Below are 57,671 nucleotides of genomic sequence, written 5' to 3'. Positions count from 1 at the left end.
TTCGAGGCTCAAGTAAAGCGCTGGCAAAAAGCGTACATCATCAATCGCATATTGCTCTTGCTCATCTGAGAGCGGACGCTGTAACCAATCTGATTGGCTTTGTTCTTTATCGATATGCATATCTAACTGATCATCAAGCGCCTGCTGATAGCCCATTTGCAACTGTCCCGTCAAATAAGACAACGCAATTTGCGTATCAAAAATATTAGTCAACGGTGGGCAACCAGACAATAGATAAAAAATCCCTAAATCTTCACCACAAGCATGCCAAATCGCCACATCAACTTCACTGAGCGCTTGCCAAAAATCACCCAGTTGCAACTGTGGTGCATCTAGTAAATAGATGTGATCGCCTGTATTTAGCTGTACCAGTGCCAAGCGCGGGTAATAAGTATCGCGCTTGATAAACTCGGTATCTAATGCCACTCGTCCGCAAATCGCCAATGCATCGATAACTTCAGCCAAACCATCTTGCTCACGCACCCACGTGATGGCAACTTCATCCGCAATATCCAATAATGCATCGATATTTGGTTCAGGCGGCACAGCTGCTGACGCTACATCAGTATTAACTGATTGCTTTGATGAATCGTCAATAGCAGCAGTGTTGTCTGCAAGGTTTGATTGGGTGGCAGCGCTTGAAGCGGTTGGAACATGGTTAGACACGGGCAGATACCTGCATAAATAGGGGGAAAGAAAACGCCAAACTGCGTTTTAATAAAAAAAAACGAGAAAAATAGTGGCAATTAAGCAATTATAACAAGTTCATAAAATAAAATGGGCAAGATTTGGGTTTTATAGAGAACTTATAAAATTGCTATAGGAATGAACGATTTTGCATCGCTTGTCCAAGGGTCATACTATCAAGGTATTCCAGCTCGCCACCCATCGGTACGCCTTGCGCCAAACGTGTGACTTTATTGACATGACGACTGACCGCTTCGCTGATAAAGTGTGCGGTGGTCTGCCCTTCGACAGTTGTACCCGTTGCCAATATCAGCTCTTCAACAGGCTCTTGCTTAACCCGCCATACTAGCTGATCGATGTTTAAGTCGTCGGCACTAATCCCATCAATCGGTGATAAGTGACCACCTAAAACAAAGTAGCGTCCACGATAACCTGCCGTTTGCTCGATAGCCATCACATCTGCCGCCGTTTCGACCACGCATAATAGGCCATCATCACGCCTTGGATCTTGACACAGCGGACAAACGACCTCATCACTAAAGCTGTGACAACGCTGGCATTCGACGATATCACGCATCGCCTCATCAAGTGCTTGGGCGAGTGCCATGCCTTGTGGGCGCTTTTTGGTAAGCAAATGCAGCGCCATACGTTGGGCACTTTTTTGACCCACACCCGGCAAAATACGCAGCTGTTTGACCAGCTGATCAAATTTGGCTGTCAGCAAAGCATCTTCCTTTATTTAACTTAATTTATAAATCGTAGCTATAAAAATGGGGTCGTATCATGTCGATAACAACCCCATTTTGTATATGATCATAGTCAGATAACATATAATTAGCTAAATATAAAGCCAGTCGTATATCGATACCAAAAACTTGAGATAACGAGGAAGACGAGTGCAAGCGCTACCCTTAGTAGGCTTAGCGAGTCTGACAAAGTTAGCTTGTTTTTGGGATAGATATTAGAACATGCCTTGCATACCTGGTGGCAGGCCCATACCTGAGGTCGCGCCAGCCATGGTTTCTTCGTATAGCTCATCCGCTTGACGTACCGCGTCATTGATAGCAGCAGCGATTAAGTCTTCGATCATATCTGGCTCATCTTCAAGCAAACTTGGATCAATGGTCAAACGCTTAACCACATGGCGACCCGTCATGGTGACTTTTACCAGACCACTGCCCGCTTCTGCGTGAACTTCTTTATTGCCTAGCTCTTTTTTAGCACTTTCAACGTTTGCTTCGACTTTCTTTTGCATCGTTTGTGCTTGTTGCATCAATGCTTGAATATTCATAATTGCCTCTTTGTCTTTTATAGTAATGAGTAATTTTTATTAACGTAAATAATAACGTAAAGTTTATGCGTTAACGGTGATTATACCGTTATCTTTACAAACTGTCTAAACCACGCGCCAAATCTTTAATGATATCTTCTACATCTTCCAAACCGACAGACAGACGAATCAGACCATCTTTGACGCCTGCTTCTGCCCTCGCCTCAGCGGTCAAGCGAAAGTGGGTAGTAGTCGCTGGATGGGTAATCGTGGTTTTAGCATCGCCCAAATTATTAGTAATAGAAACCATTTGCGTTGAGTCTATCACATGCCATGCAGCGGCTTTTGAATCCTGACTATTTGAATCAAGGCTAGCAGATGGTTTGACTTCAAAACCCATGATAGCACCATAACCACCTTTCATATGATGTTGACGCGTCGCCAGTTCATGAGCCGGATGATCGCTCAACCCTGAGAAATGCACGGTACTGACATTGGGGTGATTGACCAAAAATTCTGCCACTTGATTGGCATTATGACAATGCGCTTGCATACGCAATTTAAGCGTCTCAAGCCCTTTGGTAAACACCCAAGCATTAAACGGACTCATGCTAATACCACCTGAGCGCACCACGGTAAATGCCTCTTGCATGAGCGCATCACTACCAACCAGCGCACCGCCCAATACGCGACCTTGCCCGTCTAAGTACTTGGTCGCAGAATGTATCACCACATCGGCACCCAAGTCGAGTGGACGCTGTAAGGCTGGCGTGGCAAAGCAATTATCTACCACCAATAAGATGTCATTGGCTTTGCACAGCTTACTTAAATACTCAATATCACAAATCTGCGCCAATGGATTGCTGGGGCTTTCGCAATAGATTACTTTGGTATTCGGCTGCACTGCCTTTGCCCAAGCGTCATTATCGAAGCAATCAACGTAGCTGACCTCAACGCCAAACTTGGCCATATAATTATTGAATAGACCGATGGATGAACCAAACAGCTGATTGGCAGCCAGCAGATGATCGCCTGCTTTTAGGTACGCCAAGCACATGGTCAAAATCGCACCCATACCCGAAGCTGTCGCAACAGCGCGCTCACCATTTTCAAGCGCTGCCAAACGACGCTCAAAGGTACGCACGCTCGGATTGGTATGCCGCGAGTAGACGTTGCCCGTCTTATCTCCGTTAAAATGAGCGGCGGCATCTGCCGCTGAGGTATAAACATATGAGCTGGTGGTAAAGATAGCCTCTGAGTGCTCACCTTCATCTGTGCGATGTTGCCCTGCTCGTACAGCGATGGTCTGCATGCCATAATCAAGCCCTAAATCTAGGGCATCGCTACGCCAGTTCGGATCTAACTTACTCAAATTGCTCTCATTCTGCGTTTGTGACTGACTCATAAATCTTCCGTTACTTTTGTTAATAGTAAAATGTGTTAGTAGTAAAATGGCTACTTGTTTTTAATTATGGATACCATTTGTCAGCGTTATCATAGCATGTCAACTTATTCCAAACATCTGGTTTCAGAGCCACACTAAACATTATTTTTGAATACGCCTTGATAGAGTAATGAGGTCTATAATCAGAATAAAACGCGAGCTTAGTCAAGTGCATAAGCTAAAAAAATAACGTATTTATAATAGGCAGATAGGACGACAGCTGCTAAGCTTAGCAACCATTTAGGCTTTGTCCTACGCTTTGTCTCGAGTGTTATTTTTATAAGCATTATAATCAGCGCTATTATTTGAAAATAAACGAAAATACTCAGCAAACTTTCAATAAATCAAGGCTTATTAGGGTTAATCAGTTATGTCGATGCTAAATATAGAACCAAGCAATTTATCGCTGAGCCTAACACTCGGGTTGACCTTAGGACTTAGTGGATGTCAGAGCTTGCCCGAACAGCCCCATTTGCCTGAAAGCCAAGCCTTGTCAGCGCGAGTGAATGCTTTATATCAGCAAGAAAGCAACCAACAGCCTAAACAAATTGCAGCGACTGACACCAGTAATATCGATTTGGTGTCCGCTATCAGTGCACAGAATGACATTCACCCTGATTTGTCAGGCTATCACCCGATAGTGACTGGGGCAAATGCCTTTGCCGCGCGCAGTATCTTGACAGATATGGCCACACGTAACATCGATGCACAGTATTATATTTGGCATAATGACCAAGCCGGTCAACTACTGTTAAAAGACCTCTGGGATGCAGCTGAACGCGGCGTTATCGTGCGCTTATTGCTCGATGATTTTAATAATAGCGCGAAGTTTGATCAGCATTTATTACGTTTTTCCAGCCACCCAAACATTGCGGTGCGCATTATTAATCCGTTGATGCATCGTAAATTTCAAACCTTAAACTTTGTCACAGGATTGCCGCGTATCAATCGGCGTATGCATAATAAAAGCATGACCTTTGACAAGCAAATCACCATCATTGGTGGTCGTAATATTGGTAACGAATACCTGAGTAATGATCAGAGCAGTCAATTTGCGGATTTGGATGTGTTACTTATTGGTAAAGTCGTCGCAGATATCGACAACAGTTTTGCCAGTTACTGGTCATCACCTTTATCATTTGATATCGAAACGTTGGCAAAATTTGATGATGATGTGACACCTGATTTTCTATCCGCATTGGATAAGCTCGGTCTCGACGAAGACAATAACGAAGGCAGCAGTTTGACAGTCTATAAAGCGGCGATCAAAGACTCTACGATAGACAGCGATCTGATCAATAAACGGGTACCCTTTCGCTGGACAGATATGCAGTTTTTGAGTGATGACGTCGGTAAACTGAGCAAAACGGTTCCTACTGACACCAATTTGGTGCATCAGCTGCGCACTTTGCTCGGTAGCCCAACCAAAAAACTGACTATCATTTCTTCTTATTTCGTGCCGACTAAAGATGGTGTCAATACCTTGGTCAAGTTGTCCGAATCTGGTGTTGATATTAAGATTTTAACCAATTCATTTGATGCGACGGATGTCACTGCCGTTCACTCTGGCTATAGTCAATGGCGACCCAGCTTGCTTCGCTCAGGCGTCAGAATATATGAGCTAAAATCAACGGCTGCCGAAGAAGAACGTGAAAACAAACTGTGGCGAGCGCGTAGCCAATCATCAACCAGCTTACATGCCAAGACTTTTGCCGTGGACGATTATCAAGTCTTTATTGGTTCATATAATGTTGATCCGCGCTCTGCCAATATCAATACCGAAATGGGCGTGATTATTAACGATGAGGAACTGGCAAGCCAGCTGCACGGTGCACTCAGCGATGATTTGTTAAACCAAGCTTATGAAGTCAAGTTGCTAGAGAGCGGTGCTTTGCAATGGCATACCATGGAAGATGGTAAAAAAGTGATTTACGATTCGGAGCCACGCGTTGATATGAGTGATCACATTTGGCTCACCATCATGTCATGGTTACCAATCGACTGGCTGCTATAAAGACGTAAGACCTTTTACTCACTGACCCTTAATTGACACTCAAAAGTTCAGGATTTCGGATTTAGCTTCTGTTAAATCAAACACTCTGTAACCAACATTGCTCATACCAAATATCCAAACTTACTGTTTCGGCAAATCATTATCCATCTACGTTGATTTGCCGGTTTTTATGATGAGCGGTTATTCAAACGATGACCGTCTTAACGACACTTTACTCTGTGGATGCGTGATCTATTATGCCGTCTCGTTCTCAATATGCGTTAATGTCTGCTAGAGACAAAAATGTAGTGCTGTTTATTAGCTTTACCAGCGCTGTGGTGTTTTTTGATTTTTTGATTTATTTGTACATGGCAGATATCATCTCTACTGCATTTTTTCCTGCGAACACCAACCCTCAAGTTGCTAAACTACAAGGGCTGGGGCTTTTTGCTGTTGGTTATTTAGCACGTCCAATTGGTGGTATCCTCTTTGGTCGATACGGTGATATAAAAGGTCGAAAGCCCATATTGTTGCTAAGTCTGATAGTGACCGCTGCAAGTTTGTTAGCGATGGCGTGTCTGCCCACTTATGCACAGTGGGGATGGATTGCGCCCGCTTTATTTATTTCCCTAAGGCTTATACAGGGTATGGCATATGGCCTTTATGTCCCCTTGGCATGGGTTTTCGTGGCAGAGCATGTACCGCGACAGCATTTATCAGTAGCCTGTAGCTATGTCACTGCCAGCTTTTTAGTGGGCGTGCTGTTTTCAAATGCATTCTTTATGTGGCTTTCTACCTTTATGACGACAGATCAGTTGACTGATTATGGATGGCGTTTGCCATTCTTAGTTGCTGCTGTATTAAGCTTTTTGCCATTATTGGTATGGCGACTCGTTGGAGAGACACCGTTTTTCCTTGCACTGGACAAGTCAAAAATTGGTACTAGCGTGAGCGAACCATTTACCATACTCTTTAAACACTGTAAGCATTCTATATTTGTCGGCATGGTACTGACATTGGTCATTTCTAGCATTACCTCTGTTATCATTCTACTGCTACCAGACTTAATAGAGATAAACTTTGTTTTAGATAGTGACCTATTTGGGTTTTCTCATAGTTTGGGCATCATATTTATGATTTTTGGTTGCATATTTTATGGCATGGTGTCTAACCATGAGAATTTTGGTAAAATTTTAGTTGTTGGTTCGGTTCTACTCATTGCTCAAATGCTGGCCTTCTTTTACCATTTGCAGGCAGGTGGTGATTACATATTAATCATGTATGCACTATTAGGCTTCTGCGCTGGCATCGTCGGCATGGTACCTGCCATCCTTGTGCAATTGTTTCCGACCAATGTGCGCCTCACAGGAATGGCTTTTTGCTATAATATTACCTACGGTATCGTGGGTGTGCTAGTACCTTTCGGTCTAGGCTATGCCACTACGCTAATAAGCTTCTCACCAGCACTATACATTACGTTTATTGGTTTTATTGGTATTATCATGGGGCTTTACTTTTATAATCTGCCTGAATACAAAAAAATTGACCATGTGATCTCGTAAATAGCTGACCAATATCCACATCAAAATTGAAACTAAGGTGCAATGGTATGTCTCATCCATTGCACCTTATCCATTTATTTAAGACACAAATATTAAGGCTTAATACCCATGGTTGATATGACCAATAAGCGACTGTCCGTTGCCCCAATGATTGATTGGACAACCACCGACTACCGTTATTTTGCACGGCTGTTTAATCCGCATACGTATCTATATACCGAAATGATCAGTACTGGTGCGCTCATACATGGCAATCGGGCTCGGCATTTGCGCTTTGATACACTTGAGCACCCACTTGTCCTGCAACTTGGCGGTGCAGATATTGGTGAGATGACCCAATGTGCTGAATTTGCTCAGCAGCATGGCTATGATGAAGTCAATATCAATGTTGGTTGCCCATCAGATCGGGTACAGCATAACAAAATTGGCGCTTGTCTCATGGCCGAGCCAAACACTGTCGCTGACTTAGTCAAACATATGCAAGCGGCTGTCGATATCCCAGTGACAGTTAAACACCGTATTGGTATCGATGATTTTGACAGTTATGAGTTTATGGCAGATTTTGTGCAGAAAGTCGCTGCTGCAGGTTGTAGCCGTTTTATCGTTCATGCCCGTACTGCATGGCTACAAGGTCTTAGTCCCAAGCAAAATCGCGACATTCCGCCACTGCGCTATGAGGATGTGTATCGTCTCAAACAAGACTTTCCACAACTCGATATCGAGATAAACGGTGGTATTGAGACAGTTGCAGATATTCAAGCGCACTTACAGCATATAGACGGTGTGATGATTGGCCGCGCGTTTTATCACAACCCTTATCTACTGGCAGAAGCCAACAGTTTATGGGGTGAGCCAGCACCTAAGCGCTCAGACATTTTGACGCAGCTTTACCCTTATCTAGAAGAAAAAGTCGCCACAGGTGAAGCACTGCCCACGATGACGCGTCATTATTTAGGATTGTTTCAAGGGCTGACAGGTGCTCGAAAATGGCGTCAATCACTGAGTGGCAAACCCAAGCTGACCATAGATGATATTAAGCAAGCAGCGTCTGAAGTCTTGGCGTTAAACCCTGATGCGTAGCTTTTTTTGATTAAACAGACGCTTGATTAAACAGATTTTGATTAGACCGCGTCCTCATTTTTAAAATGGCGATAAAAATGAGATAAGTTGCCGTCAAACAAGGAAAATAGCGCAGATAATATCGAGATATTAGTCAGCTATTTGACACCGTTTGGCAAGATTTAGCCATTTTTGACCTATTTAGATGACCATCTATTGAATTGAGGACACGCCCTAAGCTGTTTGCGCTAAATACTGCCACATCGCTGCGCCATTATTCACAATATGTAGCAGCATTGGTAGTAACAGCGAGCCAGACTTTACACGTGCGTAGCAGAATATCAATGCCAACACCACGATAGTGCTGATTTCATAAACGCCATATTGCAAGTGAATCACCGCAAATATCAAACTGGTGATAATACTGGCAATGATCGCCCCACGCTGCTCTTGACTTGGTGAGACGACGAATTGCTCAGCAATGGCCGACCATACTATGCCGCGAAAGACCAGCTCTTCGTATAATGGCGCAACGATCACCATCGCAAACACCAGTAGCCACACTGAGCTGACTGACTGGTACAGCGGGTCTACAAATACCAATGGTGATTTATCGAGCCAGTAAGTCAATGCCTGACTGCCAATCATAAATATCAATAGCAAGCCCAGCATGCCGATGCCAACCGTTACTGAAAACGGTTTGAGCGCTAGATACTGTTGCCAATTACCACCTCTTAGTTGAATCAGCATAACGATGAGGGCGACTAGCAAGACACCGCCAATCATGATCGACACACTCACGACCGTACCATTACTACTGCCAAAGAAAAATACATCCGCCACGCTTGAGCTTTTAGCTGCTGGTAATAACAGCTTGCCTGCAACATACACCCCTAGCAATTGACTGATAAAAAATGATATGACCATTCCTACGGTCATTGAAAATGCACCGAAGCGTGAAAATAACGACGAACGCTCGGGCTCATTTATAGACGGGTCATTGGTGGCACTAGGTTGGTTTGGCATAAGGCGGTGACTCAAAAAAATAAACGAGCAATGCTCCTGACAGCTTCATATAGTTATTCATATAAGCCATTAAATAAGTAGCGAGCATCATTCATGTTGGGAGTTGTTGCTTGATTAAATCCAATACTTGCCGTGATACAGACTCTGGATGCTCAAGCGGGAACATATGACCACCCGCGTGGGTTGCATAAGGAATATTGAGTCGGGATTTGATTTGCTGCGGGAAGCGGCGTTTCAGAAAGATACTGTCTTGACCAATAATCAATGTGACAGGTACTTTGGGCCCTCGATTTGGTGCCAGCCAATACCAAGAAGGATTGGTACGGAACACAGCGACTTCACTGGCTTTAGGAATGGCCAATGTTACCTTGCCATCCGCACGCTCATGCAAGCCATGCTCGATATATCCTTGAAAACTACGCTCATCAAAGTTTTTAAAAAAACCTTTATGCCGCATTTTTTCATACGCGTCGGCTCGGCTGTCCCACACATCGCGGCGATGCTTAGACACGCCAGCTGGTGACAGCTTGTCCATCAAACGATTATTCATAAGAGGCAATCTGTCTGCTGTCTTTGCCAAATGCCACAAAAAACTGACTTTGCCATAAATCCAAGGCGGATCCATTAATACCGCCTGAGCAAAGTGCTGAGGTGCACGGTACAGCGCTTGTAACGTACACATAGCACCCAGCGAGTGCCCAACGGCCACAACTTGCGAGATACCATGCTTCTCACAGGTGCTTTTTACACTATCTATAATCTGTTGAGTCAGTCGACGCCAATGATCATCCACTGGATAATCAGGCGTATTACCTAACATCGGGATATATTCGATAGTAAAAAACTCTGCTAAATGCTCAAAAAACGGCTGATAGACGGCACTTGGCATCCCATTGGCATGGGCAAAATGTATAACAGGCTTATTGGTTTTTTTGGAGACAGGTAGCGCTGCAAAGGTCTGCAAATTTATTTCATCTCTCATAACAGGCTCTCGTGGGATGGTTTATGTTATATATTATTTTTAATGATTGAACCTTATAGCATACTTAAGCTAAATATCACCAATATAGCAAAATTGATAGCTATCGCGACATTGATAACGATTTACTCTTAAATAAGGTATTTTATTTAGCATTACATACAATTGAGGCTGAGCATAATTATATGCCCAGCCTCAACAATCATACACAGTATATCTAAAACATTAAACGCTTAACGCATCTTTACGTTACCTTCTTCTTGTGGTAAAAAACCATCAAGACTAACGCTAGAGCCAATGCCTGCACCCAGTTGCACGGCAAAACGATCCATAAACATTTGGAACGGATCAGTTGGGCTATAGCTAATCACAGTATCAAGATCTAGTTGCTTACTCAGGCTTGTGATACTACCTGTCTTGTCTGCCAAACCTAGCTCAATAGACTGCTCGCCTGTCCAAAACAACCCTGAGAACAGTTTGTTTTGCTCAGGGTTTTTCAAGCGGTCACCGCGACCTTCTTTTACAGCATTAATGAAATGCTTATGCGTATTTGCCAGTACTTTTTCGACATGATTTTCTTCATAATCAGTCAATGGGCGCGACAAGCTTAAAATGTCTTTGTACTCACCAGCCGTAATAGTACGATCTTCTACACCGACCTTGTCCATCAAACTTTTGACATTGTAGCTTGGCATAATGACACCGATAGAGCCAACCAAACTTGATGGATTGACATAAATCTCATCTGCCGCAGAAGCGATGTAATAAGCACCTGAAGCACCAATATCACCGATAACAGCATAAAGCTTTTTATCTGGGTACTCTTTGCGCAAATCCATCATAGTCTGCCAGATTTCATCAGACTGTACAGGTGAGCCACCAGGTGAGTTGATATCTAATGCCACCGCTTTGGAATTACTATTCGCAAAAGCATCTCTCAAAGCTTCATTGACATCATAAGAATTGGCAACATCGTCATTACTGATGACGCCTTGCAGCTCAACCACGGCCAAATGCGGCGCGCTGGTATCGACTGCATCCATACCCGTTGGCGAACTACTACACCCACGACCAAGGGTCAAAAATATCAATAAGATATAACCAAAGGTCAATAGTTTAAAGAAAATACTCCAGCGACGAGCGCGGCGCTGCTCAACCACACTAGCCAATAAGGTGTTTTCAATCAGGCGCCATTCTTGTCCGCTTGGCTGGCTTGACTGTGGCATCTGTGTTGGCTGATTTGCCGAATTGTCAGAACGTTTGTTAGGGTCTGGTGGCCAGTTGGGCATATAACTTCCTAAGTCAGAAACAGTCTAAAACGATAAAAGAGATGATATAGAAAATAAATACAGTGAGAAATCAAATTTTCTCACTGTATAGGTCATCTATATTAATAGAGTGCTAAGTATGGTGCTATTTCGGTTATGGTTCAAGAGTGTAACCGTGAAATATCACCATATTATGACGCTGCTATGGTTAAGATGATTTTTAGAATGGATTGTCAAAATAAGATGTCGCGTCTAAGTATTATTCTAAGACTCAATGAGCATTCAGAGACAGTGCTGCCTCAAGTGCATTATCATCATAAGTAATGACCTCATTGATACGCTGGCGCTTAATATCATCGGTCGCTAGGTGTGAGGCGCTGTGCCCAAGCCAAGTATGATGACTATAGGCGCTATTATCAAATGGTTCAGCTTGGCAGAGCAGTGACCACAGTTGCCAAACGCGCTGATGGGTATCGGCATCAACAACGATACGTGATGGCAAAGACTGAGCTTGCATAGTAAGTTCTTGGTTATTTGGTTGCGTATTTTTTGCTGTAGAGGGAATTGCCGTTAGTAGTTGAGAGATGGCCAGCGGTGAATTGAGTGGATCAGCTGCATTATACTGCAATACTTGTATCGGCAACCTGCTATCGATGGCAATTATACAGTCCCACACACTGGCATCATCTATCTTACTCCAGCCCGTCATTGCTTGTAATGATAAACCCCCGTTGGGGAGCTGCCATGAGTCATTTTGCTCACAGCTTTTAGGGCTGATATACGTTTTGGTAGTGACATGCGCTGCATTGTTAGCATTGTTAGATTCGCTTGTTTCTTTATAAAGTTTTTCTCGCTCAAACCAACGATCACTACGCCCTGCTTGCCAATACTGGCTGGTCGGTAGGCGCTGACTTATTCTGGCAACAGTCATCGGCAACAACTCTGAGGCGTTAGGTTTAAATGTATTGCTGGCATCGTTAGTCGTGAGCGTATCGGTCAATCCTGCACTGCTGGTCTGTACTACGAGCCCTTCTAAGCGTTTAATCGATAAGGTGCGTAATTGCTGCTCTAATATCGCGGACAGCTTCTCTGCCGTCAAGGTGCTTGGCATGGTACGCGTAGCACTAGGCCTGTGGTCTGCCAAAAATAACCAACTCACGCTTCCCTTCGCTGACTGCGCCTTATTATCCTTGCCCCCAACCTCGTTATCCATTATAGGATATTGCAGCACCGCCGCGCTTATATAGCGATCTCCAGTAGGTAATATATATAAAGTTGGTGACGTGGCTAATGACTGCTGGTTGGCATATACCGTCATCATTAATAGCGTCAAAGGCGGTAGTGCCAGCCAACGACTGATAAGTCCACGTGGTAATAACCAAGGCAACATCGCCAGCAATACCATCAGTAATATTGCCATATTCACTGGCGTATATAGCCACGCCTCTGACAGCGCTGGTAATGACGTCAGCCACGTAATCAAATCATGTAAATTACCAATGATTGCGCTGACCAACACCCAAATGCTATCAGCAAGCGCAGGCCATAATAAGTAGCAAAGCCCAGCTAGTAGATTGAGTGGTACGATAACCCAGCCAAATAAACCAATGGCAAATAAATTGATGACTAGACCCCATAGTGAAGCTTTGCCAAACAATAACAACGTAATGGGTAGCAACGAGATAAATAACCAGAACTGCAACTTAAAGACACGTTTGCCTGTAAGCCATACTTTTATAAGTAAAATACGGCTACGATGAACATCTCGATGAGAAGGATATCGAGCTGATGGCGATAACACTGAGTTATTTTGCGACTGTGAAGCACTATCGTATTTTAACAACAGCGCCACAGCGACAAAGGACAACCAATAACCAGCTTGCCAGAGCACATAAGGATCAAACCATGCCATCAAGACTGCCAGCGCCAGCAATACTCGCATCGTACTAATGGGCAGTAAGGTCAATCGTACTAAACCTATCGCCAATAACATCCATGCAGTACGAGCAGCAGGTACATCGAAACCAGTGAATAGCGCATAAATAAAAGCAGCACTGATCATCACCCACCAGCGCACTTGCCAGCGTGGTATGTGCCGATATAAGGCTGGATACAGACGATTGAGCAAGAATACGACTGCCCCTGCCAGCATAATCGCTAAAAACAACACATGAGTGCCAGAGATAGCTAGCAAATGTGAAATACCAGCCAGTTGATACAGATCTTTGGTATCGCGATTGATTAAGCTACGATCGCCTGTGAGCAAACTTAGAGTCACCGCTTTTGCTTGCTGCATGGCTGTAGTTTGTCCCGCCCACTCTCGATAAAAATGCTGTCGCAATTGCCAACGTCCTTGGTCAATCCGAGTACGAAAGCGCTTAAGATAGGAGCGAGAATCAGTTTCCAATGCAGACGACTCATCAAGCGCAAAAGACGACGTACTGGTCGTCACTATATTTGCCACCCCATCGATATTACGACCTCGCAACCAGCGATAACTGTCAAACCCAGAAGGATTATTGAGAGCTTGCTCAGAGGTAGCAAGCGGTGCGAGCGTTAACGTCATAAACAGCTGATCACCCGGTCGCAACTGATTTAGATCAGCGACCTGAGCGCTTTTAGAGCCTTTTTTTGGATAAGCATTGAGTAGCACTCGATATTCAATATTGCTATCACTACTTTCATTTGAAGTATCATCAAATAAATTATTATTGCTTAGGCTATCTTCTATACTTGTGAAATAATTGACCTTAGCACTATCTAATTCTTGAGCTGTCAACTCAGAAATTAGGGGCGATATATGACTGACGGTAGCGACTTGTCGATAACCGCTATTGGTGACACCATCATAAACGCTATCACTAATACCCTCGATAGTGACCAAAGCCTGTACACGCATAGACTCAGTAATTTTAGTCGCTTCAGCCTGCTGATAACCCATCAAGGCTTGCAATGCGCTACCCATCACCAGCCCCATAGCCAGTATCATTATCAGCAAATAGTTGACAATACGAATGGGAAATTTAGAGGAAGAAGAAAAATATTTAGACGTGTCTTGAGAAAAAAAAGGTTGAGAAGAATGGTGTTTAGAAGAAAACTTTTGGACGTTGACTGATTTTGTAGACAGCGTTTGACGCTGATTAATGGCCATCAAGACAATAGCAATAATGAGTAATAATAGCGGCCAACTGTTAGCGTTATGCAGCTCTATTGATGAATTGATTGGTATCGCCAGACTATCCGCGACTGCCAAAACGCCCATCATAACGATAATCATTAGACTACCAAGTAACCAGTACACCAGCGCTCCTTGCTTAATGAGCTGACTGTTTAAATACAGTCAATTTTAACGGATTATCATTGCTCACAAAAATGGGCACGAGTATATCGTTTCACTCTAGGGCGTGTCTTCATTTCAAAAATGGTGATAAAAATGAGATAAATTGCCGTCAAACAAGAAAAATAGCGCAGATAATATCGGGATATTAACCAGCTATTTGACGATGTTTGGCAAAATTTAGCCATTTTTAGCCCATTTAGATGACTATCGATTGAATTGAAGACAGGCCCTAGCAATGACGACTGTCTCGTTGGTCAAGCGATAGCATTTATTTTAGTATTGCCCTATACTGATGAGAGGTATTACAATAATAATTATTCGACACTATTACCCTTTTTTTCTGATACTATTCCCACCCGTATTTTATTCCTAATATCTCTTTATATCAGCCCATCAATATGATTGAGCCAGCGGTTGATAACGATTAAAGGCGATACTGTGCCCCAAAAACGTCTTAAAGACTTGCTGCCCACACCAGAGAAAATTCTAGAAAGCCGCATTTTAAAATTATTTGCACCGCATTTGGCTGATCCGCGTTTATGGCATTTTAACCGGCACAGCTTAAATAAAGCGGTCTATATCGGTGTACTCAGTGCATTTTTTCCGCTACCCGGACAGATGCTACTGGCATTAATTGGCTCGCTAATTTTTCGTGCCAATGTCCCTATGGCGCTTGGTTTGACGTGGATCACCAACCCCGTCACTAGCCTACCTATCTTTTATGCTGGTTACTACATCGGCGCTAAGATTATTGATGTGCCGATGATCAGTTTACGACTTATCGGCAGGATGATTGCTGATTTTAGCTTGTGGGTACTATCTGATGGCGCTAACCCCTTTATCACTTATCACGGTACTGTTTCATTAACCGCGTTTTGTGTGGGAAGCGCCATACTCGCTATTATTACCAGCATCATTTGCGGATTGGCATTTAAGGCTATTTGGCGTTATAAAACCGTGTCAAGCTGGCAAAAACGTCAGCACACCGTTCAAGAGAAACCGCCTAAACGATAATCTGCAACCTCAACACATACGGCTCATTGAATCCAATTACTCGTCTTCTTTATCTTTTTCTATCGCTGCTAGGACATTGTCTGTAAAGCTGCTATCCATCACAAAGATATCGACCACTTTTTCGTCTTTGAGCAGCGTATAGCGTTTACCAGTGGCGCTATCCTGCGCTTTTAAATCGTAATCAACACCTGCCAGCGTAATAGAATCAAAAACTGAAGTAAGTAGTTCAATCTGTGCATCTTTGTCGACGGTGTCAAACAACGTTGGATCAATATACGGTTTCAATGGCTCATTGCCTTCTTCGGCACTGCCAAAAGCAGCGATTGGATCTTCATCTTCATTCATTGTCATTATCCTTGTTCTATTAAATAAGGCTACTACAGCCGATTCTATATAAAAAATACATCAGGTACATTGTTAGGATTACTCTGTCTGCACTACTCTTTACTGCATCCAATTATACTCAGCAAACTATAGTTGGCAACCTATTTTTTATACTCTACTTTATGATATTTCTTCTAAAGCGTGTCATCATTTTAAGCAGGGTGATAAAAATGAGCCCCATTGTAGCCAAACATGAAAAACAGCGAAGATAATATCGAGGTATTAACTGGATATTATCTTCGCTGTTTGGCAAAATTTAGCCATTGTTAGCTTATCTATATGACTGTTGATTGAATTGACCTACTTTAATACTTAGGATATTCCATACTTAAGCCATTTAGTATTGTTCCCAATGACCATTACGCAGTAACAGCTGACGATCCGCCAATGCCGCCAAGTTACGGTCATGCGTCACCATCAGTAGTGCCGTTTGCATGGTACTTTGCAGCTCTGATAGTAGGCCAAAAACGCTTTGCGCATTGTCATAATCCAAGTTGCCCGTTGGCTCATCTGCCAATATGAGCGAAGGTTTGGTGACGAGTGCACGAGCAATGGCCACGCGTTGACGCTCACCGCCTGATAGCTCGCCAGGTCTATGCGCCAAACGATGCTCTAGACCAACGCTCTCTAATATTGCTATTGCTTGATCTCTCGCCTCAGTCGTTGATACTTTTGGGCGTAGCAGCAATGGCATCGCGACGTTTTCAATCGCTGTGAACTCTGCCAATAGATGATGAAATTGATAAATAAACCCTAAGTGCTTGTTGCGCATCGCACCGCGTTCGGTTTCATTCATACTGTTTAATAGCTGACCATGCAACCAGACTTCACCACTGGTTGGCGTATCCAGTCCACCCAGCAAATGTAGCAAAGTGCTTTTGCCCGAGCCGCTGGTACCAACGATAGCGATGCGTTCACCCGCATGGACGGTCAAATCCAAGCCTGTCAATACTTGGGTGCTAACCGCACCTTCATCATATATCTTATTAATATTGGTCGCCTTTAGAATGGCAGACATAGCGCTTCCTTTATTTTATTTATACCGATATTCATGATTTTTTTAAACCTGACTAAACATTCCAGCCTTGAGCGCGCGAGTAAATCCGCGGCTCAATCTCTCTCTTATGGCTTCAATTATTCATAGCGCAGTGTTTGTGCAGGCTGAATTTTAGCCGCTCGACGTGCTGGATAAATCGTGGCCAAAAAGCTCAATACAAACGATGCACCAGTAATCAATACCACGTCCGTCAAGCGCAGCTGTGATGGTAGGTAATTGACAAAGTAAGCATCAAAAAGATTGAGACCGAAGGCTTGATTAATAAAGCCTAGAATGTCGCTAACCGTGAGGGCAAATATAACGCCCAATATCGTACCCGCAATCGTACCGATGACGCCGATGACCACGCCTTGTACCATAAAGACCTGCGTAATCAGACGAGGTGACGCGCCAAAGGTCTTTAGAATCGCAATATCCGCTTTTTTATCCGTGACCAGCATCACCAAGCTTGAGACAATATTAAATGCTGCCACTAGGATGATTAAGAACAGTAGCAATCCTACCATGGCTTTTTCCATTTGGATCGCCCCAAATAGATTGCCATGCGTTTGCGTCCAGTCATTCGGATAGAGTCGATCAGGGGCAATGGCAGCCGCTTTTTGAGCAGCGATGGGCGCGGTAAAGATATCATTTAGCTTCATACGGATACCTTGAGCACCAGCTGGCAGACGTAACAATTTGCCAGCATCACTCATCGGAATAAAGGCCATGAGGCTGTCCACTTCTGGACTGATACTAAAAATACCCGTGAGGGTAAAACGCTTAAAGCGCGGTATCACACCAGCAGGTGATGGCGATGCTTCTGGCAACACCAAAGTCACTTTATCACCGATACTTAAGCCCAGCGATTGCACCATCTCTTCACCCAGTACAATACTAAAATCACCAGCTTGGAGCGTGTCGATACTGCCTTCAGTCATATGATCGTTGATGATCGAGACATTTTTTTCGTACTGAGGATCGACGCCAGTGACCATAATGCCTGCCACTTGGCCATTCGACGTCAGCATGCCTTGTAATTGAATGAAGGGTGCCACAGCAGCCACTTCTGGATCTTCTTTGATACGATCTGCCAATTGTTCCCAATCGCCAATCACCTCACTTGAGATAACCGTTGCTTGCGGCACCATGCCCAAAATACGGGTTTTTAGCTCGCGGTCAAAACCATTCATGACCGACAGCACCGTAATCAATACGGCAACCCCAAGGGTCAAACCTATCATCGAGATCAGCGATATAAAGGAAATAAAACCATTACTACGCTCTGCTCGGGTGTATCGTAAGCCGATAAATAACGCTAAAGGACGAAACATATTCAAACTCTTTATCTTATCTACGTGCGACTTTTATATGCGCCAAAACGAGCAGCGACAAACGCCTTATATATGGCGTCTGCCATACCAACATATAAATCGAACACAAAAATAGGGTTTAAAATAGGCCAGATTTGGCCATCAAAAGGGAGCTAGTTTGACACAATTTGGCAGATATGTGCCAGTCATTAGCAAAAACTGCGCGTATTTTTTAATAAAAATAGGGTTTTGTTATTATTTTTTATGAGGGGCTTGCTATTACTTGCGTCTATACCTATATATTGTATGCTAAGGACAATTGTCACTAACCCCTCATTGTTGTTTGCTGACCCTGTGCTGCTGACATTGCTGGCTATCATAGACCAATGATTGTAGATATTGGATGCTAGATAAGCAATCACAGTGTTAGGTCCAAACTTCATCGCTGACTTAAGTTTGAGTATTTTCATGACCATTAATTATCAATATAAAAACATCCAATCTCCTACCAAAATCACATTATCCGACGAGCAAGCTGCGGGTCATGCCGATCATTGGCGTATTTTAACCGATGACATGAGTCAGGATGTGCCAGAGTGGCTACAAAAGATGATCGAAAAAGCAGCCATGCCCAAGGGCCTCAACCCCAACGTCAGCGCCAAAGACAGTTGCTTGTTGTTGTCTGAAGATCAGCCTTGCCACATCAACCAAGTGCTGGCAATGAAAGACGGCAAACCAGAACGTTTTATCAACGCCTACCCTTGTGTTGACAGTCCTTATGGGCTGCATTGCAAAATCGAGCGTATCATCGCCAATGACAACTCGCATGACGCAGTACTGCGCTTACGTACGGCTGATGGTAGTATCATTTATGCCTTTGACCAGCTTTATACAGCCAATCGCCACTTATACCAACGCGACAGTTCGTATTTTGCGAATTTCAGTGCTTGGGCGCATGAGATTAAGCTGAGCGAACAGCAAGAAGTCATTATGGTCGAAGATCAAGAAGCCATCCGCTACCACCGCGCGTTTAACGACATCGTCGCTGCCAATGACGGCCAAATACCAGACGATCTACAAGAGCAAATCAAAGAATGGAAGCCTGAAACCAAAGAACAAATGGCTCCTGTAGAGATTAACTTGGGTCATATGTGTGCGTATCTGTTCGGTGATACTTTGGGACAAGAAGACGAGGCATGGTGCCAAGGTCAAGTACTTGGCAAGCAAGAAACCGTTTTTAACGGCAAATCCATTATTCTATTTGATGTGGTAATACTACGTGAGCAAGATGCCGATCCATTCGTGGTACGTATTGGCGCACTCAATACAGTAGAGACTGCTTCTATCAAAGTACATGACTACATTCAGGCAAATGTTTGGCTACAAGCCGCCATTTACAAAGAAAATCAGAAGTCACAAGACGCGACGGCGCAATCAAAAACCAGCTAGGAAATTTAAGAATTCTCCTGACTACTACGTCATTCTGACCGTCACCGATCATAAAAAAATCCCCTAACATAGAATTAGGGGATTTTTTTATGGTCAGTGTGAATAAGATTGATCAAAACTAACCGATTGGGAAAATCGAGAGAATACAGGCTTAAGCCATAGTCGTCATTGATTTGATACGCTTGTACAATTCTTTTTGCTCAGCACTTGGACGCGCAGTTTGTACCGCCATCAGTTGTGACATGTCACCTTCGACACGAATTTTGCCACCCATAAACGCACCCATAATTTCATTAGTGTCGAAATCAGTGATGATAGATTGCAAGATACTACGGTCAAGCAAGAGTGTCGTGGTCGCATTATCATTCAAGCCGCGATGCAACAAGCCATCGGCAAAGTTGGCTTCGATGTCTTTGTCCGTGTCGGACACTTTTAGGTTAATAATCATATTAGCCAGCGCTGGCGGCAAATTTAGCTCACCGGCTTCACTACCTAACTTCTCAACGTCATCGAACCATGCATCTGTCAAAAAAACTGCCATCTTATTATCCTTAATGAATGGGGCACTGGGGTCATCTTATGGATTACCGCCGCCCAATTGTGTTCAAATGATTAAAATCGTTATTTTGTCATTGTTGTCATAACAATGGATAGGAAATCTACTATCGATCTTCTTCAGCCTCATTATAAGGGGCGATTTGATGATAAGTAAAACCTATTTATAAGGCTAATGTTGCCATTGTTACAAAAATTTCTCTAGAGTTTGTCCTTGTACCCTGCAATTCGTATCATTTAACCCTCTAGAATAGTCTTAAAATTGAGTATAAAATAGGCTCCTAGCATAACTACAAAGAGTTGCCTGCCTATATTTTTACCAAAGAGTTTGTATTTTGCCGCATAGTTCTGATGATATTTGATTAGGATTGCGTTACAATACCCTTAAACAGAGTCGGGAGTTTTAACTAAACATTACGTTAATCTGTTTTTTTGTCAGCCGCCGCTAGCATACATCAATGGTCAATAATATTTTATTACCAGGTGGATACCAGTATCTATCTTCGTTAGTGCTGTTATTTTCAGTAGTAATTAAGATAAATCCTTAACATCGCTAGATGTTTGATGCTTAATTATACGGCGCCACTCCTTATTCCCCTTAACGAGTTATTAACAATCCTACTATCAACTGGTTGTAAGCGAGATATTTTTCTAGCGCTTCCCCCTTCCTCTTTGCATCAGTAGATACCGAGTGGAAGCTTAGCTTGATAGTTAATAACCTTAAGATGATAAGTGAGTCAAAAAACAGCATGTACCGCAGTCACTATTTGCTTGCATCAATTTATTTGATACAGATAGCGCGGAGAGTTAGTTAATTCTGTTGATAATTCGGGCTGTAAAGGAATCATCCAATGAGTTTACAAAACACAGCAGTCGCCCCAGTTGACCGTGAGTACGAAATTACTGTCGTAAGATTTTTTACGATAATGGCCGTTGTATGGGGCATCGTCGGCATGAGTCTTGGCGTGTTCATTGCTTCACAGTTGGCATGGCCAGCGCTCAACTTTGACATCCCATGGCTGACCTTTAGCCGTCTAAGACCGCTACATACCAATGCGGTTATTTTTGCGTTCGGTGGCTCTGCCCTGTTCGCAACGTCTTACTACATCGTCCAGCGTACCTGTAAGACACGCTTGTTCGCACCGTATTTGGCTTGGTTTACCTTTTGGGGTTGGCAGGCTGTTATCGTTTCTGCTGTCATTACATTACCGCTAGGTTTGACCTCAAGTAAAGAATACGCTGAGCTTGAGTGGCCCATCGACATATTGATTGCGTTGGTGTGGATATCTTATGCCATTGTTTTCTTCGGAACACTCATCAAACGCAAAACCTCACATATCTATGTGGCTAACTGGTTCTTTGCCGCTTTTATTATTACGATTGCGTTACTACACATCGTAAATAGCATGGCGATTCCGGTTAGTGCGTTTAAATCATACTCGTTATTTGGCGGTGCAACCGATGCCATGGTGCAGTGGTGGTACGGACATAACGCGGTCGGTTTTTACTTGACGGCAGCTTTCCTTGGGATGATGTATTACTTTGTCCCAGTACAGATTGGTCGTCCTATTTATTCGTATCGTTTGTCTATTGTTCACTTTTGGGCGTTGATTGCGTCTTATATGTGGGCTGGCGGTCACCATTTGCATTATTCGGCGCTTCCTGATTGGACGCAGTCATTGGCAATGGTGTTCTCCATTATCTTATTCGCGCCTTCTTGGGGTGGTATGATTAATGGTGTCTTGACGCTATCTGGTAGTTGGGATAAGTTACGTACCGATCCGATCATTCGCTTTATGATTGTGGCACTGTCATTCTATGCCATGTCGACATTCGAAGGCCCAATGATGTCTATCAAAACCGTTAATGCGCTATCGCATAATACGGATTGGACAATTGGTCACGTACACTCAGGTGCACTTGGTTGGGTGGGCATGATTACTATTGGTTCGCTATATGTACTGTTGCCTCGTATTTATAATAAGCCAAAAATGTACTCTATCAGCTTAATCACCACGCATTTCTGGCTAGCGACGGCAGGGACTATCTTTTACATCGTATCAATGTGGATCTCAGGTATTGGCCAAGGCATGATGTGGCTGGCTACTAACCCAGATGGTACTTTGGTATATAGCTTCGTTGATACGGTTGAGTTCTCACATTTCCCATATATTGGTCGTGCTTTCGGTGGCTTCTTATATGTGTCGGGCATGTTTGTGATGGCATATAACGTTTATAAAACACTTAAGATGCCTGAAGGTAAGCCTGTAGATGTTGCTGATCCTACGGATCACGAATCTAGTGTCAATACCTCGACAGCTAAAGTATAAGGAGCGATCATGGCTGGTACACCGCATGAAATTATTGAAAAAAATACAGGCTTGTTGGTCATCGGTATCGTTATTGCGATTAGTTTTGCAACGTTAGTTGAAATCGTACCGCTGATTTATGATAACAAGGGTCCAGAAGAAGGTGGCGTGAACGCCCCACTACCTTCTATGGAGCCATGGACTGCGCTTGAATTTGAAGGTCGTGATATTTATATTCGTGAAGGTTGTCACGTCTGTCACACGCAGATGGTTCGCCCACTGCGTGCTGAAGTTGAACGTTATGGGCCGTATTCACGTGCCGCTGAATCAACATGGGATCATCCATTCTTATGGGGTTCAAAACGTACAGGGCCTGACCTAGCACGTGTTGGTGGACGCTATTCGGAAGACTGGCAAAAGCAACATCTCATTGCGCCACGGTCACTAGTACCTGAGTCAGTGATGCCAGGTTTCCCTTGGCTTGCGACCAACGAAGTCAACGGTACGAACGTACAAGCGAAGATGCGTCTATTCCGCGATCGTTTTGGCGTACCTTACACTGAAGAAGATATTGAAGGTGCTCCTGATGCTGTGCTTGGTGCAACTGAGCTTGATGCTTTAGTCGCCTACCTTCAGCAGTTAGGCACCGCAATGGAAGGACAGCGCTAATGGGTATTGGTGAATTACAAACAATTGCGACCGTCTCTGCCTTTGTTGCCTTCGTAGGCGTTGCATGGTGGGCGTATTCGCCAAAAAACAAAAAACGCTTCGAAGAAGATGCACAACTTGCGCTTGATGACGAGGATATAAAGTCTCTGTCTGAAGAGCAGCGCAATAAGGATAAACGATGACATTTTTTTGGAGTTCTTGGATCACGCTATTCAGTTTCGGCTGCTGGCTTTTCATTCTTGGCGTTCTACTGTTTGTATTAAAATACAAGCCAGACGTCGAGGAAGACGGTACCACTGGTCATGAATATGATGGTATCCGAGAATACGACAAACCACTCCCTAAATGGTGGTTGGTGATATTTTTTGGCTCAATCGTTTGGGGTGTCGCTTACTGGGTATTTTTCCCAGCAATGTTCCCAGCACACTGGGAAGGCATCGCCACCGTAGAAGTCGATGGCGAAACCGTACCATGGACCTCTAAGAACGAGCTATTCAGTGAGCTTGAAAGCAATAATAAAATCTTTACCGATAATTTTGAGCAAAGCATCTTGGTAAAAGCAGATGCAGCGGGCGCGACTGCGACATTGGGCACACTTAATGAGTTGCAAGCAACCATGCGTCGTAGTGAGACACCACCTGCAGATTTGCAAACACAAATTGATGGAAAAATTGCTGAGCTTGCCCCTTATATTGAAAAGCTGTCTGAAAATCCGAACGCCCTAAAAGTCGGTAGCCGTTTGTTCTTACAGAACTGTTCGGTATGTCATGGCTCGAATGCGAAAGGTGCAACAGGCTACCCTAACCTAACTGATAATGATTGGTTATATGGCGGCGAAGCACAAAATATTTTGACCACGCTACACAACGGCCGCGTTGGTGGTATGCCAGCATGGCGCGATCAGATCGGTGAAGACGGTGTGCGTGCAGCATCAGAATATGTATTATCGTTGTCATCGAATAACGGTAGTAAAAGCAACGGCAAACTTGATCAGACATTGGTTGCTCAAGGTTCAGCTATCTTCCAACAAAATTGTGCGTTATGCCATGATAAAGATGGCAAAGGTATGATTTCAGCGGGTGCGCCAAACTTAACTGATACCATTTGGTTATATGGCGGCGAGCGCGAAACGGTACGTAATACTTTACGTTACGGACGCGCAGGTGTGATGCCGCAGTGGGAAACGAAGCTAGGTAATGAGCGTATTATGCTACTTGCTGCTTATATTTACTCTTTGTCAGACAAGCCAGCTAAGGCCACTCAAGCCCTACCTGTTACTGCTACTGCGCCAAAAGCAGCAGCACCGGCAGCAGCTACCGTTAACTAAGACTACTTCAGTCAGTCGTTATAGGATACATGGATAAGATCGAAAAAAGGGAGAACTGTTATTGCAGTTCTCCCTTTTGTTTGGCAATTTGGCTGAAAATTTTAGTTTAAGCGCTTTCATGTCTTTGTCATGATACTTATTTACTCTGCAAAGCCAGCTGTGCAGGCGACTCGACGGTAACCAGTCGGTCAATATAATTTGAATACAATGATTCTTTTTGAGCATTATTACCCCATTTATAGTAGGGATAATGCTAAAATAGCACGATTTGAAAACCACGAATCGATCGCCATTTTTAGTATGAATGGTTCAATCGTAATTGGCTATTTACAATCGCTCATTTGGTAGCAGGGTTCGCTGTTTTTTACAGTGATTATCCTACTCAGCTACTTACTGACATTGATAACATCGCACATCCCGACATCTTTTTATTATAGGTGTTTGTTCATCATGCCAGCAGACTGATTCTTTTTTTAAAGAGGCACGTTTATGTCAGCACCACAACCCAATAAAATCCCTGTACAGCAGATTGATCTTGATGCCACCAAGCATCGTATTCATCCTCGATTTATCACGGGTTTTTATCAAAATATCCGCGTCGTTAGTATGTATGCGTTTTTGGCGCTGTTTTTGTTACTGCCATGGCTGCGTTATAATGATAGGCAGGCAATATGGTTTGATGTGCCCTCGCAGCATTACTATATTTTTGGCATGACTTTTTTGACTCAGGATTTTTATTTCATTGCCGCCTTCGCGTTGATTGCCGCTTTTACCTTATTTATGGTAACGGTATACGCTGGTCGGGTATGGTGCGGCTATGCGTGTCCCCAAACGATCTGGACGCATCTATATCAGTATGTTGAAAAATGGGTGATTGGTGACCGTAATAAGCGCATGAAGTTCGATAAAGAACCGATGAGTGCAAAAAAAGCCTTTAAACGTGGTTTGGTATATTTTATTTGGTTTGTTTTTTCAATGATTACGGCGACTACATTCGTCAGCTACGTCTCCGGCACTGATAGCTTATATTATAGTTGGCAGATGATAGGCGTTATTCCCTTCCCCGATTGGCCTACGTGGATTTGGGTATCTGTCTTTATCTTTGCTTTTTCTACCTATGTGAATGCTGGCTACATGCGTGAGCAGATGTGTGTTCAAATCTGTCCTTACGGGCGCTTCCAAAGCGTTATGTTTGATAAAGATACGCTGATTGTTTCCTATGATTATGAGCGCGGTGAGCCACGGGGTGCGCGTAAAAAAGGGACCAATCCGGAACATTTAGGCGACTGTATCGAATGTCAGATGTGTGTGCAAGTATGCCCTACTGGTATCGACATTCGTGATGGTTTACAAGTGGCCTGTATTCAGTGTGCCGCGTGCGTCGATGCCTGTAATGAAGTCATGGATAAAGTGGGTTATCCTCGTGGCTTGATTCGTTATACGACAGAACGGCAATTGGCAGAAAAAGAGAAAAGCCGAGTATTTCGCCCACGGTTTTTTGCCTATTTAGCGCTACTGACCGTGCTTTGCGGTGGTGTCGTTTATGCCTTGACCGATCGTGTCCCCTTAGAGATTGATATTCGCCGTGACCGCAATCAGTTGTCATCGATCAATACTCAAGGCATGATTGAAAACAGCTATATCGTCAAGCTGACCAATAAAACACAAGAGCCGCATACCTATAAGATAACCCTTGCCCCGCAAGAAGGTCTGAGTTTGGAATTGCGTTTTAATGATGTACCATTAGAAGCGGGTGAAAGCTTTGATATGCCCGTCAGTATTTATGGTGATCCTGATGTCATTGAATCTGGTCAAACACTTGTTACCCTAAATGTGAACAGCAATGATGGTCAGTACATGGTCAGTAAACAAAACGTCTTTACCACTCAAGGTCAGTAAACGCTTGCGTATGGCAAGTGTAGACTCATATATTTTACCCGTTAGTCATTGACGAGCGGGTTATAGATTATCATTAAATTGACAGCCGTTAGCCGTCAATTTATCCGTCGATACCACTGTATAGATATCCGATAACTGGATATCTATAAACAGCTATTTGATTAATAGGTATTTTATGTCTACTCCAGCACCAAATTTTAAGCACCAAGATAGCCAGCCATGGTATAAAAACTATATGGTGGTTATCTTTGTGATTGGCATGCCAGCCTTTGTGGTGATTGCTTGCCTCTGGTTTGTTTATTACTCCTATCAGATCCGTGACAGTGTGGTTCGTGACGATTGGTATATGGATGGCAAGACGCTTTATCATGATGTGTCCCGTGACAAGCTGACTTATGACTTAGACCTGCATGGCGAGATGCAGTTTGCCGATGACGGTAATATTGTGTTTTATTTGAATTATCCTGAGCAAAGCTTACAATCGGGCAAATTACTTAATGGCACCCCGCTTACTTATCCTGATAAATTAGATTTATCAATCTCCCATGCGACCGACATCAAAAAAGATCGTGATGTGGTGTTACAGCATCAAGAAGGTAATAAATATAGCGCTAAGGTAGATATTGACCCCGTAAAAGCCAAGTACTATTTGCAAGTGAGCAATGAAGGCAAAGATGATTGGCGTATGCAAGATGTGGCAAAATTGCCACGTTCAAAGGTTAGTTTTGACCCGCTACCAGTATTTGCTGAGAGTTAACTTATATAAATATAGACTGCGTAGATTCAGCGAATAATCAATTCATTAAGACATAAAAAAACCAGCCATGAATAAGCTGGTTTTTTTTGGCTATTATTTGGCTATAGTGAGTGAAAAGTGATATCGAACCATCACGCACTGCTGATATCAATTTTTCTTGCTTGCTGTGCCTGCGCAGACAGAGGCGACAAAAAATTAATATCAGCAAAATTTAGCCATTTTTAGCCCATTTAGATATTCATCGATTGAATTGAAGACACGCCCTAGATAACAGGATTAATTGTTGGAATCTTCTGTGTGGGTCGACTGCTTTCTATCGTTTTATCTGACTGTTGCTTACTGGCAAACTTTGGATTAAAAGTTTGCGTTTTTGGCGCGACTGGTAAGCCAATTTCAGCCAAGCTACCGGTCTGCCCTGCCTGAATATTATTCCCTTCGAATAGGCGCTCATTATCATCACGATCAAGACTTAACCCCTCAAAGTCAAACAATTCACGATCGGCTAATTGCGATGGGGCAACGTTTTGCATCGCTTTAAAGATAGAGGCCAAACGCTGCGGATGAGCATTATCCCATTCGCGTAGCATGTCATTAATAATGGCGCGTTGCAGATTGGTCTGGCTGCCACACAAGTTACATGGAATAATCGGGAATTCTTTCAATTTTGCGTATTTAATGATGTCTTTCTCTTCGACATAGGCCAATGGGCGAATAACCATGTTTTGCTTGTCATCACTGAGCAGTTTCGGTGGCATGGATTTTAACGTACCACCATGGAACAAGTTTAGAAAGAAAGTCGCGAGCATGTCATCACGATGATGACCAAGAGCAATTTTAGTCGCACCAATTTGTTTGGCAAAACCATACAATGAGCCACGACGCAAACGCGAACATGCCGAACAATAGGTCTTACCTTCCGGCACCACGCTTTTGACGATACTATAAGTGTCCTTTTCTAAAATATAGTGGGCAATGCCCTGCTCGTTTAGATACGCTGGCAAAATATCCTCAGGATAACCTGGCTGCTTTTGATCCAAATTAACCGCGACGATATCAAAATTAATCGGTGCAATACGTTTTAGCAGCAATAAAATATCCAGCAAAGTATAGCTGTCTTTGCCTCCTGAAACACAGACCATCACCACGTCACCCTCTTCGATCATATTAAAATCACGAATCGCCCAAGATACTTGTCTACGCAGTTTCTTCTGTAGCTTGCGAAACTGTGCTGATTGAGTAGGTGATAACTGCTCAGCCATCAAATCATCCTCAGCGGCATCATCATCTTCCATGCCATCAGTCTCTAAAGTATAGTCAGCCATACCTGCATCAGCAGACATCTCATCAAACTCTGGCGTAATTTTTGGCGTAAACAAGGTCGCTGCGGTCATAAGTTACTCAATATCTTTACAAGGGTGATTTTGCTATACAGCAAACTGCTATCACAGTGCTGTCATACATGATGGGCAAGCGTTAACACTGATGCTTTAAAAGCAGCAATTATAACAAAATTTGCTCACAGTTTGAAAAGAGGACATTAAATAACGGCTGCATGGTTATGTAACGGTTGGATTTTTGCTAAAATAACCGTTTTTCGTAAACCAATAATAGATACCATTATGACTAACGTTACTTCGCAAAGCACCTCCAATAATCAAGCCTCCGATACTGATTTAAATGCTCTGCATAAAAGCCAAAATGCCGTTGTGCTATTGTCGGGCGGGCTTGATTCGGTGACTTGTTTGTATTGGGCCAAGGCACGTTATGCGTCGGTGACTGCAGTCAGCTTCAACTATGGTCAACGCCATAATAGTGAGCTTGTCGCCGCAAAAAATATCGCCGAAACGGCAGCGGTCAACCATCGCATTATCGATATTGATATCGCTCAGCTTGGTGGCTCATCATTGACGGATCACAGTATGATGGTTCCTGATGGGGATGCAGAGAAGTTCCCTAATAAAAAACGTGATGAGATTGATAACGATGCCATTCCAAACACCTATGTACCGGCTCGTAATACCATATTCTTATCTTATGCCTTAGCCGTCGCTGAAGTGACCGACGCCAACCATATCGTTATTGGCGTCAGCTCAGTCGATTATTCAGGTTATCCAGATTGTCGTCCTGAATACATTGCCGCCTTTGAGCACATGGCAAACTTGGCGACAAAAGCGGGCGTTACAGGCCATCATTTATCCATTCAGACGCCATTACAGCAGCTGTCAAAAGCAAAAACCATCGAGCTTGGGCTGTCATTAGGTGTCGATTATGGTCAGACAATTTCTTGCTATCAAGCCGACGCAAATGGTCTTGCCTGCGGTGTTTGCGATAGCTGTACCTTGCGCCGCCAAGGATTCGCCCAAGCAGGTATCGCTGATCCTACTCATTATCAACCTTAACAGTTTAAGTACTCATAGCGACAGACAGTATAACTAAACATTAGCGAAACATTCGCTTGCATTAACACAGCACGCCGCCGTTGTATTTTAATTGCGATACTTGCTATGGTATGGACGATTCTCTCTGTCATCAGATAGACAACCGATAGAGAAATACCCTTATTTACCTCAGTAATTTAATTTTTGAGTAAAAATCTACAAAATTGACGCTACCCTTGAGAGGATGTTTATGAAGTTTTTGCCAGTATTACCCCTAGCCTTAGCGGCTCTTTTTGCCATACCACAGGCCAATGCTACCGATATCGAGCAAGACAATATTAATACCTGTGTGAACGGGGCCGTCAAATATAAAGTTGCTGATAAAAATAACGCGACCAAACTGTGCAATTGCACCATTGGCGTTCGTAGCAACATGACGATCGGTCAAATGTGGGAAATTGAAAGCTACGCCCAAGACAAGAAAGACCCGTCAGGCCTATCTTACGTGAAGGAAATGCAAAAAGACTTGCAGCAATGCACCGTCGGCTTAGATCTAAAGAAACCACAAAAACCGGCATAATTGATAAAAGGTTCAACACAAAAAAGACTGGTCATTACCAGTCTTTTTTGTTGCCAATGAATAAGTGAAGTGTAAAACTGAGTATTTATTTCTACTAATCTGCCTATAATAAGACCACCATAACTCAAACAAACATTAAAATGACTAAGGACTTTACCATGGCTAAACCAACCACAGAAACTATCGCCCTGCCCGACTTTCCAGTGACGATGGTGCGTGAGCTCGATGGTCACTTTATTCATGATGACATTGACCTAAAAGACTTGGTTGCGCATACCGACAAAGGACTGATCCTTTATTTTTATCCAAAAGACAGCACTCCAGGCTGCACCACACAAGCGACAGAGTTCACGGCGCGTCTTAGTGAGTTTGATGATTTGGGCTATGATATTGTCGGGGTCTCCCGTGATAGTGTCGAATCTCATGAAAAGTTTATCGCGAAATATGATCTACAGATTCCACTTATCAGTGATAGCGACGAAAAACTATGCCAGTACTTTGAGGTCATAAAAGAAAAAAACATGTACGGTAAGGTAACGCTAGGTCTGGTACGCTCAGCCTTCGTATTCGATAAAGACGGCAATCTCACGCATGCGCAGCGCAATCTACGTGCCAAAGATTATACTGAGCGTTTACTAACAATATTGGCGCCATAACTTTTATTATGATTAGTGGCACTAATTATTGGTCATAAAATAGCGTTTATTGAGTTGCTGAGCACAAATGATTAAAAGCCAACGTCTTATCAGGCACTCACATCCTATAAAATATAACTACTTGAGAATAATATGAAAAACCAGTCCGACACCGCTGTCGATAGCACAAACCATCAAGTCACCCGTAAAGTCTCTGTTGCCATCATTGGTGCAGGTACAGCAGGACAAAACGCCTTTCGCCAAGCCAGTAAAATCAAAGACGATGTCGTCATTATTAACGAAGGCTTTTGGACGACGACTTGTGTCACTGTAGGCTGTATGCCTAGTAAACTATTGATTGCAGCGGCTGACCGTGCACATGATGCCAACCATTCTGCTGAATTTGGTATTCATGCGACTACCCAGATAGATGGCAAGCGAGTTATGGAGCGTGTGCGCGATGAGCGCAGTCATTTCGAAAGCTATCTCGAAGAGCAAGTAGATAGCTGGCCTGCGCACAAAAAAATAGCGGGTCACGCTCATATCAATAAACAAGGTCTGATTGAGGTCAATGACGAGGTGATTGAAGCAGAAAAAATCATCGTGGCCACAGGTAGCTCGCCCTTTATTCCAGAAGGTTGGGCGGACAAGCTTGGCGATACCTTGCTGACCTCTGACACTGTTTTTGAGCTGACAGATTTACCAAAATCTATGGCGGTCGTTGGTGCAGGTGCCATTGGCTTGGAGCTTGCCCAAGCATTTAATCGTTTGGGTGTGGATGTGACATTATTTAATCGTGTCAAAAAGGTGGCTGGACTGAAAGATCCAGACATTAGCAATAAGGCCATCGACTGCTTAAGCCGCGAGCTGACGATGCACTTAGGTAGTAAAATTAACAATGTCGGTGTACAAACGGCTGAAGGCAATAAAGGCTCACTCGCTTTTATTGACTATGAAGACAGCGCAGGTGATACACAGCAGTGGCAAGGGGAATACGTACTGGTCGCGACAGGTCGCCGTAACAATATTGACGAGCTAGGCGTTGAAAACCTAGGCGTTGTACTCGATGAAAAAAACCGCCCAAAAGATCTGAGCAAGAAAACCGGTCAAATCGGTGATTTGAATGTCTTTATTGTTGGCGATGCCAATGCCAATATTCCACTGTTACATGTGGCCAGTGATGAAGGTTTTAGTGCAGGTAATATGGTCTGTGACAATAAAGACGCCGCCTACATCCGTCCACCAGCAGTGCCCTTTTCTATCGTGTTTTGTTCGCCCCAAATCGTTAATGTCGGTATGTCTCTACCAGAAATACAACAAGATCCAGAATTGGAGTATGTCATTGGTCGCGTCAGTTTTGATAACCAAGGTCGCAGTCGTGTGATGGGTGTCAACTGTGGTCTGTTGCATATCTATGGATGCAAAAAAACCGATAGAATCTTAGGCGCTAGCATGGTAGGTCCTGATGCCGAGTATATCGGTCATATACTCGCTATGGCGATTACCAATGACTTGAGTATCAAAGCCATGCTCGATACTCCTTTCTATCATCCAACGATACTAGAAGGTTTGCGTACCGCGCTACGTGATGTCCAGTATAAGATGGAGATACCTTTTCAATCTCAAGACACACAAAAAGATAACTCTTAAATGACACCTCAGCCACACTTTCCAAGAAGTGAGGGCTTAGTCTCGATCACCACTCATGTTATGTTTGATTGCTTTCATGACTTGAGGTAGTTTATAGCCAAGCATCTCGTGTACAAAACTTTGTATAAACACACCCTGCATGGACGAAAAAATGCCAATCGCCAGTGTTACCGACTTTTTTAAAGAGATTATTCGTGACCTGCATACTAGCCTTTACCTCGCTTTGGGCGGCTCTATAGACGAAGAGTCATTCGATTGGACATCGCAAGCAGTAGAGTTGGTTAGCACTGGTATCAAAATCCTAATACTGCTTGCGGTATTGGGGTTTTGTTATTGGTTGGCTATTTATATTGTCAAAAAAAGCAAATCCCGCATTCGACTGAATGAGCGCCGTGCCAAGATTGTCCGTTCCGTTTTGCGTTATATCTGGATAGTTACCAGCTTGATTGCCATTATGAGCCAAATTTACTTTGAGCCAGAGACTATCAAGGCCACTGCAAAAGCCAGTACATGGGCGGGTATTTATTATGTACTTTGGACGTCATCTGGACAGATTATTCACAGAGTGCTACAGCATTATGGTCTCAATGCTTCTATAGAGCAGCTGCTTCAAAACATCTTGTCAGTGCTGCTATTGGTACTCGGACTTGCCAGCGTCATGGCGCAATTTGGTTTTGATATTGTCTCATTGGTCGCGGGTTTAGGGATTGTGGGCTTGGCAGTTGGTTTTGCTGCCCAATCAACCCTTGCTAATTTCATTGCGGGTATTACGATTTTGCTCGAACAATCTTTTCAGGTTGGCGACTGGATTCATATCAATGACAATGAAGGTCGCGTCGTACTCATTGCATTACGCACCACCCATATTTTGACTCGAGACAACATCACCGTCATTATTCCCAACTCTAACGTTGCCTCCTCCGAAGTAACAAATTTAACCTCCAAGAACTTTATTCGCTTTGATATTCGTGTGCGTATCGCTTTTGAAGATGATATCGACACTGCTCGCAAGGAAATTTTGCAAGTCCTTGCTGATACTGAAGTGGTGCTCAATCGCCCTGAAAGCTCAGCCACCGTGGATGAAATTGGTGAGTACGGGGTATTTTTTATCGTACGTTTTTGGGTCAAGCCTGCCGCTGTCGCGCGCATGCCCAAAATCAAGGAAGGTCTAAAAGAGGATATCAAACGTGCCTTTGATGCCGCCAACATCTCAACCCCTTACCCGCATATGCGCCTACTGATGCCAAAAGATGTCGATTATCCTATCGCGACCAAACCCTTTGCGACCACAACGCAGGTCGTATCAGAAAAACGGCCACTGGCAAAGGGTGAGAGTTAAAGTTGTTAGAAAGTAACTTATAGTTAGGGCATAGATTATAGTCACCGTGCATAAGCGGCTTTGTTTAACGTTATTCTTTAGACGGGTCTTTTTAATCCGACCGTTTAAACATCCCTACTTTAAACCATACTGCCTTGAATTATGGTAAAATCGCCGGTTAAACATCTTATTTTATGATGTGCATTACTTATCAATTTAGCCCACAGGTATCCGTATGACCGAAACAACCGCGCCAGCCCTTGCCGCCGCATCTTCACCAGCGTTGTCAGAAGCACTTTCACCAGCGATCTCAGCAGAGTTATCACTTGAGCTGATTATCACTTGTGCCGATGGGCTTGAGGCACCACTACAGACTGAGCTGACGAGTTTTGGTATTGCAAGCGATATCAAAAGTACGGGGCGTCTGACCGTTACGGGTACGTTGCGTGACTTATATACTATTTGCCTATGGTCGCGGGTAGCGTCACGGGTATTGATGTTAATCAAACGCAGAAATATCAATGCTGAGTATGATGTGGCTGAGCAGCTTTATGGTTTGGCAAAATCGGTCAATTGGACGGAGCAATTTAACCTAGAGCAAACCTTTGCCATCCGTCTATCCGTCGACAAACGCGTCGCTGTCAGTCAACAGTTTGCGATGCTACGTATCAAAGATGCCATTGCTGATACGTTTAATGAAGTTTATGACAGTCGCCCTAACGTCGATAGCAAACACCCAGATTTTGCTATTTTTGCGACGGTTAATGACAAGCAAGCTGAACTGTATTTAGATTTGTCAGGCACCAGTTTGCATCGCCGTGGCTATCGCGTGGCAATGACCGAAGCGCCATTAAAAGAAAACTTAGCAGCAGCTTTGCTATATAGCGCAGGCTGGCATAAGAAAAATGACGCTGGTGACGCGCCTTTCTATAATGCCTTAGTCGATCCAATGTGTGGCTCTGGCACCTTTATCATTGAAGCGCTACTCATGCATTGTGATTATGCGGTGGGTATCGACAAAGCCGCTAATCAATTTGGTTTTTACCAATGGCAGCATCATGACGAGACGCTATGGCAGCAGATGATTGATGATGCTCAGACACGTTTCCGTGAAGGCTTAGCCATTGCTAATGAGCAGCCAGACACCCTACCGCTCATTTTGGGTTTTGATGCCGATAGTGGCGCGATTATCGCCACAGAAAAGAACCTTATTGCCGCTGGTTTACAAGACTTGCTACCGCTACTCGACATTGAAACCCGCGCCCTTGACCAGCTAAGCAGCGTGCTAAAGCCGTTGGTCGATGATGGTCGATTGAGCAATCCTCTAATTATCACCAACCCACCTTATGGCGAGCGTTTGGGTGATGAAGAGATGATTAAGCCTTTGTATCAAGCGATTGGGCTTATATTGCAAGACAGCTTTGCCGGTAGTGGTGTCGATCCGATGCTTGGTATATTGGCCTCTCATGTCGAGCAAGTCGATATCTTACCGATTAAAGAACCAAAAACCTTACGCTGTCATAATGGTGCCATTACCGTTTATTTCCGCTATGGCAAGTTGATTGCAGGGCAAACAGGTAATCTTGTTAGTCGTTTTGAAAAGCGTGAGATTGAAGTAGAAGACGGTCAAGACTTTATCAATCGCCTGCAAAAAAATCTTGCCAAACTCAAGAAACTAGCCAAAAAAGACAATGTGAGTAATATGCGTGTCTACGACGCTGATTTGCCTGATTTTAAAGTGGCTATCGACTTATACGGTGACTATGCGCACGTGCAAGAATATGCACCACCAAAAACCATTCCACCCGAGACCGCCAAAAAACGCTTTAATCTAGCTTTGATGGGTATTCGTGAAGTGTTTGATATTAATCGCGAACAAATCTTTATCAAAACTCGGGCACGCCAGTCTGGTAATGATCAGTATAGCAAGCAGAACACCACAGAAAAGCGTGGCAAGTTTCATGTTGCTCGCGAAGATGGCGCGTATTTCTACGTCAATTTTACCGATTATCTCGATACCGGTTTGTTTATTGACCATCGTAATATGCGCGCGCGGATTAAAGACAACAGTCGTAATAAATCAGTATTGAATTTATTTGCTTATACCTGTACCGCAAGTGTACATGCGGCATTGGCTGGCGCGAAAAAAGTCACCAGCGTTGACTTGTCACAGAACTATCTCGATTGGGGCAAGCAAAACTTTGTGCTCAACGGTTTGGATGTCAGCCGCAACAAATATCAATTCGTTGCTGCCGATATATTTGAGTGGATTAAGGAAAATACCGAGCAATTCGATATCATCTTTATCGATCCACCGACCTTTTCAAACTCGAAAAAGTTCCAAGGTACTTTTGATGTGCAGCGTGATCATGCCGCTATTATTAACCGCGCTATGAACCGCTTGACCTCTGACGGGATTTTGTATTTTTCAAATAACTTTACCCGCTTTGAGCTCGATGAGCAACTAACTGAGCGTTATGAAATTATTGATATCACGCAAAAAACCATTGGTTTTGATTTTGATATTAAAAAACCCATTCATCAAAGCTTTGAGATTCGTCATCGTCAGGGCTGATAATTTAGGTTTATGGATGGATATGAAGGTTAACCACCGCATTTAGACGCCATCTTTTATAGTCAGTCTTGTCGTACACATAACAATGACCCAATCGGCTTTGATTGGGTCATTTTTTGTTGTTATGATAGAGCGTCATTGAGCAATCGTTTTGCAGCGATAATTTTTCGACCAGTTCAATCCCACTATCGATTTTGCTACTTTAGCTTACGTCTGATAGCTTTCATTGCTATTGCTTTATATTGCCCCTCTCCCTAATCTAATAACAAGGAAAATTCCATGGCTTTATCACTTAATAAAGGCGGTAATTTATCGCTAACCAAAACTGACCCAAATTTAACCAAGCTACTTATCGGTCTTGGCTGGGATGAGCGCGCAACCTCTGGTGCCGAGTTCGACCTTGATGCCAGCGTATTTTTATTAAACACCGCTGGCAAAGTGCGTGGCGATCATGACTTTATCTTCTACAACCAGCTCAAATCTGACAATGGCGCGGTTGAGCATACTGGTGACAACCGTACTGGCGAAGGTGACGGTGATGATGAAGTCGTCAAAGTAAACCTAACCCAAGTACCTGCCGATGTCGATAAAATCGTCGTCACTGTCACCATTCACGATGCGGCAGCTCGCAGCCAAAACTTTGGGCAAGTAGCCAACGCTTTCATCCGTGTCGTCAATGAAGAAACAGGTACTGAAGTCGTGCGTTTTGATCTAGCAGAAGACTACTCTGTTGAGACAGCGATGGTATTTGGCGAAGTCTATCGTCATAACGGCGAATGGAAATTCCGCGCCGTTGGTCAGGGCTACTCTGGCGGCTTGCAAGCCATGTGTCAGCAATACGGCGTTGATATCTAAACCCGTGTTTAGATGATATCATTATCGCAATTGGGGTGATAAGCACTGCTAAAACTAGCATTCAAAGTACCTTTATTAGCATTCAAAGTACCTTTATTAGCATTCAAAGCACCTTTATTAGTTAGCTATGCTAAGTAGCTTTGTAGAGTTTTGAATAAGCTAATGAATAACGTACTTTTAGTTGCAAAATAGCCACAATTATTGATAGCTAAACGACCAATAATGCTTTATGTTTCGTTTAGAATTATGCATAAAAAAGTGGTTAGCGATAACCGCTTTTTTATGCTTTGTCTATAATAGACAACCTTAGCTTTACGCAACTAGACAGGATGTGTCATGAGACATTTTTATTTAGACTTTATCTTCACGGCCATTGCCTTAGCAGTCGCGGCGTGGTGGGGATATTCACATGGTGGTATGGGCGGTTTGATAACCACCCTATCTATTACTGCTATTTTGGCCGTCATGGAGATTTCATTATCCTTTGATAACGCAGTGGTCAATGCCTCAGTCCTAAAGGGCTGGGACGAATTTTGGAAAAAGATATTCTTAACGGTTGGTATTTTAATCGCCGTATTTGGTATGCGCTTGGTATTCCCCATTGTCATCGTCGCGGTTACCGCTGACCTTGGTATGATGCAAGTTATAGATTTGGCATTAAACGATCCTAAAGAATACTCAGCAAGACTAATGGCACATCATGCTGAAATTTCAGCATTTGGCGGTATTTTCTTACTACTGGTCTTCTTGAACTTTATATTCGATGAAAAAGAAGTGCATTGGTTTGACTGGCTTGAAAGTCGTCTTGCAAAGCTAGGTAAAGTAGATGCCATGAGCGTCTTCGTAGCACTTATCGTCTTGATGATTTCAGTATCTTGGGCTACCGCTGAACAAGCTTCTGCTGTATTGATTGCGGGTGTTTGGGGTATCTTAGTTTATCTAGGTGTACAGGTAGTCTCTGGTATGCTTGAAGGTGATCTGGAAGAAGAACTAGACTCTCAAGGTAACAGTACTGGTGCTGCAACTAGCGCGATTATGAAAGGTGGTATTATCGGTTTCTTATACTTAGAAGTCCTTGATGCCTCATTTAGTTTCGATGGTGTGATTGGCGCATTTGCGATTACCAATGACGTCATCGTTATCATGCTAGGTCTTGCTATTGGTGCGATGTTCGTGCGTTCGATGACTATCTTCTTGGTAGACAAAGGCACACTTGATGAATATGTCTATCTTGAGCATGGCGCCCATTATGCCATCGGTGCTTTAGCCATTATTATGCTGTTATCGGTGAAGTTTCATGTACCAGAGCTTATCACCGGCCTTATCGGTATTACCTTTATTGGTTGGGCGTTTGTCGCGTCACTCAATTATCGTAAGCGAGAAGCAAAATCTATTAACTGATAAACGGTGAGTTTGAAGCGTAGTAAGCATCAAACGTCATACGTTTTGTTTAGCATAATACGTTTTAATGACAGGTTATACCAAGATGTTGGTATAACCTGTTTTCGTCTATGAGCATTTTTAATTTACGGTATGCAACTTTTACAAAGTTTTTCAGCTGCTTATTATTTGACCCTTTAGCCAACTTCTGAAGACTCATAAAATACTTTGCGATAACAATATCTTAACCACTGTTACTAGGTTTGTTAAAAAGTATCAGAGTTGCAGCACTGATATGTCCCTTAGTAACCATCTGGTAAGTGCACAAAATACGCCTTGCTTACTGAGCAAACGCTTAGTATAGTAAAACGTAATGATATGCAGGGTATGGCATACAGGTAGTTTTTTTATGATTTACCCACATATATCAGTCACTGCATAATTTTAGTTCATTTATCTCACAACCCAATCCACTTAATTATTAATCTAAAGGATATTTATATGGCTATTAGCTTAACAAAAGGCGGCAACGTAAACTTATCAAAAGAAGCACCAGGTTTGACCAATATCACGGTCGGTCTTGGCTGGGATCCACGCGCCACTGACGGTCAAGAATTTGACTTGGATGCGATTGGCTTCTTGGTCAATGAAGCAGGTAAAGTACGTAATGACCAAGATTTTATCTTCTTCAATAACTTAAAATCAGACAATGGCGCGGTCGAGCATACTGGCGATAACCGCACTGGTGAAGGCGATGGGGATGATGAAAAAATCAAAATCAACCTTGCTAGTATCCCTGCTGATGTCAGCAAAGTTGCCATTTGTGCCATCATTTATGAAGGTCAAAGCCGTAACCAAAACTTCGGTCAAGTAGGCGAAGCCTATATCCGTGTCATAAACGACAATGGCGATACTGAAATCGCTCGTTATGACCTATCAGAAGACGGTAGCACTGAAACTGCGATGATCTTTGGCGAGTTATATCGTCACAGCGGTGATTGGAAATTCCGCGCCGTTGGTCAAGGCTTCAGCGGTGGTCTTGGACCATTAGCCGCCTCTTATGGCGTCAACGTTTAGACGTTTATTAATAGCAACGTTAATCATTCAAACAGTTAATAGCGACCATCAGAGACCTGATTGTCGGCTATCTACATAAGCCATCAAGTGTGCCCTTTTAAAGCATTTGATGGCTTTAAATTTAATAGCGTCTCTAAAATCAATCAAGTTAATGATTTAGAATCACAGATGTCATATTAAAAAAGCATATTTCAACTGTATTAGAATAAGGATTTGCACCCCATGGTCGCAACGTTTAGCTTAATCGGTACCATTGAGCCTTTTTTACATTGCAATCTCAAAAAAGGCGACTCGATCTATTGTGAAGCCAATGCGATGGTCATGATGGAATCCAATCTTGAGCTTAAAGGTAAGCTGCAAGGTGGCCTCATGCAATCATTGATGCGCCGTTTTGCGAACGATGAATCATTGTTTCAGCAGCAGATTGAAGCGGTGAATGGTGAAGGCGATTGTTTGCTTGCGCCAACCTTGGATGGTGATATGCAAATCATTGATGTCGGTAATCAGCAATATACCTTGAGCGATGGCGCTTTCGTCGCTGCACAAACGGGTGTCGATATCAGAGCCAATATTCAGCGTAACCTTGGCGGCGCGGTGTTTGGTGATACTGGTGGCTTTATGGTTATGCAGACGCAAGGTCAAGGTCAGGTCGTGGTATCTGGCTTTGGCTCGTTGTTTGAGATTGATGTCACTCCAGACAAAGACGTCATCATCGATAATGGTCATGTGGTCTGCTGGGACTCAAATCTTGAATACAAGCTGTCGGTCTCAACCAGTAAGAAGAAAGGTATCATGAGCAATATCATCAATTCAGTCACTAGTGGCGAAGGCATGGTGTTGAACTTCTCAGGCAATGGTAAAGTCATTATCTGCTCACGCAATCGTGACAGCTATCAAGGCTGGCTACAAAGTATCTTGGGCAGTAGCTCCGGAGGTCGTGGTGGCGGTGGTGGTTTTTTAGATAATATTTTATAGCTTAGTTTTTCAAGACAATTTTACTCACAATTTATCACCCACAATTATTATAATATCATGTACAAAAATTTGATTAGTAAGGAAAACAAGTGCAAGTACTACGCCTTGTAGACTAAGCGAGTTTGACACAGCTAATCGTACTTTTGAAATTGATATAAGGATTTTATCATGGCAGTTAGTTTACAGAAGGGACAAAAAATATCCCTAAGCAAAGAAGCCGGCGGCGATCTGACTCAAGTAAAATTGGGTCTAGGTTGGGACGTGGCGCAAGGACCACAAGAGAAAAAGGGTGGCTTCTTAGGCAAATTATTTGGTGGCGGTAGCGGCGGCGACTCTATCGATTTAGATGCTTCGTGCATCATGTTCGATAGCAACAAGCAGGCAGTTGATGCCATTTGGTTCAGCCAGCTTAAATCAAAAGATGGCAGCATCGTACACACAGGTGACAACCGTACTGGCGATGGTGATGGCGATGACGAAGTCATCAATGTCGATCTGTCTCGTATACCTGCAAATGTGGTATCACTGGTCTTTACCGTCAATAGCTTTACCGGACAGACGTTTGAAACAGTAGAAAACGCCTTTTGCCGTATCGTAAATGCCAATAATAACCAAGAGGTCGCGCGCTATAACCTATCAGCGCAAGGCAGTCATACAGCGATGGTAATGGCAAAAGTCTATCGTCATAATAATGAATGGAAAATGCATGCCATTGGCGAAACCGCCTCAGGTCGTACTTTCCATGATTTGATGCCTGCTATTACGCCACATGCTTAATCCCTGATCTATTTTTAAATTTCATTACTTTCAATACAAACAGCTTAACGACTTTCGTTGAGCTGTTTTTTTGATTATTATAATATGAATAAAATAAGCTTATAATTTGGGATAGCCATGCAAGCAAGACACATTGATAACGGTGACAGGCTAACTTATTATGCCGAACAAAGTATAGTATGCTGTATCGAATGTGACACTGTAGGTGAAGTTGAAAATGAATATCAATATAGAATAGAAAGCGAACGCAAAGTTTGGTGTGCTAAATTTGTCTGTAAACACTGCCAATTATCATTAGTAAAAAATGAAGAACAAGCTGACTGGGTAGGTCAATGTAATCTAATAGGAGATTGTCCGTGCAGCTTTTGTGGTACACGATTGACTGCTAACGAAGAAATAATATTCTCCTATAAACAAGCTTTGCCTTCTATTATTGCTATTGACTGCTCAAGTTGTGGTAAAACCAATGCAGTACCCGTAGAAAGAGCGAATAAATACCAACGTTATGATGCAAGGTTAGCTATTGACGCTGATTTTGGGCTTCCCCTTTTCTTACAAGTACCCTGCCGATTTGGTAAAATTTGGGCATTTAATCAGAGCCACTTAACTGAATTACATAGTTATATCAATGCAACACTAAGAGAAAGAACAGCCGTTGCTGGTAATGCTAGTATGCCTTCGAGACTACCCAATTGGATGAAATCAGCAAAAAATCGTGAAATGATTAATAAAAAGCTAACACGGTTACAAATTCAGTTAGATAGATATAAAAATAAAAGCATTTCTGAAAGTTGAACATAGCAAGTAATGCAACTAACAATTAATAAGCCTTACAAAAACAGCCCGTCTATTGATAATAGAGGGGCTGTTTATTTGTATTAAGGGGTGCTATTCAAGCACTTACTTACTACCACGTTTCCAGCTAAAGCCCCAATTAAAGGCTTTATCCATTTCTTGATGGCCTTTAAAGTACTGGTTAATACGTTCAACGTTGATACTGCCTTGTTGATTGACCAAACGCGCAATGGCACACATTGGCAAGTTGCCTGTACCTTCTGTTAAGCGCGTCTCAATCGGCGACTGATCAGGCACATGAATGGTCACTACCCCATCCGTTTTTGCCCAATTCGGCGCACCTTCGTAGATGAAGGCAAAGATAAATACTTCCTCAATTTGCGACCACTGCTGACCATTGATATCGAGCCACTCACCGCCACTCACTTGTCCTGTCCTATCATCAGCACGCAGACAGACGTAAGGTGCTGATTGCAAACTGCCAAAGCGATTACCTAAGGCTTGAATCAGGGTTTTTTCGCCATTTTTTAGATGAATCATCGCCCCTACGTCAAGGTCAATACCGCCCGCTTTATGCTGCTTGAACAGATCACCCAACAAGCCTTTTTTCGGTGCTTGCTTATCCATATCTGGACGTTGGTTCCAGTTTAGGTTGACAGAGATTTTGCCAAAGTCATCGCGCTTCTTAAGATTAATGCTAGATTGATTTTTGGTTAAGGTGATTTTGCTTAAATTAATCGAAGGACTGGCTGGAATCGGTGGCGGCGTACTTGCTTGAGTGGCACTGCCCACCTTTTGCGTGTTAATAGGTCTTTGCGTATTGATAGGTTGAGACTGACCCTGTGACTGGTTTTGATTTTGAGCCTGATTGTTGTTTTGAGATGAGGACTGAGCTGGTGCTTCATCGGCGATTTCAACGCCGAAATGCTCAGACAACGGCTTCAGACCGCCTTCAAAACCTTGGGCAATAAATCGAAACTTCCAGCTGCCCTGCCGACGATAGCATTCTGCAAGGATAATGGCTTTTTCATTACGACCAGCACTACTAAGCTGACAAGTCATCAGCACTTGACTGCCTTGCAATACTTGGATATCAACATCACCGATTTGCGCCAAGGCTTGCGCGCTAGAAAATGCCAAGGCAATTTTATCAATATCCGCCGGTTGCGCTGCTAAATTAATATCAAAAAATCCGTCACTATCGTGACCTCGGAAACTGACATTGCCGTCATCACTACGCGTCTGCCCATAAAATATCATATCGCCATCACCACGCACTTTACCGTCAGTGGTCAAACGATAAGCAGCACAATCGATGGCATTTTGACTTAAAATTCGAATGCTAATACTGTCCGTCGGTAGTGGCGCATTGGCACCAGCAATCAGTTTTTGAGGTTGGTTCTGGCTCATCATATATCCTTTGAGTTATTTATTATATTAGGGCGTGTTGAACGTTCAACCATGGCACTGACAAAGACTATTTTTTAGACAGTTCGACGTTAAAAACAGTAAGTTTAGTTATTCTAAGCGTCTATTTTTAACAATGAAGTGGCAAAAAATAGTCCTGTCTCCCTCTGTTGATATTAGAGCTGATGCTAAAACTTCCCCATACTGCGTTGTAAACCTAGTTAAGGCACTAGCATTACCGTCGTTTTACGCCTTGTTTGGAGCAGTTTTAGCGATCAGCAGTGCCTATTTGTGAATGTTCAACACGCCCTAGCGTTTTTTATGTTCACTATCGTCGTATAGTAGCATGGATAATGTCAGATTTTTAATCAGCACACTAAGGCGTGCTCTCAATTCAATCGATGGTTATCTAAATCGGCTAAAAATAGCTAAATTTTGCCAAACAATGTCAAATATAGTCAAGGAATTTTAGAATCGCTACAAGGCGACCGACCGCAGATAGTACACTGAGTACATCTAGGACGGATAACACCGTAGCGGTTTAAAAGTGCTCTGACTATAGCTGACTAATATCTCGATATCATCTGCGTTATTTTCCTTGCCTGACTGCAACTTATCTCATTTTCATCGCCATTTTTTAAATGAGGACACGCCCTAGAGCGTAGCATTTCTATATAATAGACTTTGCTATGAATGACGGTGCAGCGTGGTTTTTTTGGCAACGGATGAGTATTGACCATCTTGGTAAGAAACGTGCGACAATCACACCCGGTTATCTAATACCTATAACACTTACCTATAACATTGATAATAATGCTGAGAGAATTATGAGTAACCTTGCTAACGATAGCCTTTCTATGACCCCCGTTGCCGCTTGGTTGGCAGAAGGTCAGTCTAGCCAGCGTGATATGTTAGCCAGCCTGCAAGCCCTAAAAGCACAAGCGCACTCGCCCTTTAATGTTATAGCGTCACACCGCCATGACAGACCTGAAATTTTTGAGTTTGCCGACAGCACATATATTGAGCCATCCAAGACCCTACTCGACAGTGATGAGCAAATCATACCTGAACCCATCACACCGCGCTGGCAATTTGTCTTAGAGCAAGCCAAACAACACAACGTAAAAGTATTGCTGACTGGTCGTAATGGTATCGACTATGAAGCGCAGCGTGAGGCATTTAGTGCTGCTGGCATTCGATTATTGACAGGAGCAACCAGCGTCGCAGCGCTAGAGTGTATCGATGATAAATTTGCCTTTATGCAGCAGTGCCATGCCCATAATATTCCGGTGGCAGACGCTTGGCGCTTTGACAATACTGCTGAGCTTGAGGCTTTACTTAGCGAGCATGGTCATCAGCCTTTATGCGTCAAACCAGTCACCGGCATTTTTGCACAAGGCTTTTGGCGGCTAGATTTGGCCAAAGACGATGGTGAGCATTACGATAGCTTTGAGCATTTATACTTTACCGAAGAGAAAAAAATCAATACCGCGCAGTTTGTGAATGCCTACACTCATAGCCAAATGATACATGAGCGCCCTATTCCGATGCTGCTGATGCCTTACTTATCAGGGCAAGAGTACTCTATCGATGTGGTGTGCGAATATGGTGAAATACTGGCAGCCGTTACTCGTCATAAAACAGGCAAAATCCAGCATGTCGGCTACGAGCAGGACGTTATGGATGTGGTGATTCCATTAATTAAAGCCTTTGGTTGCGATGGTATCGTCAGCGTACAGACCAAGGCAGATGATGACGGTCAACACCGTGTCCTTGAGATTAACAGTCGTCCTTCTGGCGGCATCGGTTATACAGTGCATAGCGGTATCGATCTCACACAAGTCGGATTTGCTTATTGGCTAGGATTAACGGCAAAGCCACAGTTAGAGGACATTGCTCAAAAAATTAAGCCTTGCCAGGTGCGCTCGCTGATGATGAGCGTCAAAATTGAAGAGACAGACGCTGAGTAACTTACTAAGTGAGGATACAGTCATTCCACTATAAAAGTATTACAGCGTTAACCTCGCTTGAAGTATCACATATACATCTACACTCGGTTGCCTTGTACTACTTTTAAATTGAATCGACTATATGCCTCATTGATAGTCAAGATCGTTAAGCACAAAAAAGGTTTTTAGATAGCCATCTAAAAACCTTTTTTGTGCTTACATCATACATTAACGTTTAAAAACAACGACTTAGAATTACTCGCCAAACACTAGCGTTGCTTTCTTAGGGGCATTCTTAGATGCAAGAACCCATAACAAGCTCAATACGATCGCTGAGCCAATAAAAATAATGATCGCTGAAGAGATTGCACTATCGTGCGTATAACTCATAGACATCATATGGTTAGTAGCATCCATCTCCATAGCCGCCATACCAGTATAGTGCATACCACAAACGGCAAGCCCCATGATGAACGCACTACCGAAACGCTGTAAGGTACCGCGTAGGTTAAAGGCCAACCATAATGCCGCGATAGCAGCTACAATAGCAATAACCACTGAGGTGATCAGAAGTGGAATATTGTATGACATCGTAGCTTCCATCTGCATTGAAGCCATACCAGTATAGTGCATGGCTGCAACGCCAAGTCCAGTCAAGACACCACCGCCAATCAGTTTACTCATGCTAGACGCACCGCGCCCTACGATCAGGATGCCAATAGCCACAAAACCAACAGCAAGTAGCATCGAAACAATTGTCATACCCAGATTATAGGTAACTGGCATTTTCATATCGACTGCCATCATACCAATATAATGCATTGACCAAATAGCACCACCAATGGCAATCGAAGATAGCGCGACCCAAAAATATAGGTCTGATCCTGGCTTAGCAGATGGCACTCGAATGGCAAGATTTAGACCTACATAAGAGCCGAACACTGCGATGGCATATGAAACCAACACCAAAAGCAGGTTATATTCAACTTCAATCATTTTTTCGCCTTTTGTATTTAATAAGAACTGAGCCTTTTAGCGTAGACTTGAATAAGCCCCTGTACGCCATGCGCTCACTATTGTTTTATATAGACATTGAGTCGTCTATGATTCATTTTGTTTACCCGATGGTAAATTCACAAATATTGGTACTACCAGCACCGCAGCTGGTTTCCTCAACTTGGACTGTCTCTATAGCAGGATTACTCGCCAAAAATCCTTCGATATAACCGATGACAAAATGACATCCTGAATGATTGCTGTCTGATGACTTACAGAATGGACATTTAATTAAAGAAACCACATTATTCTTCGCTTTGACCTTACAAAACCCTTTCAAGGCTGGTACGAGTTCTCGGCTGATTGTCGTTGGCATTTTTAGCGGACTGCCAAGTGAATAATCACGTTGATAAATACCACCGCCAACCTTTCGTCCTAACTGATGCAGTGCAGCAGCGCGCTGATCGCTAGGCAAGCTGGCCTCGTATTGGCTGACGATATCTGTTATTTTGGGGTATTGAGCACCAATAGCGGCTAATGTCGTTTTTTCACCCTCGCCTGTTTGCACAGGTGCTGATGATGAGATATCTTCTTCATCAATTTCGAGTTTAAATAAGGTACAACCATCAATAGAGGACAAGTCATCAATCAAATCCGCTTGCGTCTTAGCGCCTATACTTCTCGCAATGACATGAATGATGTTGCCACCACTGCCTGATGACTCTTGTCTCTGGGAGACGAGCTGATAACCTGCTTTGATAAGTGGTGAAATAACATTAACCAAACGAATGCGTTCAGAAGACGTCTCTAATGCACAAGAAAATTTCAAAAGTCACTCCTTTTCTAAAGTACTGCTAAGCTTTTATACCAAACCATTTCTATAAATCAGACAACGAGCTTCTATCTCGTTAGCGGTTATGTCGTATAAATATGATGGGAAGGCAATATGTAAAATTTTTTTCTAACTATGCGATTAAACATAGAGTGACTAAACCGTCTTACTTGTAATAACTGCTAGATTTATAGGCATAGTTATCAAACATAGCATTTCTCGCAGCTATGTAATTCTTAGCTTTTCGTATATTTAAAAATAAAAAGTGGGTGTAAAGATAAGACAGGAACGGTTGGTCTCAGATACGGGGTTACTTTTGAAATTTCTTTACGAGCAGTAAGCTGCAGTAAGGTTTCTAAACAGTAATGAATTTTGATCGCATTATCACGACATTCTTATAGTCTAGCAATACTTGACAAGCCATTGTCCGATAGGTGGTGACATTATCCGATAGATGGCTCAAGGCATAATATGGAATATGAGTTCACTAATTTACAGATATCTCATTTCTTTAAAACCATGATTTAGATAAGGTTTTATTATTCTCCTTAATAGCGAAAACTTGTCAGCAAAACATTGTGACGAGTACACGTTTTTTACTTTAAAATGACGCTATACTTTTCATCTACTATTTACCACATAGCATATTCATTTTTCTAAAATCACTGATATAACATCTGAGTTAAATTCTTAGCATAGCTGAATATGGTTTCTATCGCAGTCATACGAATAAAGCCTCAGCGCGAGTACGACTACACGAAAATATCAATTAGGATATATACGATGACAGCACAGACCACCTTAGTGTTAGGCGCAAACACAGTGATCACTCAAGAACGCTGTACTGTTGAATTTACGACCTCGGATTCGCTTAGGTTTGGGCAGCAACTTGGACTATTATGGCTACCTCTAAATGAGCAGCGCAAAGCCGTCTGTAGTCCCGCCTATTTGCACGAGCCTAAAGACTGGGCCAAGCTGGACAATAGCGATACGCCACACGAATGGCAGCTTGATTTACCTGATTTATTTGATGTGCAAGGGGTTAGCTTCTTACAACTAATCGCTTATACTTATCAAGAGCCGACAATTAATTTACCCGCTGTCGAATTACACAAGGTAAGTTTGACGTTAAACGGAGGCGCTATTCACTATGATTTCATAGCAAGCGAGCGCCATGTCAAAGCCGCTATCGTGTTTGAGATTTACAAACGCAATGGGCAATTTAAATGTCGAGCGCTCGGTGAAAGCTCGACCCAAGGACTGGCAAGCCTTGAGCAACGAGTACAAGTCAGTTTAGATATTCGTCCGCCAGATACTCATGCACTCATTCAAGAGGCGCAACAGCAGCGTGGTTCGCCCAATAGTGACACTCGCACGCCTCGCCAAGTCCAAGCTGGTGAAACGTGGACAGGTACGGCTTTTGCGATTGATGAGTATCACCTGCTGACTTGTTATCATGTCATTGAATCGGCGGCAATGATTGGTGTACGCCAGCAGGGTCAGTCTGACCGTGAGGCGCAAGTGGTACTCAGTGATATCGGTAGCGATTCAGCCATTATTAGAGTGAGCGACCCTTTACATTGCCACCTGCCATTAGCGCAGCAGTGCTCGGATATTTTGGGCGAAACCATTACCACTTTGGGCTTTCCGCTATCAGGACTGAGTAGTCAACTACAAGTCACGCAGGGCTGTATTTCAGGACTAACAGGCTTAAGCGATGACATTCGTTACATGCAGTTTACTGCACCAATTCAGCCCGGCTCTAGTGGCAGTCCACTGTTACTGCCAACAGGCGAGGTCATCGGCATGGTGACTGCCAGCCTCGTCCATGAACATGCACAAAATATGAACTATGCGGTAAAATTTCAGTTATTATCTGCCCTACTTGCAAGCGCTGGTATCAGTTTGGATAGTGCTGCTCACGGATCTAACGCCACAACTGCTCCGCTGACTACCCCGCAACTCAGTAAACAAAGTCGCGGGGCGCTTTGGCTGGTGGGCTGTCAAGGTTAAAATATCTAAAAAAATCAAGTTAATATAAAAATAGCCACTTCAACAAAGTGTGTTAAGGAATATGAATGTCAAACAAGCAACAAAGTACCACCATCACACTACCACGTGGCACCCTTGATCTCACTTATCAAACGAATATGGTCGTAAGTAACCGTGATTCAGAAAAAGACAACAGCTATCAATTAGAAGACTTGCTTGGCTTTGCTCAGCGCATTAATCCCAAACGTGCATTTTTATTTGTCTCAAAAGTGCTAGGTCGCCATATTCCAGTCGCGCCCAGTACCATGCGACATGCTTTTACGGATTTGGCAAACCTAGTGCCTAATGAATTGCCAGCGCCAATTTTGGTCATTGGTATGGCAGAGACCGCTGTCGGTCTATCTGCTGGCGTCCATCAAGCATTACAAACGCGCTATCCTCAAGCGCTACTATTGAACTCTACTCGTCATGCGCAACATGATGAAAATAGTGATCCTAATGGTGCCGACTCTTTACTGACGACTTTCTGTGAAGACCACAGTCATGCCAGCCAGCATTTAATTTATCAAAGCTCTGATAGTGTCGCTCAAGAGCAGTTACTGGCCAGTAAAACCCTTATTATGGTCGATGATGAGGCGTCAACGGGTAATACATGCGTCAATGTCGTCACTGCCTTACGCAATGCAGGGCTGACACAATTAAAGCAAGTACATCTCACCACTTTGGTGGATTGGTCATTGGATCAAGAAAACACGAACCAGCAGACAGAGGAAGTCAAGCCTGCGCGTATGGCGGATCGTTTGACGGGTATTGAGTTTCATCGACATCACTTACTGTCTGGCGCATGGCAATGGACAGATGCACCCAATCCTGAACCCATCACGATGCCATCGGTCGATACCACCGCAGCTGGTAGTCAAGCGCTTGGTCATACAGGCAACTGGGGGCGTTTTCCAACGCTAGACAGTACAGAGGGGTTTGATAAGTATCTTTCAAGTTTTCAGGCTGCATTTGCACGCTTTAATGATCAAAAAATCTTTAATGATCAAAAAATCTTTGATGTTACTCAGTTGCCAAAAAGAATCTTGGTATTGGGCAGCAATGAGTTTGTTTGGTTACCGTTTTTATTGGCGGAATGGCTTGAGGCAGCGTCTCAAAAGTCAGATTCAGACACAGATGCTATCGTTAAATTTAGTGCGTTGACCCGCTCACCGATTGCGCTTGGTGGTGCGATTACGACGATGCTGAGCTTTAGCGATAATTATGGGCTTGGTATGACCAATTTTGCTTATAATGTTGAGCCTAGTGATTGGGACTTGATCGTATTGTGTGTGGAAACCTCAAGCGATAGTGTTGATGACCTGTGGCAAAATTTGGATAATGTACTGGTGGTGAGTCCTACGCTGTAAGTTATTCAATGATTTTCAAACCCATGATTTACGGACGTTTCTATGACTACGCCATTTTTCCAAGCCAACCCCGACATTATTAAACCTTACGCACTTATGGATTTGGACGATACCTTATTTCAAACCCAGCGTAAAATCAACGTATGGGATTTGCCCACTACTGAACCTGAAAATTTGGTTTGCGCCACGGTCAATAAGCAAGGCGAACCGTTAAGCTTTATGAGTCAGCGCCAAGCCTCACTCTTTAATTGGCTGTTGGCTAGTACCGAATTGATAGTAGTGACGGCACGTGACCGTGATGAAATCAAACGTGTTAAATTGCCTTTTTACAGTTGGCAAGTCTTAACCCATGGCGCGATTATTTTAACGGCTGAGGGTGAGCTGTTAAGCGCATGGCAGCAGTATATGCATGAGCAGCTTGCACCATTACAAGCCAAACTAAAGCAGTTGACTGACTTGATTGGTAATCATAACCAAGAAGACATTGGGGCTAATAATGGCTTAAAACTTACCCCGCATAGCGATGTTTTTATTGACAGTGAACTCACTATTTATTTGGCGATTAAACACGCGCAAAAAGATCATCAAGTATTAGCCGATTTAGCCAAGCAGCTACCCACACTCATACCAAATTTTGATCAAGATTTTTATGTCCATGTGAATGCCAATAACTTAGCGATACTGCCGCATGCGGTTCACAAGCGCCATGCAGTACAGTTTTTATTAGAGAATCATTTAGACAGCCAGCGCCCCAGTTTTGGTTTTGGTGATAGCTTAGCCGACTTGCCTTTTCTACAGCTATTGGACTGGTACGGTATGCCCAACCATGGTCAGCTACATGACCATCTTAGTTCTCAACAATTATAACAACAGCAGCTTATACGAGTAAAAAACCTTCTATGACTAACCTTTATATTCAAAAACTAGAGAAATACGGCTCAGGCAGCTATCTTGCCAGCGATGTGACCGTGCTGCTCGATATTGTCGATAAAGACGCGGTCGCTGATGTACCTGTTAGCCAAAAAGAAGCGCTGATCCAAAGTGGGCAACGGCACTATTCAGACATGCTGACCTTAGAGGCCGCGCCAACTGCGATGCACGAGCAGCTATATTCTCAGGCGCTAACGCAAGGCACAACAAGAACTGCGACTGATATTGCCAACTTGGCTTACACACTGCACAATACTTTCGAGCCAACTGTTAACGCTGAACGCCCATTAGTATTGGTCAGCTTGGTGCGAGCTGGTTTGCCGATTGGGGTATTATTGCAGCGCGCTTTAACAGACCCAAATAGCAGCTATGCTTTGCCAAGCGTGCATTGTGGCATCAGTATCATTCGAGATCGCGGGCTTGATCCAGTCGCGTTGCAAATGCTGCTGGATGCTTATCCAAACAGTCCGATAGTATTCGTCGATGGCTGGACAGGCAAAGGTGCCATTTATCAAGAATTGGCGCGGAGTCTTGAAGCCTTCAGCGACCCTAGTCATGTACATTTTGCCAATATTTTTCATCAAAGCACTTTTGATCAAGGTACTGTCAATAACACTACCGTCATACCCCTCTTAACACTTGCTGATCCCGCTGGCGTTGCTTGGCTGTCGGCTAGTGAAGAAGATTGGTTGATACCATCGGGACTGCTAAACAGTACCGTCTCGGGTTTGATTTCGCGTAGCTTATATACCGAGCCGCAATCAGGTCTCCATCGCAGCGTCTTTTATGATAATTTGGTCGCGGTAGATCATAGCTTAGCATTTATCAATCATATTGATGCGGCACGGCGTTCATTGAGTACGCCTCCACGGTGCTTGCCAACCTACCAGCAGCCGCGCTACCAAACTGCTGAATTAATCAATAAGCTGGCAGCGGACTACGCTATCACCAATCGCAACCGTATTAAGCCAACGATTGCAGAGGCAACACGGGCGATATTGCGCCGTGATCCTGAGCGCATCCTATTAGCCACTGCTGAGCATCCTGATACCGTATTGTTGCGACATTTATGTGCACAGCGAAATATCAGTATCAGTGTATTAGGTGATAAAATACTGCCCTATCAAGCCATCACTCTTATCAAGCAGCGTAGCAAAGACAGCTGAATCAACGATACAAGCTGTCTGTTATGATCATGTATAACCACTCATTTATCACTATTCACGATGCCAATTATGTCAAACAACGAATCAAACCTTTACAACTATACTCAGTCTTATGCGCATCTCATCACTGAACGGCATGCGATGGTCAAGCCCAGTACTCATCATCCGTATCAGCTGGGTGCGAGCCTTTACATGCCTGCTACTCGCCAAGATATTTGGCAAGTCATTAAGCGTGATAAATTACCAACGATTAATAGTATTATTATCTGCCTAGAAGATGCCGTTAGTCACAGCGATGTCGAGCTGGCACTGACACGACTGCAAACCCTGCTCAATACTTGGGCGATACACGTCGATAGTATCAATGATCCATCAAGAGAATCTGGCATTCAATCAGAACAACAGTCAGAACAAAAAAACCAGCATCCGACGCGTCCACTGGTCTTTATACGCCCGCGCAATCCGATGATGTTGCAACAACTGGCAGACTATACTCATATAGATCTTATCGACGGCTTCGTCATGCCCAAAGTCGATATGTATAGCTTATCCGACTGGCGGATGGCCTGTCAGAATCTCAGCATCGATCAGTTGCTCATGCCCACGCTTGAGACCGCTGCGCTATTTAACCCGCATCACAATCAAGAACTGGCCATTGGTTTTAAAGAAGCCTTTAGCCAGCCAGTTTTCGCTCTACGTATCGGCGGCAATGACTTGTTTGCCGCGCTGCGCTTGCGTCGTCCTAAGAACAGTATTGTCTATGATACCCCTATCGGTACTCTTGCTTATCAGCTGCTTGGCTGCTTTGTGCCGCATGGCTTCTACCTCACTGCGCCGGTCTTTGAGTATTTAGATCAACCAACGCTCTTTATGCAAGAGCTGACCCGAGATGTCAGCTTGGGCTTAGTCGGCAAAACAGTCATCCATCCTAGCCAAATCGCTTTAGTCCAGCAGGCCTACTGTGTGCCGATGAGCACGTTAGATGAGGCACAAGCCATATTGCATAGCGAAGCCAAAGCGGTGTTTAAATACAACAACACCATGCTAGAGCCTGCCACGCATCGTGCATGGGCAACCGAAATCGTCAATCGTGCCGACGTATTCGGCACCATCAATGATGGTCATAGTGACTATGCATCGCGACTGTAGCTTTAGCTACACATCACGCCTAGAGCTCTAGCTTAGTTAGCATTAAAACCAAAGACGCCGTTATCAAATCAATGATAACGGCGTCTTTATTATTATGAGTTAGCAGTATTTATCATACACAGCTCGTCAAAAAATGACCCAGCACTTTATTCACCTGTTCAGGCTCTTCTACCGTTGAAGTATGTCCAGAGCCTTTTATTATCGCAAGCTTAGAGCAATCGATGGCGAAGTGCATACGCTCAGCTTTGTCGTAAGGAGTAGCGACATCTTCATCACCAACGATGATTAAAGTAGGCGTCGTGATACTATCAAGCTGATCATAGACAGCGTCACGTTCGATGACTCCCATCGTGGCTTTGACGACGCCACCTTTGCGATTACCGTTGAGCATCGCCAACCATTCTTTTTGATCGGTTTTACGGGCTTTGTCTGTCAAAAAAGTGCTGCCAAACATAATAGGCATGACTTTTTTACTCACCCTTTTCATACCCAACCAGCGAATAGCCGTAATGAGCTTTTTGTAGCCAGGAATATTATCAGGGTCTTCAGCATCAGCCGAAGTATCTATTAGGGTCAATGAGTTTAGCAGCTCTGGTTTTTTGATAGCGATGCGTTGTCCAACGAAGCCGCCCATCGATAGACCGACATAATGACAGCTGTCTATATCGAGCGCTGCTAGTAGACCAATAGCATCATCTGCCAAGGTGTCCATGTCGTAGCCGTCTTTGGTAATTTGCGACTGACCTTGTCCGCGAAAGTCAAAAGCGATGCAGCGATAGCTGTCCTGAAAGTGCTCGACTTGTTTGTCATAGATTCTAGTGTTCCAAAGTAGCCCGTGAGCGAAGACCATGACTGGTTTTTGCGTATCATTTGGGGCACTATCTTCGTAATAGATATTGGCGTTATTGATTTTTATCTTTGGCATAACAACTTCCTTGTGTAATCGATTAAAAAATTAATGTTCAACAGACCCTAAGCATATGACTGTCTTTTCTTTTTAGCCCTGTCTTTCTAACACTTTACTTTTTCCACTGTTCTTTTAGCATAATTCACCAGCCACTCAGTTAATAGTCTTATTTCTGAATGGGCCGTTTTTATCGGGGCCTCCTAAGGAATTAGCACAGCGAGATAAATTAAACCACACTGTCGATTTGTCCTAAGCGCCCACAAAACCTGCTTTTATAATCATAGCAAGCTGCTATAGTAATCAATAGTGAATTATTTGTTACAAAACCTGCTCAGCTTCTATTTTAAATCCTCTATTACCCAGCTAATTTAACTAAGGAAAGCCAAGATGTCACCATCTCTAGTCGAGTATCAAAGCGAAAATCATATCGCTACCATCACCATGAACGATCCTAAGACCCTGAATGCCTTTAGCACGCCATTAAAAAACGCAATGATAGATGCGCTTGATAAAGCGGATAAAGACGCAGACGTACGCGTGATTGTGCTACAAGGGTCAAATAATAATTTTTCTAGTGGTGGTCATATCGGTGAAATGCTAGAGAACGGTATGGAGTCTGAGGCATTGGTCGCAAAGCTGGATTTTATGCTACGTGAAGTCGCTGAAGTGAGTTTAAAGCTGCGTAATATTCACAAGCCAATTATTGCTAAATTGGAAGGTGCGGTCGCTGGTGCGGGCATGAATCTGGCACTGACTTGCGATTTCCGTATCGCCGCTGACAATGCAAAATTCGTCCAAGCCTTTGTCAATATCGGTCTGATTCCAGATGCTGGTGGTATTTATCTACTAAATCAATTAATCGGTGCTGCCAAGACCACTGAGCTGGTGATGCTAGGTGATAAGCTCAAAGCAGACGATATGGCACGTTTAGACTTAGTAAATAGTGTCGTCAGCGCAGATGAATTAGACGCAAGCGTGCAGGCTCTTGCCACTCGTTTGAGTCAATTACCGGGTAAAGCATTGGCATCAATGAAACATATGATCAATGTTCACGCTTTTTCTGGATTAAACGAAGCGCTTGATATGGAAGTTGAACAACAAAACATGATGGCAGTCACCGATGACTTTAAAGAAGGCATTACCGCTTTTATGGAAAAGCGCAAGCCAGTTTATCAGGGAAAATAACTGGGTAATAGGCTGTTCAATTTGGCGGCTGAACCTATTCTTAACCAGATAATTCACTATTCATAGCATCAAAAAAAGGGCTGCCAATATGGTAGCCCTTTTTTCGTTTATGTCTGTGGTTAAGAAGCAGATGCTGACTTATAGTGATAAGGTAAGGTAAATACCTTGTCAAAAATAAAGGTAAACACAAAATTATAAATCAAGAAAAATACGAGTAAAGCGGCTTCCATTATAAATGCTTGGAGCAAACCAACCTGATACCAAAACATATATAACGGCAAACAGATCAAAACCAAACCGATTTCAAATATCAATGCATGGACACTACGAATCAGTAGCGTGCGCTCTGCTATCTGCCTGCGCTCCTCCCAAGTCTCAAAAGCGGTGTTGTATACAAAGTTCCAAATGATTGCAGCCAAAGATACCATCATCGCGACGGGTAGAGAGTCTGCTGCATCGCTATTGCTTAGTTTCATCAATACAAAGGTAGAGGAAATAATTGCGATAATCTCAAACACAATCACGTAGACGATACGACGTTTGAGTGGGGATAAAGTAATCAACCAAGACTCCAAAGCACCTAAGTGCATATCAAAGTATCGGTCCGTCCCGAGAAAAAAAGATAGATTCAGTACAGAGCCACGGTTTCCGCCTGCGCTTATATTATACATAAGATAACGAGAGAAACCAGTCGGTGCTTATATTGAGAAGCGTAAACTGGTTTCTCAAGGGAAGTAGTTTTTAGTATTTAAATTAAGTTTATCGCTCATTATAGTGAGCGATAAAACAAGTGATAAAATTTATGAAAATATTTTTATTCATTGAACTTATAACTAGCAGACCTATTATAATAGTACTGTTTCATTGACCTCTATTAGCAGAATGTAAAGAACCAACAAACACTTATACAAGAGGATAATTATTTTTCTTCTATATTAAAGTCTTCATGTTTTATTAGAGTTTTGACTAAGTTCTTAAATCTTAAGCTACTTTTAGAATTAAAATCATCTAAGTTATCTGTAAATAAATGTATTAATCTTAGAATAACTTTTATAATAAATATGAACTCATATACTAAAATATATACTATTATTCCTAACAATAGTGATTGTGCAGCTAAGGTAAACAGTACACCTGAACTCAAGACCTCATAAATATTATTTAAGCTAATATCGTCTAGCTTCGGTATAAACTTAGATATTAGAGCTATAACTGCTGTTATCAAAGATATTAAACTTTGCCAAGATAAATTATAGTTAAGTCTTTATAAAATCGATACAGCCTATATCATGAAACAGTTTAGGTAGATTATTCTCCATCCACCCTTGGCGTAGAAATTTAGCCTGTGCCCATTTTTTCTCGATAGGGTTCAGATCGGGGCTGTACGGCGGCAGCCAAAGATACGGTGGCCATG

General features: G+C 43.2%; 48 protein-coding genes (1 of these 48 running past the window's edge). 30 read left to right on the top strand and 18 right to left on the bottom strand.

Features of this window, described 5'->3' with window-relative positions; genetic code table 11:
• The 4 genes from RH96_RS08145 to RH96_RS08130 form a co-directional block, all read right to left on the bottom strand.
• Positions 1–666 carry the 5' portion of a ribonuclease D gene (locus RH96_RS08145; RefSeq protein WP_010199655.1) on the bottom strand. It extends 660 nt beyond the left edge of the window, so 666 of the gene's 1,326 nt are visible here — the first part of the coding sequence; its start codon is at positions 664–666; the stop codon falls past the left edge of the window.
• A gap of 151 nt (positions 667–817) precedes the next feature.
• Complete coding sequence (gene recR, locus RH96_RS08140) at positions 818–1,411, bottom strand: recombination mediator RecR (RefSeq protein WP_010199654.1); 594 nt, start codon at positions 1,409–1,411, stop codon at positions 818–820.
• A gap of 237 nt (positions 1,412–1,648) precedes the next feature.
• Positions 1,649–1,978: a YbaB/EbfC family nucleoid-associated protein gene (locus RH96_RS08135; protein ID WP_010199653.1), complete on the bottom strand. Its 330-nt coding sequence runs from the start codon at positions 1,976–1,978 to the stop codon at positions 1,649–1,651.
• A 94-nt stretch (positions 1,979–2,072) separates the two neighbouring features.
• Positions 2,073–3,362 (bottom strand): O-succinylhomoserine sulfhydrylase, encoded by a 1,290-nt coding sequence (locus tag RH96_RS08130; RefSeq protein WP_010199652.1) that lies wholly within the window; start codon positions 3,360–3,362, stop codon positions 2,073–2,075.
• 409 nt (positions 3,363–3,771) lie between these two features.
• On the opposite strand from RH96_RS08130, the gene RH96_RS08125 reads away from it, so the two are divergent.
• The 3 genes from RH96_RS08125 to dusA all read left to right on the top strand — a co-directional run bounded on the left by RH96_RS08125 (position 3,772) and on the right by dusA (position 8,036).
• On the top strand, positions 3,772–5,415 hold the full coding sequence (locus RH96_RS08125) for a phospholipase D family protein (RefSeq protein ID WP_010199650.1): 1,644 nt from the start codon (positions 3,772–3,774) through the stop codon (positions 5,413–5,415).
• Between the two features lie 236 nt (positions 5,416–5,651).
• Complete coding sequence (locus RH96_RS08120; protein WP_010199648.1) at positions 5,652–6,956, top strand: MFS transporter; 1,305 nt, start codon at positions 5,652–5,654, stop codon at positions 6,954–6,956.
• Between the two features lie 108 nt (positions 6,957–7,064).
• Positions 7,065–8,036: a tRNA dihydrouridine(20/20a) synthase DusA gene (gene dusA, locus RH96_RS08115; protein WP_010199634.1), complete on the top strand. Its 972-nt coding sequence runs from the start codon at positions 7,065–7,067 to the stop codon at positions 8,034–8,036.
• Between the two features lie 213 nt (positions 8,037–8,249).
• On the opposite strand, the gene RH96_RS08110 is transcribed toward dusA, so the two are convergent.
• The 4 genes from RH96_RS08110 to RH96_RS08095 form a co-directional block, all read right to left on the bottom strand.
• Positions 8,250–9,041 carry a CPBP family intramembrane glutamic endopeptidase gene (locus tag RH96_RS08110; RefSeq protein ID WP_081501583.1) on the bottom strand — a complete coding sequence of 264 codons (792 nt, stop codon included), beginning with the start codon at positions 9,039–9,041 and terminating at the stop codon, positions 8,250–8,252.
• A 91-nt stretch (positions 9,042–9,132) separates the two neighbouring features.
• On the bottom strand, positions 9,133–10,023 hold the full coding sequence (locus RH96_RS08105; RefSeq protein WP_010199629.1) for an alpha/beta fold hydrolase: 891 nt from the start codon (positions 10,021–10,023) through the stop codon (positions 9,133–9,135).
• Between the two features lie 230 nt (positions 10,024–10,253).
• Positions 10,254–11,309, bottom strand: coding sequence for a signal peptide peptidase SppA (gene sppA, locus RH96_RS08100; protein WP_010199623.1), 1,056 nt, complete (start codon positions 11,307–11,309; stop codon positions 10,254–10,256).
• A 250-nt stretch (positions 11,310–11,559) separates the two neighbouring features.
• Positions 11,560–14,589 (bottom strand): ComEC/Rec2 family competence protein, encoded by a 3,030-nt coding sequence (locus RH96_RS08095; protein ID WP_010199622.1) that lies wholly within the window; start codon positions 14,587–14,589, stop codon positions 11,560–11,562.
• Between the two features lie 477 nt (positions 14,590–15,066).
• On the opposite strand from RH96_RS08095, the gene RH96_RS08090 reads away from it, so the two are divergent.
• A complete protein-coding gene (locus RH96_RS08090; RefSeq protein ID WP_037033357.1) occupies positions 15,067–15,642 on the top strand; it encodes a DUF2062 domain-containing protein in 576 nt (191 codons plus the stop codon).
• A gap of 36 nt (positions 15,643–15,678) precedes the next feature.
• Here RH96_RS08090 and RH96_RS08085 read toward each other — a convergent pair whose 3' ends face one another.
• The 3 genes from RH96_RS08085 to RH96_RS08075 form a co-directional block, all read right to left on the bottom strand.
• Entirely contained in the window at positions 15,679–15,987 is a 309-nt protein-coding gene (locus tag RH96_RS08085; protein WP_010199620.1) for a hypothetical protein, read from the bottom strand.
• A 376-nt stretch (positions 15,988–16,363) separates the two neighbouring features.
• Complete coding sequence (lolD, locus tag RH96_RS08080; protein WP_010199619.1) at positions 16,364–17,044, bottom strand: lipoprotein-releasing ABC transporter ATP-binding protein LolD; 681 nt, start codon at positions 17,042–17,044, stop codon at positions 16,364–16,366.
• A 116-nt stretch (positions 17,045–17,160) separates the two neighbouring features.
• Complete coding sequence (locus tag RH96_RS08075; protein ID WP_010199617.1) at positions 17,161–18,396, bottom strand: lipoprotein-releasing ABC transporter permease subunit; 1,236 nt, start codon at positions 18,394–18,396, stop codon at positions 17,161–17,163.
• 447 nt (positions 18,397–18,843) lie between these two features.
• Here RH96_RS08075 and RH96_RS08065 point away from each other — a divergent pair, with 447 nt between their 5' ends.
• Complete coding sequence (locus RH96_RS08065; RefSeq protein ID WP_010199613.1) at positions 18,844–19,824, top strand: hypothetical protein; 981 nt, start codon at positions 18,844–18,846, stop codon at positions 19,822–19,824.
• A 151-nt stretch (positions 19,825–19,975) separates the two neighbouring features.
• Here the strand turns inward: RH96_RS08065 and RH96_RS08060 are convergent, their stop codons facing one another.
• On the bottom strand, positions 19,976–20,365 hold the full coding sequence (locus tag RH96_RS08060; RefSeq protein ID WP_010199611.1) for a hypothetical protein: 390 nt from the start codon (positions 20,363–20,365) through the stop codon (positions 19,976–19,978).
• Between the two features lie 865 nt (positions 20,366–21,230).
• Between RH96_RS08060 and ccoN the strand changes: the two genes are divergently transcribed.
• From ccoN to RH96_RS08030, 6 genes are all read left to right on the top strand, one after another.
• On the top strand, positions 21,231–22,709 hold the full coding sequence (gene ccoN / locus RH96_RS08055; protein ID WP_010199609.1) for a cytochrome-c oxidase, cbb3-type subunit I: 1,479 nt from the start codon (positions 21,231–21,233) through the stop codon (positions 22,707–22,709).
• A 9-nt stretch (positions 22,710–22,718) separates the two neighbouring features.
• The gene (gene ccoO / locus RH96_RS08050; protein WP_010199607.1) at positions 22,719–23,357 is read left to right on the top strand and encodes a cytochrome-c oxidase, cbb3-type subunit II; all 639 of its coding nucleotides are present in this window, start codon (positions 22,719–22,721) and stop codon (positions 23,355–23,357) included.
• Positions 23,357–23,539, top strand: coding sequence for a CcoQ/FixQ family Cbb3-type cytochrome c oxidase assembly chaperone (locus tag RH96_RS08045; protein ID WP_010199605.1), 183 nt, complete (start codon positions 23,357–23,359; stop codon positions 23,537–23,539). Before ccoO ends, RH96_RS08045 begins: the two co-directional genes overlap by 1 nt.
• Complete coding sequence (ccoP, locus tag RH96_RS08040) at positions 23,536–24,684, top strand: cytochrome-c oxidase, cbb3-type subunit III (RefSeq protein ID WP_010199602.1); 1,149 nt, start codon at positions 23,536–23,538, stop codon at positions 24,682–24,684. The genes RH96_RS08045 and ccoP overlap by 4 nt, the downstream gene beginning before the upstream one ends.
• Before the next feature lie 489 nt (positions 24,685–25,173).
• Positions 25,174–26,583 (top strand): cytochrome c oxidase accessory protein CcoG, encoded by a 1,410-nt coding sequence (gene ccoG, locus RH96_RS08035; RefSeq protein ID WP_010199601.1) that lies wholly within the window; start codon positions 25,174–25,176, stop codon positions 26,581–26,583.
• Between the two features lie 175 nt (positions 26,584–26,758).
• A complete protein-coding gene (locus RH96_RS08030) occupies positions 26,759–27,340 on the top strand; it encodes a FixH family protein (protein WP_010199599.1) in 582 nt (193 codons plus the stop codon).
• 263 nt (positions 27,341–27,603) lie between these two features.
• On the opposite strand, the gene ttcA is transcribed toward RH96_RS08030, so the two are convergent.
• Positions 27,604–28,680, bottom strand: coding sequence for a tRNA 2-thiocytidine(32) synthetase TtcA (ttcA, locus tag RH96_RS08025; protein ID WP_413540226.1), 1,077 nt, complete (start codon positions 28,678–28,680; stop codon positions 27,604–27,606).
• 342 nt (positions 28,681–29,022) lie between these two features.
• Here ttcA and queC point away from each other — a divergent pair, with 342 nt between their 5' ends.
• The 12 genes from queC (at position 29,023) to RH96_RS14565 (ending at position 42,335) form a co-directional block, all read left to right on the top strand.
• Positions 29,023–29,739 (top strand): 7-cyano-7-deazaguanine synthase QueC, encoded by a 717-nt coding sequence (queC, locus tag RH96_RS08020; RefSeq protein WP_201574504.1) that lies wholly within the window; start codon positions 29,023–29,025, stop codon positions 29,737–29,739.
• Between the two features lie 229 nt (positions 29,740–29,968).
• Positions 29,969–30,298 carry a hypothetical protein gene (locus tag RH96_RS08015; RefSeq protein ID WP_010199594.1) on the top strand — a complete coding sequence of 110 codons (330 nt, stop codon included), beginning with the start codon at positions 29,969–29,971 and terminating at the stop codon, positions 30,296–30,298.
• 158 nt (positions 30,299–30,456) lie between these two features.
• Complete coding sequence (locus tag RH96_RS08010; protein WP_010199592.1) at positions 30,457–30,954, top strand: peroxiredoxin; 498 nt, start codon at positions 30,457–30,459, stop codon at positions 30,952–30,954.
• Between the two features lie 132 nt (positions 30,955–31,086).
• On the top strand, positions 31,087–32,583 hold the full coding sequence (locus RH96_RS08005) for a dihydrolipoyl dehydrogenase (protein ID WP_010199588.1): 1,497 nt from the start codon (positions 31,087–31,089) through the stop codon (positions 32,581–32,583).
• 151 nt (positions 32,584–32,734) lie between these two features.
• Complete coding sequence (locus tag RH96_RS08000) at positions 32,735–33,922, top strand: mechanosensitive ion channel domain-containing protein (protein WP_010199587.1); 1,188 nt, start codon at positions 32,735–32,737, stop codon at positions 33,920–33,922.
• A 214-nt stretch (positions 33,923–34,136) separates the two neighbouring features.
• Positions 34,137–36,476, top strand: coding sequence for a bifunctional 23S rRNA (guanine(2069)-N(7))-methyltransferase RlmK/23S rRNA (guanine(2445)-N(2))-methyltransferase RlmL (rlmKL, locus tag RH96_RS07995; RefSeq protein WP_010199582.1), 2,340 nt, complete (start codon positions 34,137–34,139; stop codon positions 36,474–36,476).
• A gap of 279 nt (positions 36,477–36,755) precedes the next feature.
• Positions 36,756–37,331 carry a TerD family protein gene (locus tag RH96_RS07990; protein ID WP_010199580.1) on the top strand — a complete coding sequence of 192 codons (576 nt, stop codon included), beginning with the start codon at positions 36,756–36,758 and terminating at the stop codon, positions 37,329–37,331.
• A gap of 336 nt (positions 37,332–37,667) precedes the next feature.
• Entirely contained in the window at positions 37,668–38,732 is a 1,065-nt protein-coding gene (locus tag RH96_RS07985) for a DUF475 domain-containing protein (RefSeq protein ID WP_010199578.1), read from the top strand.
• Between the two features lie 480 nt (positions 38,733–39,212).
• The gene (locus RH96_RS07980; RefSeq protein WP_010199576.1) at positions 39,213–39,788 is read left to right on the top strand and encodes a TerD family protein; all 576 of its coding nucleotides are present in this window, start codon (positions 39,213–39,215) and stop codon (positions 39,786–39,788) included.
• Positions 39,789–40,010: 222 nt separating this feature from the next.
• Positions 40,011–40,763: a TIGR00266 family protein gene (locus RH96_RS07975; protein ID WP_010199564.1), complete on the top strand. Its 753-nt coding sequence runs from the start codon at positions 40,011–40,013 to the stop codon at positions 40,761–40,763.
• Between the two features lie 168 nt (positions 40,764–40,931).
• Complete coding sequence (locus tag RH96_RS07970) at positions 40,932–41,540, top strand: TerD family protein (protein WP_010199561.1); 609 nt, start codon at positions 40,932–40,934, stop codon at positions 41,538–41,540.
• A 117-nt stretch (positions 41,541–41,657) separates the two neighbouring features.
• Entirely contained in the window at positions 41,658–42,335 is a 678-nt protein-coding gene (locus RH96_RS14565; RefSeq protein WP_010199560.1) for a hypothetical protein, read from the top strand.
• 105 nt (positions 42,336–42,440) lie between these two features.
• Here RH96_RS14565 and RH96_RS07960 read toward each other — a convergent pair whose 3' ends face one another.
• Positions 42,441–43,745 (bottom strand): TerD family protein, encoded by a 1,305-nt coding sequence (locus RH96_RS07960; protein WP_010199558.1) that lies wholly within the window; start codon positions 43,743–43,745, stop codon positions 42,441–42,443.
• A gap of 686 nt (positions 43,746–44,431) precedes the next feature.
• Here RH96_RS07960 and RH96_RS07955 point away from each other — a divergent pair.
• Positions 44,432–45,712 (top strand): ATP-grasp domain-containing protein, encoded by a 1,281-nt coding sequence (locus RH96_RS07955; RefSeq protein ID WP_010199556.1) that lies wholly within the window; start codon positions 44,432–44,434, stop codon positions 45,710–45,712.
• Positions 45,713–45,946: 234 nt separating this feature from the next.
• Here RH96_RS07955 and RH96_RS07950 read toward each other — a convergent pair whose 3' ends face one another.
• Both RH96_RS07950 and RH96_RS07945 read right to left on the bottom strand, forming a co-directional pair.
• The gene (locus RH96_RS07950; RefSeq protein WP_010199554.1) at positions 45,947–46,687 is read right to left on the bottom strand and encodes an MHYT domain-containing protein; all 741 of its coding nucleotides are present in this window, start codon (positions 46,685–46,687) and stop codon (positions 45,947–45,949) included.
• Between the two features lie 121 nt (positions 46,688–46,808).
• Positions 46,809–47,516 (bottom strand): WD repeat-containing protein, encoded by a 708-nt coding sequence (locus RH96_RS07945; RefSeq protein ID WP_010199552.1) that lies wholly within the window; start codon positions 47,514–47,516, stop codon positions 46,809–46,811.
• Positions 47,517–48,302: 786 nt separating this feature from the next.
• Between RH96_RS07945 and RH96_RS07940 the strand changes: the two genes are divergently transcribed.
• The 5 genes from RH96_RS07940 to RH96_RS07920 all read left to right on the top strand — a co-directional run bounded on the left by RH96_RS07940 (position 48,303) and on the right by RH96_RS07920 (position 54,165).
• Entirely contained in the window at positions 48,303–49,532 is a 1,230-nt protein-coding gene (locus tag RH96_RS07940) for a S1 family peptidase (protein ID WP_010199548.1), read from the top strand.
• 65 nt (positions 49,533–49,597) lie between these two features.
• The gene (locus tag RH96_RS07935) at positions 49,598–50,920 is read left to right on the top strand and encodes a phosphoribosyltransferase domain-containing protein (protein ID WP_010199546.1); all 1,323 of its coding nucleotides are present in this window, start codon (positions 49,598–49,600) and stop codon (positions 50,918–50,920) included.
• A gap of 42 nt (positions 50,921–50,962) precedes the next feature.
• Positions 50,963–51,787 carry an HAD hydrolase family protein gene (locus RH96_RS07930; RefSeq protein ID WP_010199543.1) on the top strand — a complete coding sequence of 275 codons (825 nt, stop codon included), beginning with the start codon at positions 50,963–50,965 and terminating at the stop codon, positions 51,785–51,787.
• A gap of 32 nt (positions 51,788–51,819) precedes the next feature.
• Positions 51,820–53,016 carry a cysteine protease StiP domain-containing protein gene (locus tag RH96_RS07925; protein WP_010199541.1) on the top strand — a complete coding sequence of 399 codons (1,197 nt, stop codon included), beginning with the start codon at positions 51,820–51,822 and terminating at the stop codon, positions 53,014–53,016.
• A gap of 69 nt (positions 53,017–53,085) precedes the next feature.
• Entirely contained in the window at positions 53,086–54,165 is a 1,080-nt protein-coding gene (locus tag RH96_RS07920; protein ID WP_010199540.1) for an HpcH/HpaI aldolase/citrate lyase family protein, read from the top strand.
• Between the two features lie 112 nt (positions 54,166–54,277).
• Here the strand turns inward: RH96_RS07920 and RH96_RS07915 are convergent, their stop codons facing one another.
• Positions 54,278–55,090, bottom strand: a complete 813-nt coding sequence (locus RH96_RS07915) for an alpha/beta fold hydrolase (protein WP_010199539.1) — start codon at positions 55,088–55,090, stop codon at positions 54,278–54,280.
• A gap of 369 nt (positions 55,091–55,459) precedes the next feature.
• On the opposite strand from RH96_RS07915, the gene RH96_RS07910 reads away from it, so the two are divergent.
• The gene (locus RH96_RS07910) at positions 55,460–56,257 is read left to right on the top strand and encodes an enoyl-CoA hydratase/isomerase family protein (RefSeq protein WP_010199538.1); all 798 of its coding nucleotides are present in this window, start codon (positions 55,460–55,462) and stop codon (positions 56,255–56,257) included.
• Positions 56,258–56,376: 119 nt separating this feature from the next.
• Here the strand turns inward: RH96_RS07910 and RH96_RS07905 are convergent, their stop codons facing one another.
• Entirely contained in the window at positions 56,377–56,820 is a 444-nt protein-coding gene (locus RH96_RS07905) for a PACE efflux transporter (RefSeq protein ID WP_194620095.1), read from the bottom strand.
• Positions 56,821–57,671: the final 851 nt, after the last annotated feature.

Source organism: Psychrobacter sp. PAMC 21119, assembly GCF_000247495.1.
Taxonomy (GTDB): Bacteria; Pseudomonadota; Gammaproteobacteria; order Pseudomonadales; family Moraxellaceae; genus Psychrobacter; species Psychrobacter glaciei.
The sequence above is the reverse complement of the archived record's forward strand: the minus strand, read 5'-3'. Positions and strand labels throughout refer to the sequence as shown.

Coding starts and splice junctions, on each gene's coding strand:
- RH96_RS08030 (WP_010199599.1), top strand. CDS start 26,759: ATGTCTACTCCAGCACCAAATTTTAAGCACCAAGATAGCCAGCCATGG.
- RH96_RS08045 (WP_010199605.1), top strand. CDS start 23,357: ATGGGTATTGGTGAATTACAAACAATTGCGACCGTCTCTGCCTTTGTT.
- rlmKL (WP_010199582.1), top strand. CDS start 34,137: ATGACCGAAACAACCGCGCCAGCCCTTGCCGCCGCATCTTCACCAGCG.
- RH96_RS08085 (WP_010199620.1), bottom strand. CDS start 15,987: ATGAATGAAGATGAAGATCCAATCGCTGCTTTTGGCAGTGCCGAAGAA.
- dusA (WP_010199634.1), top strand. CDS start 7,065: ATGGTTGATATGACCAATAAGCGACTGTCCGTTGCCCCAATGATTGAT.
- RH96_RS08135 (WP_010199653.1), bottom strand. CDS start 1,978: ATGAATATTCAAGCATTGATGCAACAAGCACAAACGATGCAAAAGAAA.
- RH96_RS07925 (WP_010199541.1), top strand. CDS start 51,820: ATGACTAACCTTTATATTCAAAAACTAGAGAAATACGGCTCAGGCAGC.
- RH96_RS08010 (WP_010199592.1), top strand. CDS start 30,457: ATGGCTAAACCAACCACAGAAACTATCGCCCTGCCCGACTTTCCAGTG.
- RH96_RS07985 (WP_010199578.1), top strand. CDS start 37,668: ATGAGACATTTTTATTTAGACTTTATCTTCACGGCCATTGCCTTAGCA.
- RH96_RS07910 (WP_010199538.1), top strand. CDS start 55,460: ATGTCACCATCTCTAGTCGAGTATCAAAGCGAAAATCATATCGCTACC.
- RH96_RS07915 (WP_010199539.1), bottom strand. CDS start 55,090: ATGCCAAAGATAAAAATCAATAACGCCAATATCTATTACGAAGATAGT.
- RH96_RS07970 (WP_010199561.1), top strand. CDS start 40,932: ATGGCAGTTAGTTTACAGAAGGGACAAAAAATATCCCTAAGCAAAGAA.
- RH96_RS08015 (WP_010199594.1), top strand. CDS start 29,969: ATGAAGTTTTTGCCAGTATTACCCCTAGCCTTAGCGGCTCTTTTTGCC.
- RH96_RS07960 (WP_010199558.1), bottom strand. CDS start 43,745: ATGAGCCAGAACCAACCTCAAAAACTGATTGCTGGTGCCAATGCGCCA.
- lolD (WP_010199619.1), bottom strand. CDS start 17,044: ATGTCTGCCATTCTAAAGGCGACCAATATTAATAAGATATATGATGAA.
- ccoP (WP_010199602.1), top strand. CDS start 23,536: ATGACATTTTTTTGGAGTTCTTGGATCACGCTATTCAGTTTCGGCTGC.
- RH96_RS14565 (WP_010199560.1), top strand. CDS start 41,658: ATGCAAGCAAGACACATTGATAACGGTGACAGGCTAACTTATTATGCC.
- RH96_RS08060 (WP_010199611.1), bottom strand. CDS start 20,365: ATGGCAGTTTTTTTGACAGATGCATGGTTCGATGACGTTGAGAAGTTA.
- RH96_RS07990 (WP_010199580.1), top strand. CDS start 36,756: ATGGCTTTATCACTTAATAAAGGCGGTAATTTATCGCTAACCAAAACT.
- RH96_RS08005 (WP_010199588.1), top strand. CDS start 31,087: ATGAAAAACCAGTCCGACACCGCTGTCGATAGCACAAACCATCAAGTC.
- RH96_RS08065 (WP_010199613.1), top strand. CDS start 18,844: ATGACCATTAATTATCAATATAAAAACATCCAATCTCCTACCAAAATC.
- RH96_RS08105 (WP_010199629.1), bottom strand. CDS start 10,023: ATGAGAGATGAAATAAATTTGCAGACCTTTGCAGCGCTACCTGTCTCC.
- sppA (WP_010199623.1), bottom strand. CDS start 11,309: ATGCCCAACTGGCCACCAGACCCTAACAAACGTTCTGACAATTCGGCA.
- RH96_RS08000 (WP_010199587.1), top strand. CDS start 32,735: ATGCCAATCGCCAGTGTTACCGACTTTTTTAAAGAGATTATTCGTGAC.
- ttcA (WP_413540226.1), bottom strand. CDS start 28,680: ATGTCTGCTGATGCAGGTATGGCTGACTATACTTTAGAGACTGATGGC.
- RH96_RS08125 (WP_010199650.1), top strand. CDS start 3,772: ATGTCGATGCTAAATATAGAACCAAGCAATTTATCGCTGAGCCTAACA.
- RH96_RS07920 (WP_010199540.1), top strand. CDS start 53,086: ATGTCAAACAACGAATCAAACCTTTACAACTATACTCAGTCTTATGCG.
- ccoO (WP_010199607.1), top strand. CDS start 22,719: ATGGCTGGTACACCGCATGAAATTATTGAAAAAAATACAGGCTTGTTG.
- RH96_RS07940 (WP_010199548.1), top strand. CDS start 48,303: ATGACAGCACAGACCACCTTAGTGTTAGGCGCAAACACAGTGATCACT.
- RH96_RS07950 (WP_010199554.1), bottom strand. CDS start 46,687: ATGATTGAAGTTGAATATAACCTGCTTTTGGTGTTGGTTTCATATGCC.
- RH96_RS07975 (WP_010199564.1), top strand. CDS start 40,011: ATGGTCGCAACGTTTAGCTTAATCGGTACCATTGAGCCTTTTTTACAT.
- RH96_RS07935 (WP_010199546.1), top strand. CDS start 49,598: ATGTCAAACAAGCAACAAAGTACCACCATCACACTACCACGTGGCACC.
- RH96_RS08075 (WP_010199617.1), bottom strand. CDS start 18,396: ATGTTTCGTCCTTTAGCGTTATTTATCGGCTTACGATACACCCGAGCA.
- RH96_RS08110 (WP_081501583.1), bottom strand. CDS start 9,041: ATGCCAAACCAACCTAGTGCCACCAATGACCCGTCTATAAATGAGCCC.
- RH96_RS08130 (WP_010199652.1), bottom strand. CDS start 3,362: ATGAGTCAGTCACAAACGCAGAATGAGAGCAATTTGAGTAAGTTAGAT.
- RH96_RS08120 (WP_010199648.1), top strand. CDS start 5,652: ATGCCGTCTCGTTCTCAATATGCGTTAATGTCTGCTAGAGACAAAAAT.
- ccoG (WP_010199601.1), top strand. CDS start 25,174: ATGTCAGCACCACAACCCAATAAAATCCCTGTACAGCAGATTGATCTT.
- RH96_RS07955 (WP_010199556.1), top strand. CDS start 44,432: ATGAATGACGGTGCAGCGTGGTTTTTTTGGCAACGGATGAGTATTGAC.
- RH96_RS07930 (WP_010199543.1), top strand. CDS start 50,963: ATGACTACGCCATTTTTCCAAGCCAACCCCGACATTATTAAACCTTAC.
- RH96_RS07980 (WP_010199576.1), top strand. CDS start 39,213: ATGGCTATTAGCTTAACAAAAGGCGGCAACGTAAACTTATCAAAAGAA.
- ccoN (WP_010199609.1), top strand. CDS start 21,231: ATGAGTTTACAAAACACAGCAGTCGCCCCAGTTGACCGTGAGTACGAA.